General features: G+C 72.8%; 42 protein-coding genes. 26 read left to right on the top strand and 16 right to left on the bottom strand.

Going from position 1 to position 40,884, the window contains the following annotated elements:
• From FLX08_RS36205 to FLX08_RS36190, 5 genes are all read right to left on the bottom strand, one after another.
• The coding region (locus FLX08_RS36205) for a hypothetical protein (protein ID WP_142624768.1) at positions 1-299 on the bottom strand (299 nt) is incomplete at its 3' end.
• Positions 292-519 (bottom strand): DUF6158 family protein, encoded by a 228-nt coding sequence (locus tag FLX08_RS36200; RefSeq protein ID WP_142624767.1) that lies wholly within the window; start codon positions 517-519, stop codon positions 292-294. The genes FLX08_RS36205 and FLX08_RS36200, both read right to left, overlap by 8 nt.
• A gap of 12 nt (positions 520-531) precedes the next feature.
• Positions 532-690: a hypothetical protein gene (locus tag FLX08_RS41000; RefSeq protein ID WP_167530711.1), complete on the bottom strand. Its 159-nt coding sequence runs from the start codon at positions 688-690 to the stop codon at positions 532-534.
• Between the two features lie 133 nt (positions 691-823).
• Positions 824-1,045 (bottom strand): DUF397 domain-containing protein, encoded by a 222-nt coding sequence (locus FLX08_RS36195; protein WP_030510575.1) that lies wholly within the window; start codon positions 1,043-1,045, stop codon positions 824-826.
• A complete protein-coding gene (locus FLX08_RS36190; protein ID WP_142624766.1) occupies positions 1,042-1,893 on the bottom strand; it encodes a helix-turn-helix domain-containing protein in 852 nt (283 codons plus the stop codon). The genes FLX08_RS36195 and FLX08_RS36190 overlap by 4 nt, the downstream gene beginning before the upstream one ends.
• A 151-nt stretch (positions 1,894-2,044) precedes the next feature.
• Here FLX08_RS36190 and FLX08_RS36185 point away from each other — a divergent pair, with 151 nt between their 5' ends.
• The 7 genes from FLX08_RS36185 to speB all read left to right on the top strand — a co-directional run bounded on the left by FLX08_RS36185 (position 2,045) and on the right by speB (position 8,530).
• Complete coding sequence (locus tag FLX08_RS36185) at positions 2,045-2,488, top strand: ATP-binding protein (RefSeq protein WP_142624765.1); 444 nt, start codon at positions 2,045-2,047, stop codon at positions 2,486-2,488.
• Positions 2,489-2,593: 105 nt separating this feature from the next.
• Positions 2,594-4,033, top strand: coding sequence for an MFS transporter (locus FLX08_RS36180; RefSeq protein WP_208761885.1), 1,440 nt, complete (start codon positions 2,594-2,596; stop codon positions 4,031-4,033).
• 128 nt (positions 4,034-4,161) lie between these two features.
• Positions 4,162-4,293 carry a hypothetical protein gene (locus FLX08_RS43145; RefSeq protein ID WP_280117153.1) on the top strand — a complete coding sequence of 44 codons (132 nt, stop codon included), beginning with the start codon at positions 4,162-4,164 and terminating at the stop codon, positions 4,291-4,293.
• A gap of 155 nt (positions 4,294-4,448) precedes the next feature.
• The gene (locus tag FLX08_RS36175) at positions 4,449-5,288 is read left to right on the top strand and encodes an LLM class flavin-dependent oxidoreductase (RefSeq protein ID WP_244313141.1); all 840 of its coding nucleotides are present in this window, start codon (positions 4,449-4,451) and stop codon (positions 5,286-5,288) included.
• A gap of 123 nt (positions 5,289-5,411) precedes the next feature.
• Positions 5,412-5,879, top strand: a complete 468-nt coding sequence (locus tag FLX08_RS36170; RefSeq protein ID WP_244313140.1) for a PH domain-containing protein — start codon at positions 5,412-5,414, stop codon at positions 5,877-5,879.
• Positions 5,876-7,459, top strand: a complete 1,584-nt coding sequence (locus FLX08_RS36165; RefSeq protein ID WP_208761884.1) for a PH domain-containing protein — start codon at positions 5,876-5,878, stop codon at positions 7,457-7,459. The genes FLX08_RS36170 and FLX08_RS36165 overlap by 4 nt, the downstream gene beginning before the upstream one ends.
• 57 nt (positions 7,460-7,516) lie before the next feature.
• Complete coding sequence (gene speB, locus FLX08_RS36160; protein WP_142624762.1) at positions 7,517-8,530, top strand: agmatinase; 1,014 nt, start codon at positions 7,517-7,519, stop codon at positions 8,528-8,530.
• 49 nt (positions 8,531-8,579) lie between these two features.
• Here speB and FLX08_RS36155 read toward each other — a convergent pair whose 3' ends face one another.
• A complete protein-coding gene (locus tag FLX08_RS36155; RefSeq protein WP_244313139.1) occupies positions 8,580-9,899 on the bottom strand; it encodes an alpha/beta hydrolase family protein in 1,320 nt (439 codons plus the stop codon).
• A 230-nt stretch (positions 9,900-10,129) separates the two neighbouring features.
• On the opposite strand from FLX08_RS36155, the gene FLX08_RS36150 reads away from it, so the two are divergent.
• The 9 genes from FLX08_RS36150 (at position 10,130) to FLX08_RS36110 (ending at position 19,920) form a co-directional block, all read left to right on the top strand.
• Positions 10,130-11,470, top strand: a complete 1,341-nt coding sequence (locus FLX08_RS36150; RefSeq protein ID WP_244313138.1) for a sensor histidine kinase — start codon at positions 10,130-10,132, stop codon at positions 11,468-11,470.
• A complete protein-coding gene (locus FLX08_RS36145) occupies positions 11,467-12,171 on the top strand; it encodes a response regulator (protein WP_142624760.1) in 705 nt (234 codons plus the stop codon). The genes FLX08_RS36150 and FLX08_RS36145 overlap by 4 nt, the downstream gene beginning before the upstream one ends.
• A 73-nt stretch (positions 12,172-12,244) precedes the next feature.
• The gene (locus FLX08_RS36140; protein ID WP_208761883.1) at positions 12,245-13,231 is read left to right on the top strand and encodes a serine hydrolase; all 987 of its coding nucleotides are present in this window, start codon (positions 12,245-12,247) and stop codon (positions 13,229-13,231) included.
• Positions 13,232-13,328: 97 nt separating this feature from the next.
• Positions 13,329-14,363, top strand: coding sequence for a rod shape-determining protein (gene mreB / locus FLX08_RS36135; protein WP_167530710.1), 1,035 nt, complete (start codon positions 13,329-13,331; stop codon positions 14,361-14,363).
• A gap of 47 nt (positions 14,364-14,410) precedes the next feature.
• The gene (gene mreC / locus FLX08_RS36130; protein ID WP_142624759.1) at positions 14,411-15,190 is read left to right on the top strand and encodes a rod shape-determining protein MreC; all 780 of its coding nucleotides are present in this window, start codon (positions 14,411-14,413) and stop codon (positions 15,188-15,190) included.
• Positions 15,190-15,726, top strand: coding sequence for a rod shape-determining protein MreD (gene mreD / locus FLX08_RS36125; protein WP_142624771.1), 537 nt, complete (start codon positions 15,190-15,192; stop codon positions 15,724-15,726). The genes mreC and mreD overlap by 1 nt, the downstream gene beginning before the upstream one ends.
• Positions 15,719-17,698 (top strand): penicillin-binding protein 2, encoded by a 1,980-nt coding sequence (gene mrdA, locus FLX08_RS36120; protein WP_244313137.1) that lies wholly within the window; start codon positions 15,719-15,721, stop codon positions 17,696-17,698. The genes mreD and mrdA overlap by 8 nt, the downstream gene beginning before the upstream one ends.
• The gene (rodA, locus tag FLX08_RS36115; protein WP_142624758.1) at positions 17,695-18,861 is read left to right on the top strand and encodes a rod shape-determining protein RodA; all 1,167 of its coding nucleotides are present in this window, start codon (positions 17,695-17,697) and stop codon (positions 18,859-18,861) included. The genes mrdA and rodA overlap by 4 nt, the downstream gene beginning before the upstream one ends.
• A gap of 15 nt (positions 18,862-18,876) precedes the next feature.
• Positions 18,877-19,920, top strand: a complete 1,044-nt coding sequence (locus FLX08_RS36110) for a DUF2293 domain-containing protein (RefSeq protein ID WP_142624757.1) — start codon at positions 18,877-18,879, stop codon at positions 19,918-19,920.
• Between the two features lie 48 nt (positions 19,921-19,968).
• On the opposite strand, the gene FLX08_RS36105 is transcribed toward FLX08_RS36110, so the two are convergent.
• Entirely contained in the window at positions 19,969-20,871 is a 903-nt protein-coding gene (locus FLX08_RS36105) for a serine/threonine-protein kinase (protein ID WP_142624756.1), read from the bottom strand.
• A gap of 110 nt (positions 20,872-20,981) precedes the next feature.
• On the bottom strand, positions 20,982-23,066 hold the full coding sequence (locus FLX08_RS36100) for an N-6 DNA methylase (protein WP_142624755.1): 2,085 nt from the start codon (positions 23,064-23,066) through the stop codon (positions 20,982-20,984).
• A 58-nt stretch (positions 23,067-23,124) separates the two neighbouring features.
• On the opposite strand from FLX08_RS36100, the gene FLX08_RS36095 reads away from it, so the two are divergent.
• Positions 23,125-23,859, top strand: coding sequence for a PP2C family protein-serine/threonine phosphatase (locus FLX08_RS36095; RefSeq protein ID WP_142624754.1), 735 nt, complete (start codon positions 23,125-23,127; stop codon positions 23,857-23,859).
• A 160-nt stretch (positions 23,860-24,019) separates the two neighbouring features.
• On the opposite strand, the gene FLX08_RS36090 is transcribed toward FLX08_RS36095, so the two are convergent.
• Positions 24,020-24,769 carry an SDR family NAD(P)-dependent oxidoreductase gene (locus tag FLX08_RS36090; protein WP_142624753.1) on the bottom strand — a complete coding sequence of 250 codons (750 nt, stop codon included), beginning with the start codon at positions 24,767-24,769 and terminating at the stop codon, positions 24,020-24,022.
• A 72-nt stretch (positions 24,770-24,841) separates the two neighbouring features.
• On the bottom strand, positions 24,842-25,381 hold the full coding sequence (locus FLX08_RS36085; protein WP_341874377.1) for a CGNR zinc finger domain-containing protein: 540 nt from the start codon (positions 25,379-25,381) through the stop codon (positions 24,842-24,844).
• Between the two features lie 101 nt (positions 25,382-25,482).
• On the opposite strand from FLX08_RS36085, the gene FLX08_RS36080 reads away from it, so the two are divergent.
• From FLX08_RS36080 to FLX08_RS36070, 3 genes are all read left to right on the top strand, one after another.
• A complete protein-coding gene (locus tag FLX08_RS36080) occupies positions 25,483-26,247 on the top strand; it encodes a class I SAM-dependent methyltransferase (protein ID WP_142624751.1) in 765 nt (254 codons plus the stop codon).
• A gap of 153 nt (positions 26,248-26,400) precedes the next feature.
• A complete protein-coding gene (locus tag FLX08_RS36075) occupies positions 26,401-27,519 on the top strand; it encodes an acetate/propionate family kinase (protein ID WP_142624750.1) in 1,119 nt (372 codons plus the stop codon).
• A gap of 11 nt (positions 27,520-27,530) precedes the next feature.
• Positions 27,531-28,313 (top strand): PhzF family phenazine biosynthesis protein, encoded by a 783-nt coding sequence (locus FLX08_RS36070; protein WP_142624749.1) that lies wholly within the window; start codon positions 27,531-27,533, stop codon positions 28,311-28,313.
• Positions 28,314-28,458: 145 nt separating this feature from the next.
• Here the strand turns inward: FLX08_RS36070 and FLX08_RS36065 are convergent, their stop codons facing one another.
• Positions 28,459-29,466 (bottom strand): carboxymuconolactone decarboxylase family protein, encoded by a 1,008-nt coding sequence (locus FLX08_RS36065; protein WP_142624748.1) that lies wholly within the window; start codon positions 29,464-29,466, stop codon positions 28,459-28,461.
• Between the two features lie 197 nt (positions 29,467-29,663).
• Here FLX08_RS36065 and FLX08_RS36060 point away from each other — a divergent pair, with 197 nt between their 5' ends.
• Positions 29,664-31,052, top strand: a complete 1,389-nt coding sequence (locus FLX08_RS36060; RefSeq protein ID WP_142624747.1) for a sensor histidine kinase — start codon at positions 29,664-29,666, stop codon at positions 31,050-31,052.
• The gene (locus tag FLX08_RS36055; protein ID WP_142624746.1) at positions 31,049-31,723 is read left to right on the top strand and encodes a response regulator; all 675 of its coding nucleotides are present in this window, start codon (positions 31,049-31,051) and stop codon (positions 31,721-31,723) included. The genes FLX08_RS36060 and FLX08_RS36055 overlap by 4 nt, the downstream gene beginning before the upstream one ends.
• Positions 31,724-31,743: 20 nt before the next feature.
• On the opposite strand, the gene metE is transcribed toward FLX08_RS36055, so the two are convergent.
• Both metE and FLX08_RS36045 read right to left on the bottom strand, forming a co-directional pair.
• On the bottom strand, positions 31,744-34,017 hold the full coding sequence (metE, locus tag FLX08_RS36050; RefSeq protein ID WP_142624745.1) for a 5-methyltetrahydropteroyltriglutamate--homocysteine S-methyltransferase: 2,274 nt from the start codon (positions 34,015-34,017) through the stop codon (positions 31,744-31,746).
• A 147-nt stretch (positions 34,018-34,164) separates the two neighbouring features.
• The gene (locus tag FLX08_RS36045) at positions 34,165-35,016 is read right to left on the bottom strand and encodes a helix-turn-helix transcriptional regulator (RefSeq protein ID WP_142624744.1); all 852 of its coding nucleotides are present in this window, start codon (positions 35,014-35,016) and stop codon (positions 34,165-34,167) included.
• Positions 35,017-35,104: 88 nt separating this feature from the next.
• On the opposite strand from FLX08_RS36045, the gene FLX08_RS36040 reads away from it, so the two are divergent.
• Positions 35,105-35,923 carry an SDR family NAD(P)-dependent oxidoreductase gene (locus FLX08_RS36040; RefSeq protein WP_142624743.1) on the top strand — a complete coding sequence of 273 codons (819 nt, stop codon included), beginning with the start codon at positions 35,105-35,107 and terminating at the stop codon, positions 35,921-35,923.
• A gap of 282 nt (positions 35,924-36,205) precedes the next feature.
• On the opposite strand, the gene FLX08_RS36035 is transcribed toward FLX08_RS36040, so the two are convergent.
• Together FLX08_RS36035 and FLX08_RS36030 are read right to left on the bottom strand one after the other, a co-directional pair.
• Positions 36,206-36,547 carry an MmcQ/YjbR family DNA-binding protein gene (locus FLX08_RS36035; protein WP_167530708.1) on the bottom strand — a complete coding sequence of 114 codons (342 nt, stop codon included), beginning with the start codon at positions 36,545-36,547 and terminating at the stop codon, positions 36,206-36,208.
• A gap of 159 nt (positions 36,548-36,706) precedes the next feature.
• Entirely contained in the window at positions 36,707-37,447 is a 741-nt protein-coding gene (locus FLX08_RS36030; protein WP_142624742.1) for a methyltransferase domain-containing protein, read from the bottom strand.
• A 28-nt stretch (positions 37,448-37,475) separates the two neighbouring features.
• Between FLX08_RS36030 and FLX08_RS36025 the strand changes: the two genes are divergently transcribed.
• The gene (locus FLX08_RS36025; protein ID WP_142624741.1) at positions 37,476-37,898 is read left to right on the top strand and encodes a MerR family transcriptional regulator; all 423 of its coding nucleotides are present in this window, start codon (positions 37,476-37,478) and stop codon (positions 37,896-37,898) included.
• Positions 37,899-37,918: 20 nt separating this feature from the next.
• On the opposite strand, the gene FLX08_RS36020 is transcribed toward FLX08_RS36025, so the two are convergent.
• Positions 37,919-38,824: a helix-turn-helix domain-containing protein gene (locus FLX08_RS36020; protein WP_142624740.1), complete on the bottom strand. Its 906-nt coding sequence runs from the start codon at positions 38,822-38,824 to the stop codon at positions 37,919-37,921.
• Positions 38,825-38,940: 116 nt separating this feature from the next.
• Between FLX08_RS36020 and FLX08_RS36015 the strand changes: the two genes are divergently transcribed.
• Positions 38,941-39,762: an SAM-dependent methyltransferase gene (locus FLX08_RS36015; protein ID WP_142624739.1), complete on the top strand. Its 822-nt coding sequence runs from the start codon at positions 38,941-38,943 to the stop codon at positions 39,760-39,762.
• Positions 39,763-40,116: 354 nt separating this feature from the next.
• A partial coding sequence (locus FLX08_RS36010; protein WP_142624738.1) for a DUF222 domain-containing protein occupies positions 40,117-40,884 on the top strand: 768 nt, incomplete at its 3' end.

Here is a 40,884-nt window from a genome sequence, read left to right as displayed (position 1 = left end):
GGCACCAGCCTGCCGCCGTCGGTCAGCGTGCCGAGGCACCGCCGTACGTCGTCTTCGGGAAACCCGGTCATCGCGGCGACCGCGGCGACGGTGGCGGGCCGTTTTTCCATGTTCAGAGCGGCGACGGCCTCGTAGACCGTCATGTCCGCCGTCGTCATCTCCTGGACGTCCTCCAGGCTGTCCTCGTCAGGCCCCGTGTCCCGCACCGCGTCAGGCCCCGTGTCCCGCACTGCGTCGGGCACCGTGTCCCGCACCGTGTCCGGTACCGCGTCCGGCACCGCGCTCTGTTCGTCAGGCACTGCGCTGCCTCGCCCCCTCACGGAGCCGCTCCGGATCGACCTGCCGGTCCGGGTAGCGTTCGAGGTATTCGCGTTCCAGCTCCTGCGTCCGCGAGGTGTGGCGCTCCAGCGCGTCGTCCGACCCGTGGAAGAGCGTGTCCGACCGGGTCTCGTGCAGGTGGCGCAACTCGCGGATCAGGTCCTCGTCGCCCAGGTCCCGCGGGTCGACTCCCATGGTCATGGCGGTCCTCCCTCACACCTCTGTCGGCTTGTCCCAGCGTTCGTCGGGGTTCTTGTCGTCCGGTTCCGCGTTCGGCGGGTCCGTGGCGGACGGAGTCCACTCCTCGGCGAAGTCCGGCTCGTCCGCGTCGTCGCGGACGGTATCAATGTCGCGGTCGTCTTCTCTTCGCATGCCCAGGTCCCTGCCCGGTGGAGCGCCCGCCATTCAGCCCGAGTCCCACCGCATCTCCCCCGGGCATCCCCCGGAAAGCCGTACGGCCCGCTCCATCGGACGACGGAGACGGGCCCTACGGGGACGGGAGTGTTCAGGACAGGTCGAACTCCCCGCCCTTGACCCCCTCGATGAACGCCTCCCACTCCCCGGGGGTGAACATCAGCCGGGGTCCCTGGGGATCCTTCGAGTCGCGCACGGCGACGCCGTCGCGCAGGCGCGCGACCTCCACGCACTGGTTGCCGACGGTGTTCGAGCGCGCCGCCTTGCGCCAGACCGCGCAGGCCAGGTCGTCCGCCGGTACGAGTCCCCTCATCGTCCTGCCATCTCCTTCTCGACCGAGTTGATCATTTCCATGGACTTCTCCGGGCCGAGCGCGGCGGCACGAAGATGATCGAAGACCTGGACGTAGCCGCGGATCTCCGCCGTGTCCTCCAGGTAGAGCTCGCCGCTCATGTTCTCCAGCAGCACGACGTCGGCGTCGCCGGGGTCGGGGAAGGCCAGGATCGCCGTCGGGTTGCCCATGCCGAGGTAGGCGCCCGCGTCGAACGGCAGAACCTGCACGGTGACGTTCGGCTGGACGGCCATCTCCTGCAGCCTGCGCAGTTGCTCGGCCATCACGGCCGGCCCGCCCACGGGGCGGCGCAGCGCCGCCTCGTCGAGGACGGCCCACAGCTCCAGCGGGGCGGGCCCGGTCAGGCGGCGCTGGCGTTCCATCCGGGCCGCGGCCCGCCGCTCGATCTCCGCCGGGTCCTTGACGAGGGCGGCGCCGATGACCGCGCGGGCGTAGTCCTCCGTCTGGAGCAGCCCGGGGACCAGCAGCGGCTCGTAGTTGCGCACCGACGACGCCTCGGATTCCAGCCCGACGTACGGCCCGGGCAGGACGTCGTCGTAGGCGCGCCACCATCCGCGCCGGGCGGCGTCCCTGGCCAGCGCGATCAGCGCGTCGCGTTCCGAGCCTTCGACGCCGTAGAGGTCGAGCAGGTCGCGGATGGTCCGGGCGTGCGGGCGGGTGTGGCCGGTCTCGATCCGATAGACGGTGGAGGGCGCCATGCCGAGCCGTCGTGCGACCTCCTCGCGGGCGAATCCCGCTTCGCGCCGCAGCCGCGTCAGCTCGCCGGAAAGCCGACGGAGCCGGACAGTAGGGCCGCCAACTCCCCTCATGGACCGAACTCTCCCTTTCGCCGCAAAAGGAAACTATGCAATCGTGCATTCGCCATATTGCGTTGCCGTTTTGCAAAGTGCAGGATGAACGAAGTCTTGCACGGACCTCGAATCGCCATCCGCAGGCGGGTGCACAGGGAGTTATCACGGGATGACAATTCTCAACCTCACGGGGAGAATCGCGATCTCACACCCCTTCTCGGGAGACCCCTCCCGGGTGCGGGCCGCCCGGCGGTTCGTGGCGAACCGTCTCGGTGACGGCCACCCCTGCCGCGACGACGCCGTGCAACTGATCGGCGAGCTGGTCGCCGAGTCGCTGCGGCACGCCGCCTCGTGCGGGCGCCCGCCGGGGTACGGCGTGTCGGTCCTGGCCACGCCCGCCGCGGCCCGCGTCACGTTGTCGACCCAGGGTTGCGGGTGCTGGACGTCTCCCGAGCTCACGCCGGGGCGCGGCGTCCACCTCGTGGACCTGTTCACCCGCCGGTGGGGCGTGTCGGCCAGCCGCACCGGGGTCTCCGTGTGGTTCGAGGTCGGGCACGACGCCGCCGTGCCGCCGCCCAGGGGCGTGGAGAGCGAGAGCACGACGACGGCCTGACCGGCGGTGCGCACCGGTCGGGGTCCGGGACCGGTGACAAGCAGAACGAATTTCTGGCCGGATCCAGGGTAGACGGGCGCCATATCTTCCGGAGAAGGGGACGATATGGCGCAAATAAGCACCGACATTCCCGCGCGACTGGATCGGCTCCCATGGGCCCGCTGGCACTGGCTCGTGCTCATCGGACTCGGCACCGTCTGGATCCTCGACGGGCTCGAAGTGACCATCGTCGGGGTCATCGGCCCCCGAATCACGGCCCCGGACAGCGGGCTGGGGCTCACCGAGAGCGAGGTCGGGATCGCCGCCGGTGTGTACGTCGCGGGAGCGTGCCTCGGCGCTCTCTTCTTCGGCCACCTGACCGACCGGTTCGGGCGCAAGAAGCTCTTCCTGGTGACGCTCGCCGTCTATCTCGCCGCCACCGTGGCCACGGCCTTCTCGCACGACGCCTGGTACTTCTACCTGTGCCGGTTCTTCACCGGAGCCGGCATCGGGGGCGAGTACGCCGCGATCAACTCGGCGATCGACGAGCTCATCCCGGCCCGTGTGCGCGGCACGGTCGACCTGGTGGTGAACGGCTCCTTCTGGCTCGGCACGGCGCTCGGCGCGCTCATCGCGATCCCGGCGCTCGACACCGGCCTGCTGCCCGCCGATCTCGGCTGGCGCCTGCTGTTCGGCCTGGGCGCCGTGCTCGGTGTGGCGATCCTGCTGGTCCGCAGAACGGTGCCGGAGAGCCCGCGCTGGCTGTTCATCCACGGCCGCGGCGCCGAGGCCGAGGAGATCGTGGGGGGCATCGAGAGGAAGGTCCGCGAGGAGAACGGCAAGGCGCTCGAAGCGGCGCACGGGGAGATCAGGATCAACCAGCGGACCCACACGCCGCTGACGGAGGTGGCGGCCACACTGCTGCGCCGCTATCCCAAGCGCACGACCGTCGGCCTGTCGCTGTTCGTCGGCCAGGCGTTCCTCTACAACTCGATCTTCTTCACGTACGCGCTGGTGCTGTCGAAGTTCTTCAAGGTGCCGGACGGCAGCACGCCGTGGTATCTCGTCCCGATCGCCATCGGGAACTTCCTCGGCCCGGTCCTGCTCGGCCGGTTCTTCGACACGGTCGGCCGCCGGACGATGATCTCGGGCACCTACGTGCTGTCGGGCCTGCTCCTGCTGGGCACCGCCGCGCTGTTCGACGCGCGCGTGCTGACCCCGATGACCCTCACGGTCTGCTGGATGGTGGTGTTCTTCTTCGCCTCGGCCGGGGCGAGCAGCGCCTATCTGACCGTCTCGGAGATCTTCCCCATGGAGACCAGGGCCCTGGCGATCGCGCTGTTCTACGCCGTGGGCACCGGGCTCGGCGGCATCATCGGGCCCGTGCTGTTCGGCCGCCTGGTGGAGAGCGGGGTCGTCGGCAACGTCGTGGTCGGCTACGTCATCGGCGCCGGCCTGATGATGGCGGCCGGGCTGGTGCAGTGGTTCATGGGCGTGGAGGCCGCCCGGCGTTCGCTGGAGGACATCGCGGCGCCGCTCAGCGCCGAGCAGCGCCAGATGGTCTGACCGGACGTGCCGGTACGGCTCGCGTCTTCGGGGCGCGAGCCGTAGCGGCCGGGTGTCTCACCACTCTCTTGGGTATCAATCCCCTCAGATGCGCACATAAGGCGCATCCTCGTACATTCGGGGGAATCATGGCTGACGACGCTCAGAAGAAGAAGCCCGCGAAGTCCACCGGCAAGGCGAAGAGGATGGCCATCAAGGAAGCCCGCTCGGCGAAGCAGGCGAAGAAGGCCAACCGCCCCGCCGAGGGCGCGAGCGAGTGACGGCCGTACGGCCGGTGCCACCATGATCCGGGCCGGGCCCGCCGCGGCCCGGCCCTCCTCTGTCCCCTGTAGAGCGTCCCGGTATGCGCCGGTTCCCTCCGTCCTGGATACTCGAAGCCCCTGGAGTCGATCTCACCTGTCCTGGAGGGCCGCCCGTGAGGCTTGGAGTCGTCTTCGACCGCGACCTCCCGCCGGAGTCGCTCCCGTCGTTCGCCGCCGAGCTGGACGGCACGACGGTCTCCGACCTGTGGGTGGTGGAGGACCTCGGCTGGACGGGCGCGATCTCCTCTGCCGCCACGGCGCTGGCCGCGACCTCACGCCTGCGCGTGGGCATCGGCATCGCTCCGGCGCCCCTGCGCAATCCGATGCTGCTGGCGATGGAACTGGCCAACCTGGCCCGCCTCCACCCGCGGCGGCTGGCCGCCGGGATCGGGCACGGCGTGCAGGCGTGGATGCGCCAGGTGGGCGCCGCCGCCGCGTCACCGCTGTCGCTGCTTGAGGAGACGATCACGTCCGTACGCGCGCTGCTGCGCGGCGAGACCGTCAGCCTGCACGGACGCGAGGTGAGCCTGGACGGCGTCCGCCTCGTCCACCCGCCGGCCGAGCCGCCGCCGGTGCTCGCCGGAGTGGTGAACCCGCGCTCGCTGGCCCTGTCGGGACGGGTCGCCCAGGGCACCATCCTCCCCGAGGGTTTCACCCCGGAACGGCTGCGGTCGATGATCGAGGGGATCGGCGCGACCGGAGATCACGAAGTGGTGGCGTTCGTCCACCTCTACGTCGGCGACGACGCGCGCGCGGCCCTGCGGAAGGCGGCCGAGGAGCAGGCCGGGTTCCTCCAGGTCGCGCCGGAGGAGGTCGTCATGGCGGCCGGTTCGCCGGAGGAGGCGGCCACGCTGGTCAGGGCGATGTGGGAGGCGGGCGTGTCCACGGTCGCCGTCCGCCCGGTCGGCGCCGACCCGCTCTCGCACGTCCACAAGCTGCTGTCCGCCCTCTGACCCGCCCCCGGGGCATGACATTTGTCCTGTGCAACCCGGGATCGGCCCCACTACGCCGGAACGCGCGCGATCAGGCAGAGTTGAGGCGTGGACACCCCGACACTCCGATCTCCTCAGCACCGCGTGAGCCGTACCGCCGTCTGGTATTGGGCCGCACGGGCTGCCATCGGCTGGCTGATCATCCTGGCGGCCCAGGTCGTCTGGCTCGTGACCGACGGCGACGGGACCGGTCTGCCGGTGGCCGGCCACGTGGCCGTTCTTGTCGTCACCGCCGTCGTCGCGGTGGCGCACGTCACGGTCATGCCGCAGTGGCGCTATCGGGTGCACCGCTGGGAGGCCACGTCCGCGGCCGTGTTCACCCAGTCGGGCTGGTTCAAGCAGGAGTGGCGCATCGCCCCGATCTCCCGCATCCAGACCGTGGACAGCGAGCGCGGCCCGCTGGAGCAGCTCTTCCGCCTGGCCGACGTCACCGTCACCACCGCCTCCGCCGCCGGCCCGATCAAGATCGGCGGCCTCGACCGGGACACGGCGCAGCGCCTGGTCGCCGAGCTCACCGCCACCGCGCAGGCGACGGCGGGTGACGCCACGTGATCGACGTGGTCGAAGCGACCCTGACCTGGCGGCGGCTGAGCCCGCGCATGCTGGTGATCCATCCGGTCCAGGAGGTCGTGCGGGCCGCCCCGGCGCTGCTCGGCCTGCTGATCGCGGGGTCGAGCAGCGGCGGGAAGGGGCACCTGTGGAGCCTCGCGGGCGTCGGCCTCATGGTCGTGCTCGGCATGCTCCGCTGGTTCACCACGACCTACCGCGTCACGCCCGAGCACGTGCAGGTCCGCCGTGGCCTGGTGACCCGCAAGGTGGTGACCGTGCCCCGCGACCGGGTCCGTACGGTCGACGTCACCTCCCACGTGCTGCACCGGGTGCTCGGCCTGGCCCGTGTCGAGGTGGGGACCGGCACGTCGGACCGCAGGAACGAGGGCCGGCTCAAGCTCGACGCGCTGAGCGCCGCCGAGGCCGCCCGCCTGCGCGTGGAGCTGCTGCACCGCTCTCCCTCCGCGGCCCCTGCGGCCCCTGCCGCCGCCTCTGCCGCGCCTGCCGTCCCTTACGGCGCGCCGGCCGCGGAGGCCGAACTCGCGCGGATGCGTCCCGAATGGGTGAGGTTCGGGCCGTTCACGATGTCCGGGCTCGTCACCGTGGGCGTCGTCGCCGGGTTCGTGTCCCGCCTGGTCTCGGAGGGCAACGTCGACCTGGGCAGGGTCGGGCCCGTCCAGGAGACCTGGCGGTGGTTCAGGGAGATGTCGCTCCCGCTGGAGATCGCGACGGTGGTGCTCGTGCTGGTGGTGTTCGTCAGCGTCGCCTCCACGCTCGGCTACGTCCTGGCCTTCGGCCACTTCCGGCTGACCCGGCACCCCGAGGGCACCCTCCACGTGACCCGCGGGCTGCTGACCAGGAGGGCCACCACCATCGAGGAACGGCGGCTGCGCGGGGTCGAGGTCACCGAGCCGCTGCTGCTGCGCGCCGTACGCGGGGCCCGCCTGTCCGCGGTGACGACCGGGCTGCGGGCCGCGCAGGGCGCGCAGCGCGGCGGATCGTTGCTGCTGCCGCCCGCGCCGCGCGCGGAGGCCGTGTCGGTGGCCCGGCTCGTGCTCCCCCGTGTTCCCGGAGCCCCTTCTGCCTCGGAAGCCTCACCGGTCACCGCGCGCCTGACCCCGCACGGCCCCGCCGCGCTGCGCCGCAGGTTCACCCGCGCGTACGGCGTGCACGCGCTGGTGCTGGCCGCGCTGCTCGCGCTGTGGTGGTGGGCCGGGCTGCCCTCGTGGACGTGGCTCACGGTCGCCGCCCTGCTGCCGCTGACCGCCCTGCTCGCCGCCGACCGCTACCGCTCGCTCGGCCACGCTCTGACGTCCGGATATCTGGTCACCCGCTGGGGCTCGTTCTCCCGTCGCCGGGCGGCGCTGGAGTGCGACGGCGTCATCGGCTGGAACATCGAGCGGTCGTTCTTCCAGCGCCGGGCCGGCCTGGCGACGCTGACGGCGACCACTGCGGCGGGCAAGCAGGGCTACCAGGTGCGCGACGTGGAGCTCGTCGAGGCGCTGCGCCTGGCCACCGCGGCCACCCCGGGCCTGCTCGACCCGTTCCTCGTCGAGGCGCGGCCCGTCAGCTCTGTCGGCTAATAGCATGTGGTGTCCGATAAGGCCGGTTTGATCGCCGGTTTGATCTCAGGAGTTGGCGTGTCCCGCTACGGCCAGATGTTCGGCCCCGACATCACGTTCCTCGGCGTCGAGCGATGCGACCTCGACGATCCGGCCGGCTACGCGGACGCCGACGTCGTCATCCTGGGCGCGCCGTTCGACGGCGGCACCTCCCACCGCCCGGGTGCGCGCTTCGGCCCGAACGCCATCCGGCAGACCTGCTATCTCCCCCACGACGGCTCCCGCCCGAGCCTGGCGCTGCGCGTGGACGCCCTCAAGGACCTGCGGGTGCTGGACGCCGGAGACGTGGAGACCTACGCCGGGGACATCGAGGGCAGCCTGCGCGCGATCGAGGACGCGGTCGCCAGGATCGCGGCCTCCGGGGCGATTCCCGTCGTCCTCGGCGGCGACCACACGATCGCCCTGCCCGACGCGACCGGCGTGGCCCGCCGCCACGGCTTCGGCCGGATCTCCATGCTCCACTTCGACGCGCACGCCGACACCGGCGACATCGAGTTCGGCCACCTGCACGGCCACGGGCAGCCGATGCGGCGGCTCATCGAGTCGGGGGCCATCCGGGGCGACCGCTTCCTGCAGATCGGCCTGCGCGGCTACTGGCCGGGGCCGGAGATCCTCGACTGGATGGCCGGGCAGCGCATGCGGTCGTACGAGATGACCGAGATCGTCGCCAGGGGCCTCGACGAGTGCCTCACCGAGGCGTACGCGATCGCGGTCGACGACTGCGACGGCGTCTACCTGTCGGTCGACGTGGACGTCTGCGACCCCGGCCACGCGCCGGGCACCGGAACGCCCGAGCCGGGCGGCCTGTCGGCCCGCCAGCTCCTCGACGCCGTACGCAGGACCTGTTACGAGCTGCCCGTCGTCGGCCTGGAGATCGTCGAGGTGGCCCCGCCGTATGACCACGCGGACATCACGGCCTACCTGGGCAACCGGGTCGTGCTGGAGGCGCTGTCGGCGATCGCCCGGCGGCGCAGGGACGCCGCCGACGGCACCCGCTGGGATCCGAAGCAGCCCCTCCTCGACGGCCGCTGATCCACACCGCCCGGGATGCGACAGCGGCGGGTCCCCGTACGGCCCCGGCCTAAGCGCAGGTCTTCCGCCCGGCGTCACACAGTTCGACCTCCGGGTAGCGCTTCGACGGCTTGTCCAGCAGGGGCTGGGGCTTGTGCCGCAGGTGCAGGTCGAAGAAAGCCCTGACATAGCTGCGGGTGATCTCCACGGTCCGCTCTCCGGACAGGCCGGGATTGCGGTGGATGCCGAGTTGCTCCACCAGCAGCGCGGTGTCGGTGAAGGAGGCATGCTCTGCCCCGGTCACCACGAGCCAGCGCTTCCATCCGGTCAGATGTGCCCAGTCACGATCCCACGTGGTGTCCTTGCCTGCCGGGCTGTGCATGGCCTGCGTGCCCAGGAAGAGGAACGGCCGCGACAGTCCGGTGTCCGGGATCGGGGCGAATGTGGTGCCGTCCATGTCGATCCCGGCACGTATGCGGGTGTCCTTCAGCATGGCGGCGATGGCACTCGCGCCTCCTGCCGACTGCCCGGCCATCGCGATCCGGGACGGGGCGATCAGCGAGGCGCCCTTCCACTTGCGGTTCGCGCCGGTCAGTTCCTCGATGACGAAGGAGACGTCGGCCGCTCGGCTCCGGCCCACCTTGTTCCAGAACTCCTGGCTCTTGTCCGCCTCACACGCGACGCACGTGGCGACCCGGCCGTCGGGGAAGGTCGTGGCCAGGCTCTCATAGGTGTGGTCGATGCCGGCCACCACATAGCCTCTGCTCGCCAGTTCCTCGGCCAGGGCGGTGAGCGAGCTGCGGGGCTCGGTGAAGCCCGGGGAGAGCACCACCAGGGGCAGGCCGCGTTCGCGGCCGGCCGGTTCGGCATCCACGAAGGCGTTGGTCCGTGTTCTGCTCAACGCGTCGTACGGCACGCCGGGGATCTCTTCGCCTTTCAGGATGAGCTCCGACTCCTTCGCCGTCATGTACGGGGCCCGCTTCCCGCTGCGGGATCTCGTCGGATACCACAGGGAGACCATGAGTTCCCTCGCCTTCGCGCCCGGGACCCAGGGATCGACGCGTGAGGTGTCCTTGACGTACAGGGACGTGGTGCCGACCGGCTGGGGTCCGGTCGGTTCGGGGAGACGAGGCGTGCTGATCCGGGTGGACGACGGATCGGCGGCGACAGATGCGGTGGAGCCGGGCGAGGGTTCGCGCGAGGGGGCGCCGGACCCGGCCGAACCGTACGCGGAGGCGCAGGAGACGGCGGCGGTGCAGGAGATCAGCGCCGCGACGACGGTGGCGCCTCGGCGGATCCGGGAGGGCGGCGACGGTGTGGCGCCACCGACGCCTGCGCCGTTCCCCACGGCGCGGCTGGATGGGCTTTCCCTCTCCAACATGTGATCCATGAACTGTCCTTCCTGATGGGGCCGCCTCGACGGGGCCCGCGCGGGCGGCCGGTGGCGGCAACGACGCTAGGGGCCGGCGAGATCCGTCCGCGTCGGCTGCCATGCCGATATCGGCGCCTTCTCGGGGAGGAGTTCTGGCGGTGTCATCCTTGCGATGTACTTCCGGCGGAGGTCGGATCCGGTCGCTGGGGCTGACGCGGGACGTGCCGCGCGATCAGGACAATAAGACGGTGAGCGAACGACGTGGATGGTGGCAGTTCACGCTGGACGTGCTGCGCCCCGTGCGGAAAACCACCCCGCTTTCGCGCCGGTCGCTCCTCGCCGACCTGCTGCTCGCGATCGCCTTGACCATTGCGGCCGTGGCCGCGACGGCGGGCGCCACAGACGGCGATCATCGTGTCGACGGGCAGCCGCACTCCCTGTCGGAGCCCCTGCGACTGCGGCCCTCTCCACCGCCGCGAGGCGGCGATGTCCCGCCTGACCGCTGGGGACGGCCTGTCATCGCCCCCGACGACGGCCAGGAGGATTCCGGCCCGCTTCCGCTCCTGGTGGTTCTGACGGCTCTGCCGCTGGCGGTGCGACGGCTCTACCCACTGATCACCTTCTGGGCGGTGCTGGCCGCGGCGTTGGCCACCCGCGACGACGCGACGTGGATCACCGTGCTGACGTTCGCCATCGCCGGGTACGGGGCCGTGGCCCACAGCCCGCACCGTGCGCCGGCCATGGGGGGTCTCGTCCTCGCCGCCGTGCTGGCAGGCGCCGCCTTCCAGGACTCCGTCCCGGCGTTGCCAAGCTGGCTGGGGCCGTTCGTGGTGCTGATGAGCGCCGGAGTCGCCGCCGGTTTCGTCCGATCCTGGCGGCGGCGACTCGATGCCGGCCGGCGTCGGTTAACGGAACTACAGCGCGCACAGGAGGAGGCCATGCGCAAGGCCGTCAAGGAAGAGCGCTCCCGGATCGCCGGCGAACTGCACGATGTCGTCACCCACAACGTGAACGTGATGGTGATCCAGGCCGGAGCGGCACGCGCGGTGATGGACACGGCTCCGGCTCGGTCGAAGCAGGCCATGCTGGCGGTCGAAGCCGGCGGCCGAGCCGCCATGGCCGAACTACGCCACGTCATGGGCCTGCTCGCCGGGCCGGAGAGCGAGCGGGCGGACGGCAGCGCCGACGGGCTCGAACCACAACCGGGACTCGACCAGCTCGACTCCTTGATCGAACGGGTTCGCGCAGCCGGAGTGCCGGTCAGCGTCGAGATCTCCCCGCCGCCTCGCCCGCTGCCGCCCGGGGTGGAGCTGACCGTCTATCGCGTCATCCAGGAGGCCCTGACCAACACGATCAAACATGCGGCCGGCGCGGCGGCGTCCGTCACCATCGATTACCACGGCGACTGGCTGGAGATCGAGATCACCGACACCGGCGGCAGGCGGACGACCGGCGCCGGAGACGGCCGGGGCCGGGGCCTGATCGGGATGCGGGAGCGGCTCGCCCTCTACGGCGGCACCCTGCAGGCCGGGGCGCGGGGTGACGGCGGATACCAGATCAAGGCGCGGATCCTGTGGGCCACCACGTGAACGGGCCCACGCGCGTGGTCATCGCCGACGATCAAGCGCTGGTACGCAGCGGATTCGGGATGATCCTCGCCGCCGACGGCATCGAGGTGACGGCCGAGGCGGCCAACGGATCGGAGGCCGTCGCCGCCGTCCGGCGTACTCGGCCCGACGTCGTGCTCATGGACGTTCGGATGCCGCAGATGGACGGTCTCGAAGCCACCCGGCAGATCATGGCGGAAGGCATGGGCGACACCCGCGTCCTCATTCTGACCACCTACGACCTCGATCACTACGTCTACGCCGCACTCACCGCGGGAGCCAGTGGCTTCCTGCTCAAAGACGTCACCCCCGAGCATCTGGTGGCCGCGGTCCGTCTGGTGCGCGCGGGGGACGCCCTGCTCGCGCCGACGATCACCCGTCGGCTGGTCGAGCGGTTCGCCCGCCGCGACGAGGCCAGAGCAGCCGTACACCGGGATCTGTCGGAGCTGACACGCCGGGAGCTGGATGTGTTGCGCCTGCTCGCCACAGGGCTGAGCAACGCCGAGCTCGCCGGCCTGCTGAGCCTCAGCCCGACGACGGTGAAGACTCATGTCGCGCGCATCCTGTCCAAGCTCGGCCTCAGGGACAGGGTGCAGGCGGTCGTGCTCGCCTACGAGACCGGTTTGATCACTCCAGGCTCGCCCCCCGACCGGTCGCCGGGGAGTATGCCCGGGCGGTGGTAGTCGGCCGGGGAGGAACCCCGGGCACCGGACATTTCCCTCCATGGCCGGGAGCCGATCTGGTAGGCATGGTCGGATGACGCGATCGAGAACCGCCGCCGTCCTGACCGTGGCCGCCGTGCTCCCGGCGCTCCTGACCGGCTGCGCGGCCGGCGGCGACGTCACAGGCTCCGCGCGGGCGGCGTCGCGGGCCACCCCGGACACGCGATCCTCAGGCGCCCCAGCGGAGGCGGGAGCGAGCGGGCCTGCGACCAGGGACGCGTCGGCCGGCCGTCCCGTCCGATCCCCCGCGAAGCCGGTGCGGGTGCCGGCCGGGGTGACGGCGGGGTACGCCGTGGTCGACGTGACCACGGGCAAGACGGTCGCCCAACGGCAGGCGCACCACCGGTTCCGGTCGGCGTCGGTGGTGAAGATCCTCATCGCCACCGACTATCTGGAACGGCACAGGGGGACGATCCCGGCCCGGGACATGGCGCTGCTGACGCCCATGCTCCGCGGCAGCGACGACGACGCGGCGACGGCCCTGTGGCGGCGCGGCGGCCAGGGCGAGATCGTGCGGCGGATGGCGCGCAGGATCGGCCTGACCGAAACCGCCCCGCCGCCCGCCGCGAAACCCGGCTTCTGGGGCTACACGGCCATCAGCGCGGCCGACATCGCGCTCGTCTACCGGTATCTCCTGCGGCGGGCCGAGCCCCGCGTCCGCGACTTCGTCCTCGGCAACCTGCGCAAGGCGTCGCAGTGCGCCCGCGACGGCTTCGACCAGTTCTTCGGCATCCCCCGCGCCGTCCCCCGGCCCTGGGCGATCAAGCAGGGCTGGTCCGGATATGGCGCGGTTCCTCCCGTCAAGTGCACCCGCACGAAGGCGACGTCGTACCGTATCGGGGCGATCACAATAAGCGGCAACCCGGTTGATTTCGGCCGTCCGGTGCTCCACACTACTGGCGTGATCGGCGACCGGCTGATCATGGTGGTGCTCACCCTGCAGCCCTCGGGGGCGTCCTTCACGCAGTCGGCCCAGCGGGTGACGAAGCTGGCGAGAGACCTCTATCTCAGCGTCGCCTAGCCGTCCGGTTCATACGGGAGGGACCGTTCTGTTTAGAGGCAGGGCCGCCGGGCAGCGATCACGCGTGCTCTCCCTCCTTTCTGAAAGCTGGTCGGCGATGGGTTTCCCGTGGGGATTGCTCGGCCGGGACATGGCGGTCGATCTCGGCACGGCCAACACGCTCGTGTACGTGCGCAAGAAGGGCGTCGTCCTCGACGAGCCGTCGGTGGTGGCGGTCAACCTGCACACGGACAGGATCGTGGCGGTCGGGACGGCGGCGAAGGAGATGATCGGGCGGACCCCGCCCCACATCGCCACGCTGCGCCCGCTCAAGGACGGCGTGATCGCCGACCTCGACGCGGCCGAGCGCATGCTGCGGCACTTCATCCAGGTGGCGCACAAGAACCGCTATCTGGCCAAGCCCCGGATCGTCGTCGCCGTGCCGAGCGGCACCACGAGCGTCGAGCAGCGGGCGGTCAGGGAGGCGGCGTACGAGGCGGGCGCCCGCCGCGTCCACATCATCGAGGAGCCGATGGCCGCGGCGATCGGCGCCGGGCTCAACGTGGGGGACACGACCGGCAACATGGTCGTGGACATCGGCGGCGGCACGACGGAGGTCGCGATCGTCTCCCTCGGCGGCGTGGTCGTCTCGAAGTCCGTGCGGGTCGGCGGCGACGAGCTCGACGAGGCGATCGTCAACTACGTCAAGAAGGAACACTCCCTGATGCTCGGCGAGCGTACGGCCGAGCACGTCAAGATCAAGCTGGGCAGCGCTCGGCCGGGCGGCGACGAGACCACGCCGATGCCGATCCGCGGCCGCGACCTGGTGACCGGCCTGCCGAAGACCGCGACGATCAACCGGGCGCAGGTCAGGGAGGCGATCGAAGACCAGGTGCAGACGATCGTCGACGCCGTGCAGAGCACGCTGGACCAGTGCCCGGCCGAGCTGGCGGGCGACCTGATCGACAACGGCATCGTGCTGACCGGCGGCGGCGCGCTGCTCGACGGGCTGGGCGAACGGCTCGAAAAGGCCGTCGGCATGCCGATCAACCTCGTCGACCAGCCGCTCCAGTCGGTGGTGCTGGGCGCGGGCCGGTGCGTCGAGCGCTTCGACGAGATGCAGGACGTGTTCCTCCCCGAAACGCGTCGATGAGGTCCTCCGGTCGCTCCTCCGGTCGCTCCTCCGGTCGCCGCGCGCCCGTGCTGCTCGCGCTCGTCTCCGCCGCCCTGATCGCCGCCGACACCGTCACCCCGCTCGAACCGCTGCGGGCCTTTGGGTCGGCCGTGTTCGGCGGGCTGGAGGACGCGGCGTCCGCCGGGGTCCGCTGGGCGTCGGGCGAGCACCGCCTGGCGGAGCTCGAACGCGAGAACGCCCGGCTGCGCGCCGACCTGCTGGCCGTCCGGCGCACCATCCCGTCCCCCGCCCAGGCGGACGGCTACCAGGTCGTGCCGGCCCACGTCATCGGCTTCGGCCGGGACGGCACGGTCACCGTCGACACCGGCTCCGAGGCCGGCGTGACCCGTGACATGACCGTGTTCGACGGCGACGGGCTGGTCGGCCGGATCCTGCGCTCCGGCCCCGGCACGGCGACGGTGCAGCTCGCCACGGCCTCCGGCGCCTCGATCGGGGCCCGGCTGGAGGGCTCACGCGAGGTGGGCCTGGTGACCGGCGTCCCCGAGCACGGGCTGCTGCGGCTGAGCCTGCTGAACGCCTCGGCCGAGGTGAAGCCCGGCGACCGGGTGGTGACGCTGGGCTCGCGCGACATGCGGCCGTACGTGCCGGACGTGCCGATCGGCACGGTGGTCACGGTCGAGCCCGCGCCGGACGCGCTGACCAGGACGGCGCTCGTGCGTCCCTTCGCCCGCTTCACCGCGCTCGACCTCGTCACCGTCGTGCTGGGGCCGCTGCCGGACGCCGCGCCGGTGGACGCGTCGGCAAGCGGGGGCGGGGCGAAGAGCAGCGCCAAGAAGGGGGCGTGATGAAGGCGCTCGTGCTGTGCGTGCTCGTCGTCCTCGTCGCACCGGTGCTCCAGGTCGCCGTGGTCAACGGGCTGCCGCTGCCCGGCGGCGGGCCCGACATCGTGCTGGTCGCCGTCGTCGCGCTGGCGGCGCTGCTGCGGCCCGGAGCGGGAGCGTTCCTGGGGTTCGCGGCGGGCCTGGCCGCCGACGTCGCGCCACCCGCCGACCACACCATCGGGCGGCTCGCCCTGGTCATGTGCCTGGCCGGGTGGGTGTGCGCGCGGACCACCGCGGACGGCTCGGCCGGGCGGCGCGCCGCCGTCGCCGCCGCCGTGGCCCTGGGCGCGACACTCGCAGGTGGCGTGCTCGCGGCCCTGCTCGACGGCACGCCGTGGGGCGCGGCCCTCGCGCCCGGCGCCGTCGCCTGGACCGCCGGCCTGGCCGCGCTCGTCGCGGCGGCGCTCGCCCTGCTGCCCCGTCGCCGGTCGTTCGGGCGGGTGGCCAGATCACGGGAGAACTCACGCGATCGGTACGGCCGGGGGAGGCGGCTTGCGTAGGACCGTCCACCGGGGCCGCCTCACGCTCGTGTTCGTCGTGGTGACCGCGCTCATGCTGACCCTGCTCGGCCGCCTGTGGTATCTGCAGATCGTCACCGGCCCGTCGTACGTCAGGGCGGCCACGGAGACGCGGGTCCGCTCGGTCGTCCTGCCGCCGGTGCGGGGGCGGATCCTCGACGTACGCGGCCGGCCGCTGGTGGCCAACGAGACCAAACCGCAGGTGTCGGTGGACTACATGGCCCTCATCCACCAGCCCGACGGCGGGAAGGACGTGCTGACCCGGCTCGCCCGGGCCCTGGGCCGCCCCTACCAGGAGATCGCCGACCGGGCCCGGCTGTGCGCCGTGGACGTGCCCCGGCCGTGCTGGCCCGGCTCGCCGTACCAGCCGATCGTGGTCGCGGACGACGTGAGCGTGCGCACGGCGCTGTGGATCGCGGAGCGGCAGGACGAGTTCCCCGGCGTCAGCACCGCGTTGCGGCCGGTCAGGACCTATCCGCTCGGCTCGGCCGCGGCGCACGTGCTCGGCTATCTGCAGCCGCCCTCCCCCGACGACCCCGAGGGAGGCCCGGAGCTGATCGGCCGCGACGGCCTCGAAGCGCAGTATGACCGCGAGCTGGCCGGGCGCACCGGGATCAGGCAGGTGGCGGTGGACAGCACGGGCACGGTCACCGGTCTGATCCGCGAGGAGGCCGCCGTAGCCGGAGACACGCTGGTGACCAGCATCGACGCGGGCATCCAGGAGGTGGCCGAGCGGGCGCTGGCCCGGGCGGTGAGCGCCGCGCGCAAACGGGGCGCGCCCGCCGACAGCGGCGCGGCGGTGGTGCTGGAGGCGAAGACCGGGCGGGTGACGGCGATCGCCGACTATCCCACCTACGACCCCGGCGTGTGGACCGGCGGCATCTCGCAGAACGACTACGAGGGCCTGCCGCTGGTCAGCGCGGCCGTGCAGGGGCAGTGGCCGCCGGGCTCCACCTGGAAGGTGACCTCGACGGCCGCGGCGGCCAAGGCGGGCTACTCGCTGCGGGCGTCGTACGACTGCCCGGGCGGCTACACGATCGGCGGCCGGGTGTTCCACAACTTCGAGAGCGCCGAACTCGGCCGGATGGACATGCACCGGGCGCTGGTGGTGTCGTGCGACACGATCTTCTACCGCTTCGCGGACCGGATGTGGCGGCGTGACGGCGGGCTCAAGCCGGTCAAACGCCCCAAGGATCCGATGCAGAAGATGGCCGGGGAGTTCGGGTTCGGCACGCCCACCGGCGTCGACCTGCCGCACGAGGCGTCGGGACGGGTGCCCGGCCGTGCGTGGAAGAAGGCCAACTGGGAACGGACCAAGGCGGACTCCTGCCGCCGCGCCAAGGCCGGCTATCCGGAGATGTCCGACCGCAAGCGGGCGGCCTACCTCAAGGCGCTCGCCACCGACAACTGCCGCTCCGGCGGGGTCTGGTGGGCGGGTGACGCGGCCAACTTCTCGATCGGCCAGGGCGACGTGCTGGTGACGCCGCTCCAGCTGGCCCGGGGATACGCCGCGCTCGCCAACGGCGGCACGGTCTTCAGCCCCAGGATCGGCAAGCGGATCGAGGGTCCCGACGGCACGGTGGTCCGCACCATCACCCCGCCCGTTGTGGGAAAGATCGACGCCTCGCGCAAGACGCTGCGGTTCATCCGCGACGCGCTCGCCGAAGTGCCGCGCACGGGTACGGCCGCGGGCGCCTTCAAGGGCTACGCCTTCAAGCGGCTCCCGGTCGCCGGGAAGACCGGCACCGCCGAGGCGTACGGCAGGCAGGACACCTCGTGGTTCGCCTCCTTCGGCCCCGTGAAGAAGCCCAAGTATGTGGTCGTGGTCGTCGTCTCGCAGGGCGGCACGGGCGGGACCACGGCGGCCCCCGCCGCCAGGGAGATCTGGGAGGGCATCGCCGCCCTCACCCACGACGACAAGAAGAAGCACAGGAAAAAGGACGGCGGGCGATGACGGCGCTCGGTCCTTTATCCGTACGGCTGCCGACGAGGCGGGCGACCAGGCGCAGGTCGTGGGCGCGCCTCGCCCTCTTCCCCGCCTGGGGCCTGGTGCTGCCCGCGGCCGCGTTGTCGGCGATCGGGCTGCTGCTCGTGTGGTCGGCCACCCGCAACGACCCGGGCTCGACGCTGCCGCAGCGGCAGGCGTTCAGCGTGGGCATCGGATTCGCGCTCCTGTGGGCCGTCTCGCGGATCGACCTGCGGATGCTGCGCGCCTACGTCCCGGTGCTCTACCTGCTCGGGCTGGCCGGGCTGATCGCCGTGCTGACCCCGCTGGGCCGTACGGTCAACGGCTCGCACGCCTGGATCGTGCTCGGCGACGGGCTGCAGTTCCAGCCGTCCGAGTTCGCCAAGGCGGCCACGGTGCTCGCGCTCGCGACGGCGCTGGGCGAGCCGCGCGACGGCGAGCGCAGGCCGGGCGCCGGGGCCGTGCTGCTCGCCCTCGGCCTCGCCGCGCTGCCGGTCGGGCTGATCGCGCTGCAGCCCGACTATGGCACCGCGCTCGTCTTCCTGGTGCTGACGACCGGGACGATCGTGGTGTCCGGCGCGCCCAAGAGGTGGTTCGCGGCGTTCGCCGCCGCCGGGGCCGCCGGTCTTTTCCTGGTGTGGCGGCTCGACCTCATCCGGCCCTACCAGCTCCAGCGCCTGATGGTGCTGGCCGACCCGGACGCCGACCCGATGGGCATGGGCTACAACGCCACCCAGGCCAGGATCGCGATCGGCTCCGGGGGCCTGCTCGGCAAGGGCCTGTTCCACGGCGAGCAGACGGCGGGCCATTTCGTGCCCGAGCAGCACACCGACTTCATCTTCACGGTCGCGGGCGAGGAGCTCGGCTTCGCCGGCGCGGCCTGCGTGATCCTGCTGATGCTCGTCCTGCTGTGGCGCGGCCTGTGGATCGCGGTCAAGAGCCCCACGCCGTTCGGCACGGCGGTGGCCGGCGGCGTGGTGTGCTGGCTCGCGTTCCAGACGTTCGTGAACATCGGGATGACCATGGGCCTGCTGCCGGTCGCGGGGCTGCCTCTGCCGTTCGTGTCGTACGGCGGGTCGGCCACGATCTCCAGCCTGGCGGCCGTGGGACTGCTGGCCGCCGTGAACCGGCGTACGCGCACGCCGGCATAGGGCAGTCTTGGAGGAATGCGCAGCAAGCTCGGCGGACGGGTCGCCCAGGCGGCGGAGATCGCCCTGGCCACCCGGAAGTATGTGACCCCGATCGACGTCCTCACCGGCCTGCGGTGGCTGCACGACCGCCACGTGGAGACCTGGCGGCAGGGCCGCGCCGACAACCTGGAACGGCTGGCCGCCGTGGACGCCGGCCGGATGGCGGAGGCGCTGTCGCATCTGCGCGCGTGGGCCCTGTCCAGGAACCTGCTGGAGAGCGAGGCGGCCTACACCGCGGGCACCCGCGACCGGCGGCCGCTGCGCTTCACGGCGGCGGGCGACGACGACCTGGAACGCGCCTTCCGCGTCCACTGGCTGTCGCCGGAGCTGAGCGAGGCCCGGCGGCGGCAGATCACCGAACGGCAGAGCAAGGCCCCCGACCTCGTGGCCGTGGCGCCGCTGGACACCTGGACGTGTGCCGGGTGCGGGGACACCGGGCCTTACCTGATCATGGAGGACGATCAGCCGCACTGCCTGACCTGCGCCGACATGGACCACTTGTGCTTCCTCCCGGCGGGGAACGCGGCGCTGAGCCGTCGCGCCAAGAAGGAGAGCGGGTTGTCGGCGGTGGTGGTCCGCTTCAACCGGCGGCGCAAGAGATACGAACGGCTCGGCGTGCTGGTCGAGGAGGACGCGCTGACGCGGGCCGAGGAGCAGTGCCTGGCCGACGAGGAGGCGCGGCTGCGCCGCCGCGAACGCGACCGCGAGCGCCGGGCCGGCGAGGACGCCGAGTTCCAGACGCGGATGGCGGCGCAGATCCGCCGTCTGTTCCCCCGCTGCCCGGCCGAACGGGCCGAGGCCATCGCCGCGCACGCCGCCGTACGCGGGAGCGGGCGGGTGGGCCGCACCGCCGCCGCCCGGGCGCTGGACGAGAACGCCATCACGCTCGCCGTGATCGCGAGCGTGCGCCACCTGGACACCGACTATGACGCGCTGCTGATGGCCGGGACGCCGCGGATGACGGCCCGCGAGCGGATCCGCCCCCGGGTCGAGGAGGTCCTGACGGCCTGGCGCGGCTGACCCGCCGGGGCCGGCGGACGCGGCTCGGGTCAGCAGACGCGGCTCGGGTCAGCGGACGCGGCCGATCATCTGGGCGTACATGCGCCCGGGGCTGGGGACCGACGACGGGTTGAGGAAGCCGGGCAGCGGGGGCAGGTCGACCGCGAACGGCTGCAGCCGCTCGAACAGCGTGTGCGCGTCGGGCGGCCGTTTGTCCGGGTCCTTCTCCAGCAGCTCGGCGATGAGACCGTCCAGCTCCGCGGGGACCCCCGGCACCCGGGGCGGCTGCTCCTTCACCTGCTTGTCGAACACGGCGTATTCCGTGGGCCCGGTGAACAGCTGGTCGCCGGTCAGCATCTCGTGCAGCACGCAGCCGAGGGAGTAGAGGTCGCTCTTCGGCCCGGCGACGCCCCGCTGGATCTGCTCGGGGGACATGTACGCCGGGGTGCCGAGGATCTGCCCGATCCGGGTGAACTGCGCCGTCCTCCCCGCGACGTCCGTCTCGCGCAGCATGGCGAGCCCGAAGTCGAGCAGCTTCACGCTGCCGTCCGGGCAGAGCATGAGGTTGGTCGGCTTGAGGTCCCGGTGGCAGATCGACAGCTCGTGCGCGGCGGTCAGCACGGCGCACGCCTGCGCGGCGATGGCCGCGGCCCACGGCACCGGCAGCGGGCCGTGCTCGCTCAGCAGGTCGGCGACCGTCACGCCCTCGATGAACTGCATGACCTGGAAGAGCCGCTGCTCGTAGGTGCCGAAGTCGTAGAGCACGGGCGCGCCCGGATGATCGAGCTTCGCCAGGATCCGCGCCTCGCGGATGAACCGGCGTTGCAACTCCTCGTCAGGGCCGTCGGGCAGCCGCAGGAACTTCACCGCCACCTTGCGGTCGAGCCGCCGATCATGCCCGCCGTAAACGGCGCCCATGCCGCCCTGCCCCAGAGGGAGGTCGTCCAGCTCATACCGGTCGCCGATGACCATGCGCCCCTCCCGTCGGCCTTTCGGGGAAAAAGCTACCGGATCCGTCCGCGATGCTCGGGCTCGGTGACGGGGTGAACAGGACTGTCTCCGCGGGGGAGCCGATGGCCGCGTCACCCACGGGGGCGGAGGCGTCCGTCGATCAGGCCCTCGACGCCGAGCCGCGCGAACGCCTCACCCGCCGCGGCCACCTCGCGCAGGCCGTCCTCCAGCGCGAGCAGCCGCCGGAAGGCCGTGCCGTACGTCCGCTGGACGGCCAGGGGGAGCTGGGGCACACGGGCCCGGCGCGCCTCCACGCGGCTGCTGCCGAGGTGCGGCCGGCCGCCGCCCGCGGCGTAGCGCAGGAACCCGGCGAGGAACTCGGGATCCACCTTGCCGGGATCGACGCGGAAAAGGCTGAGATGGGGGCCCAAAACCGCCCCCTCCCCCACGACCACCCGGGCGGTGACGGCCGACGCGACGACGTCGCCCGGCCGTACGGCGAGCAGGCCGGAGGCGCGTGGAATCCGCCGCGACGGCGCCGTCCCGGCCGCGATGTCGTCGGCCGTCAGCACCGGCACCAAGCCCTCGGGTGCTTCCTCCTCGGCCGCCTCTCCGCCGGGAACGTCGGCGGGCAGCCCACGCATCGTCGAGTGCCTGATGGTGACCAGCCCGGCCCTTGCCATCTCGGCCACCGTCGCCCACGACACGTCCCAGCCCGCCGCGCCGCCGGTGAGCACCTCCAGGTCGGGCATGCCGTCGGCCAGCGCCGCGACCGCCTCCCGGAAGCGCGCACCGGCCGTGGGAAAGCCCCGCGTGTCGGCCCGGGGCGAGAGGTGCCGCGCCGGGCTCACGTCCACCTCGTCGTCGAGGATGTCGATGATCCTGACCGTACGGCAGCCGGGCGGGAGCTCGGTCTGCGCGAGGTGGGCCCGCCAGGCCGCTTCGACAGAGGCCGGGTCGTCTCCCGCGTCGGCCACGAGGATCGCGCCCGGCTGCCGTTCCCCGGGCTCCGGGCGGCGCAGCAGCCACAGGTCGGGGCCCCCGGGCATCAGTGTGAGGACCGCGCGCAGCGCGCCCGTCCGCAGCAGGTTCGCCCGGATGCGGCGTCCCGGGCGGCGGCTCGCCGCGGCGCCCGGCATCAGGATGGCCACCAGCCCGCCGGGCCGCACGTGGGCGAGGCAGTGCTGCACCCAGGCCAGCTCCGACTCGCCGCGCGGGGGCATGCCGTACTGCCAGCGCGGATCGCCGACCAGGTCCTCGTGGCCCCACGCCCGCTCGTTGAACGGCGGGTCGCACACCACCGCGTCCGCGAGCGCGCCGGCGAGCGTGTCCGGCGGCGGGCCGGGCGGGAACGCGTCGTTCCGCAGCGCGTCCCCCGGGACGACCCGGGCGTCCCGGCCGCGCAGCAGCAGCCGCAGCGCCGCGAGCAGCGCCACCGTCTCGTTGGCGTCCTGGCCCAGCAGGCGCACGTCGCCCGCCGCCGCCGTGGTCCCAGCGGCTCCGGCGGCCAGCAGGAGCGTGCCCATGCCGCACGCGGGGTCGAGCACCGTGTGCGCCCCCGGGCAGGCCAGCCGGGTCATCAGGGCGGCCACGTCGGGCCGGGTCAGCGCCAGTCTGCGGCTGTGCGCCTCGGCGTATCGCTCGCAGAGGAACTCGAACGCGCCGGCCGCGCCGCTCCGCTCGGCCATCCCGGCGACCAGCCGGAGCAGGCCGGGCTCGACCTGCGACACGTCCCCCGGGCGCGGGGGCAGGTCGGCGGTCGCCTCCGCCACCGCACGCGGGAGCCGTACGGCGAGGTCGGGGGCGGCGGACAGCAGCTTCCAGCCGTCGGGGTCGCGGACCGTGTAGAGCAGGAACGCCCCGACCTCCCCCAGCACCTCGCCCAGGCGCAGGTCGTCGGCGGACGCGCGCAGCCGCTGCCAGACGCGGTCGCCCTGGGACACCTCGAACGACTTGCCGTTCCTGCGCAGCCACGCCTCCACCTCGGGAAGCGAGAAAAGCGGGCTGGAGGCGGTACCTCCGACCGGCTGGGGGAAGTCCTCGTAGCGGCGGCGCCAGTTGCTGACCGCGGCCCTGCCGACGTCGGCGAGCCGGGCGATGTCGCCCGCGTTCACGGTCGCTTCGACCGCCGCCTCGACGGCGGCCTCGAGCGGGCTCGCGGCGGCCGGGCGCGCGGTCGTGTCCGCCGTGTTGTCCGCCTGGGCGTCGTGGCTCATGAACACGAGCCTAGCACTGTGCTTGTGAAGTGACTCAACCAATGGTTTACTCAAAACCATGACGCACAACCGTATTCGGTACGCCGCGGGATCGGACGTCGGGCGCTCGCGTGCCAACAACGAAGATTCGGTGCACGCCGGCGAGCGCCTGCTCGCCATCGCCGACGGGATGGGCGGACACGGACACGGCGAGGTCGCCAGCGCGGCCGTCATCTCCACACTGGCCAAGCTGGAGGATTGCCCGGCTCCCGCCGACGTCGCCGCCGCCCTCGCGGACGCCGTACGGGAGGCGGGGCAGCACCTGGGCGACCTCGCCGCGCAGGACCCGGCACTTGAGCGGATGGGCACCACGATCACCGCGATGCTGTGGGACGGCCACGGGAAGTTCGCCCTGGCCCACGTGGGCGACTCGCGGGCCTACATGCTGCGCGACGGCGCGCTCTACCAGATCACGCGCGACCACACCCTGGTGCAGTCGCTGGTGGACGACGGGCGCATGAGCCCCGACCAGGCCGCCCGCCATCCGCGCCGCTCCCTGCTGCTGCGGGCGCTGGAGACGAGCGGCCTGGCCGAGCCGGACCTGTCGCTGCGCGAGGCGTACCCGGGCGACCGCTATCTGCTGTGCTCCGACGGGCTCACCTCCGTGCTCGAACCCGAGGCGCTGCACCACGTGCTCACCACCGTGGCCGATCCGCAGGAGACGGTCCACCGGCTCATCGAGCTGGCCAACGAGGGCGGCGGCCCCGACAACATCTCCTGCGTGGTCGCCGACGTCGACGCCGCCGACGCCTGACCCTCCCCCGTCTTGCGGCCGTCAGAAATCCGCGGCACGGCCGGAGGGCCCAGCCGGGAAGGCGCAATCGGAGGATGCGGCCGGACGGTGCCGGGGCCGGGGCCGGGGCCGGACGGCGTCCGGCCGGGCGGTGCGCTCGGGGGACGTGCTGGCGCGGGTGTCAGACGGCCCAGCCGCCGTCCACGTTGATCGTCGCTCCGGTGATGTAGCGCCCGCCGTCGCCCGCCAGATGGGCCACGGTTTCGGCGATGTCCTCCGGCTCGGCGTAGCGGCCGAGGACCGTCAGGCCCCGGATCGTGTCCGCCATGGGGCTGTCCGCCGGGTTCGAGGCGGTGTCGGTCGGGCCGGGGTTGACGAGGTTGACCGTGATGCCGCGCGGCCCGAGGTCGCGGGCGAGCCCCTTGGTCATTCCGGTCATGGCCGTCTTGCTCATCGCGTACAGGGCGAAGCCCGGGAAGACGGCCCGCTCGGCCATGTTGCTGCCGATGGTGATGATCCGGCCGCCCTCGGACATGTGCCCCGCCGCCGCCCGCGCGGCCAGGAACGGCCCGCGCACGTTGGCCGCGAGCGTACGGTCGACGTCCTCCGGCGTCAGGTCCTCGATCGGCGCGACGTGGAAGACCGCCGCGTTGTTCACGAGGACGTCGAGGCGGCCGAACTCCGCGGCGGCCTCGTCCACGGCCGCGGTGACCGCCGCCGCGTCGCCGTTGTCGGCCCGGATGACCAGCGCCCGCCGGCCCATCCCTTTCACCTTCTCGGCCACGGAGGCCGCGCTGTCCTCGTCGCGCTCGTAGGTCAGCGCCACGTCCGCACCGCGCTCGGCGAGCTTGAGCGCGACCGCCGCGCCGATCCCCCGTCCGCCCCCGGTGACCAGGGCTGCCTTGCCGTTCATGTCGTTGATCTCGTTCATGGGTTCGAGCATGCCGGGATCGGCGGCGGAAGGTCCGGCGGCGATCGGACCTGGCGTTCGCGGCCCGGACGGTCAGGTGCCGCGCGCCCGGAAGGCGGCCGTCTTGACCCGGTTCTGGCAGGCCGTGGAGCAGAAGCGGCGGGTGCCGTTGCGGGAGGTGTCCACATATACGCGGTCGCAGTGCGGCGCGGTGCACACGCCGAGCCGGTCGTGCAGCTCGCTGCCGAGCACGACGGCCAGGCCCGTCGCGCAACCCGCCGCGTAGTTGCCGGCCAGGGTGCCGCCCGCGCCGTGGAAGTGCAGGTGCCAGGGCTCCCCGTCGTGCCGGTCGAGGTGCGGGCGGGCGTCCGTCTCGGCCAGCAGGCCGTTCACGGCGAGCGCCGCCGCGTCCACGTCGCCACGCGTCACGGCCTCGAACACGCCACGCAGCCGCCCCGCGATCTCCGTGAGCGCGTCCGCCTCCGCCTCGGAGACCTCTGGCGCCCGCCTGTCGCCGGTCGCGAGGACGTCGCCGACCGCGGCGGCCCGTGCCTCACCCGTCGGCGGCGCGTACGGCCGGCCCCGCGCCTCTCCCTCGGTCAGCGCGTTGACCAGGCCGACCGCGATGCCCACTACGGCATCAGTGTGACTGTTGAAGTTCACTTGACCAGTTACGCCCTTGCGTTCTACGTTGTAACTGCCGAAAGGATACACGCCAGTTACAAGGAGACGGCATGATCACAACCGACGTGGCCACCCGGTGGATCGACCGTTGGGACCGCCAGCAGGAGGGCTACCTTCCTGACCGGGAGGAGCGCTTCACCGCGCTGATCGACGCCGTCGAGGCGGGCGCCGGCCGTCCGGACCCCCTGGTGATCGACCTCGGCTGCGGCCCCGGCTCGCTCTCGGCCCGTCTGCTCGACCGTCTTCCCCGCGCCACGGTCGTCGCGGTCGACGCCGATCCCCTCTTGCTGTCGCTCGCCCAGGCGGCGTACGGCGACCGTGACGGCCTGCGCCTCGCCGACCTGGACCTGCGTGAGCCGGGATGGAGTGAGGCGCTCGGCCTCGACCGCCCGGCGGACGCGGCGGTGAGCACGACCGCGTTGCACTGGCTGGCCGAGCCCCATCTGCGAGCCGTGTACGCCGAGCTCGCGACCGTGCTGCGGCCAGGCGGGCTGTTCCTCAACGGCGACCACTTCAGCTCCGAGGACACCTCGCCGACGCTGGCCCGGCTGGAGCGGGCCGTGCACGAGAGCGAGGAGCGGCGGCGCTTCGCCGAGGGCCGTCCGGAGGACTGGCGTCAGTGGTGGGATGCCATCGCCGCCGACCCCGAGCTCGCCGGTGTCGCGGCGCCCCGGCCGGCCACCGCGGCACACCACGGCTCGGAGTCGCTCCATCTGTCCACCCACGTCGAGGCCCTCCGGGCGGCGGGCTTCGCCGAGATCGGGACCCTCTGGCAGCGCGGCGACAACCGCCTGCTCTGCGCCGTGCGTCCGTAACCCCGTGCGTCCGTAACCCCGTGCGTCCGTAACCCCGTGCGTCCGTAACCCCGTGCGTCCGTAATCCCATCGGCCTGCACCGTCCTGGCCCGATCGCTTCGTTCCGGCGGCCCGCCGGGGTTTGCCCGCCGGGTCGCCGGAAAGACGGACGCCATGACACCGACCGTGCTCACCGTGAACGCGGGCTCCAGCAGCCTGCGACTACACCTGGTGCGGGACGGCCGCGTGCTGCGGACCGAGCACAGCGAGCACAGCCCGGACCCCGGCGCGGCGGACCGTACGCTGTCGGACTTCCTGTCCGGGGCGGACGCCGAGGTGACCGCCGCCGGCCACCGGCTCGTCCACGGCGGCGAGGCCGTGCGCGCTCCGACGGTCGCCGACGACGGCGTGGTGAATGCCGTACGCGGATACGCCGACCTCGCGCCGCTGCACGTGTCGCCCGCGCTCGCGCTGGTCGAGGCGGCCCGGCGGGTGCTGCCGTCCGTGCCACACGTGCTGTGTCCCGACACCGCCTTCCACGCCGGGCTTCCCGCCGTCGCCGCGACCTACGCCCTGCCCGCCGCGTGGCGGCGGCGCTGGGGCCTGCGCCGCTACGGCTTCCACGGGCTGTCGTACGCGTGGGCGGCCCGGCGGGCGGCCGAGCTGCTCGGACGCCCGCCCGGGGAGCTCAACCTGGTCCTCACGCATCTCGGCGGCGGATGCTCGGTCTGCGCCGTGCGGAACGGCCGGAGCGTGGACACCTCGATGGGGTTCACGCCGTTGGAGGGCGTGCCCATGAGCACGCGTTCCGGCAGCGTCGATCCCGGCATGCTCCTGTGGCTGCTGTCCGGCGCACGCCTCACGCTGGAGGAGCTGCGCGACGGGCTGGAGCACCGATCCGGCCTGCTCGGGCTCTCCGGCGGCCTGTCTGGCGACACCCGCGACCTGGTCGCCTCGCCGGAGGAGGCCGCCGCCCTGGCGCTCGGCGTGTTCGCCTACCGGGTGAGCCGGGAGATCGCCGCCGCCACCGCCGCCCTCGACCGGCTCGACGCGCTCGTGTTCACGGGCGAGATCGGCTGGGACCAGCCGGAAGTGCGCGAGGCCGTGTGCGCCGGGCTGTCGCTGCTCGGTGTGGAGCCGCCCGCCGTGACCGATGCCGACCGGGATCTTGCCGTCAGTCCGCCGGACGCCCGCGTGCCGGTCCTCGTCGTACGGCCCCGCGAGGAGCTCCAGATCGCCCGGGAGACCCTGGCCGCGCTCGGCCGTCCAGGTGACGGAGACGGGCGGCCGTAGAATCCGCAGACATGCGCATCTTCACCGTGGACTCCTTCACCGACCGGCCGTTCCGGGGCAATCCCGCCGCGGTCTGCCTCCTCGACGAGACCGTGCCGGACGAGTGGATGCAGGCGGTGGCCGCCGAGATGCGCCATTCGGAGACGGCCTTCGTCCTCGGACGGGGTGAGGGGCCGTGCTCGTTGCGCTGGTTCACCCCCGCGGTCGAGGTCGCGCTGTGCGGGCACGCCACCTTGGCCACCGCGCACGTCCTCTACTCCCTGGGTGAGTCCGGGCGCCTGGAGTTCGACACGAAGAGCGGCGTGCTCGTGACCGAGCAGGCGGACGGCGGGCTGATCGCGATGGACTTCCCAGCGAAGCAGGCCGCGCCGTGCCCGCCGCCGGACGGCCTCGTCGAGTCCCTCGGCGTCACCCCGGTGTGGACCGGCCGCAGCGAGTTCGACCTGCTGGTCGAGGTCGGCTCGGCCGAGGAGGTCCGGGCCGCCGAGCCCGACATGACACGGCTGGCCGAGGTCGAGGCGCGTGGCGTCATCGTGACGGCGTCCGGCGAGGGCACCTCCGCCGACTACGTCTCCCGCTTCTTCGGCCCCCGCGTGGGCGTGCCCGAGGACCCGGTCACCGGTTCGGCCCACTGCGTGCTCGCGCCGCACTGGTCGGCCAGGCTCGGCCGGGACGCGCTCGTCGGCGAGCAGGTGTCGCAGCGGGGCGGAACGGTGCGCACCACCCTGCGCGGCGACCGCGTCGAACTCGCCGGCCACGCCGTGACCATCTGGTCCGGCGAGCTGGAGGTCTGACCGTACGCAGGGCCGCGCGGAGTCCTCGCGCCAAGGCGGCGGCGCAGTGCCGGCAGGCAAGGCGCGCCGTCAGGACGCGGGCGCAGCTTCAGAAGGCGGACGCAGCTTCAGAAGGCGGGCACGGCTTCAGAAGGCGGGCACGGCGTCAGGAGGCGGGCACCGCGAGGGCGGCCTCGATCCGCCGGACGGCGGTGATCGCCCCGAACGCCAGCAGCCGCACCAGGTCGGCGTCGGACCGGCCTCCCCCGGCCTCCCGCCAGGCGGCCACGTCCGCGTCGGCCACCCGGTAAGGCGCGAGGGCGGCCAGCAGGGCGAGCTTGGCCGCCGGGCGCCGTGCGGGCGCGACGTCCTCCAACGGACCGGACGGCCAGCCGGACAGCGGCGGGTGCTCGCCGTCCCAGGCCGCTACGGCCTCCACGACCGCCTCCCTGGCCGAGTCGCCCAGCAGGTGGCCTCCCTCCCCCGCCGCGGCCCGCAGCGCGGCGAACGCCACCCCTGCCGGGGCGCCCGCCGCCCAGGCCGGGGCCGGGCCCGAGGGCAGCCCGTGCAACAGGGGCAGCGCCTCACCCTGCGGCCGCCTGCGGCGCACCGTCTTGGCGAGGGCCCTGCCGCCCAGGCCGCGTACGAGCCGGGAGCGCTGCAGGCCGCCCGGCAGGAGGTCGTCGGTCAGCAGCGACGACACCATCCGGTTGATGAAGTGGAAGGCGAGGGCGGTGCCGATGTGCTCGGCCGCGTGCTCGTCCGGGCACGGCGGCGCCTGCCCTGACGTTGCCGTGCCGGTCGCCCAGGCGAACAGCCGGGCGTGCCCGGGATCGGACGGCCTCTCCCCGCGCGCCACGGTCTCGGCCAGCTCGTGGTCACCGGTCGCGTGCAGGAGCACGGTGTGCGCGTCCACGCAGAACGGGCACTTGTTGGCGAGGGAGACCCCGGTGGCGACGACCTCCTTGGCGGCCCTCGGGGCCCGCCCGGCCAGCAGCGACTCACGCAGCATCGCCCACGTGGCGGCGAGCACCTCGGGGGCCGGGGACAACGTCAGGAACAGCGGCATGCGGGCGATGCCGAAATCACGGGCGATCTGCGCGTAGACCTGGGCGATCAGCCCGGTCGCCGCCTCCGTGGGCACCGGGGTCACATATCGGTAGGGCGTCGGCATCGCGGCCTCCTCGCCGGTGGTGCTGTCATGCGAGCCGATCCTGCCGAGCGCGGTCGCCCACGTCGTCGTACGGCGGAAGGCGTTCCCGGCCGCTCCCCGCGCGGCTGCGGGGCGGCCGCCGTACTCCGGGGGGAGTAGTGCGGGATCGGTCCGCCGGGAGGAGGCGGGCCGAATGGTCCTCGGTTTACTCTGCTGACATGGACGGCGATCGCGGACGGCAGGCCTCCTCCAGCCCACGGGAGTCTCATTCACCGGTGATCGTGGACGTGCCCGCGCCGCCCGAGCCGCCCGGCCCACAGGCGTTCGCGGCCCCGCCGGCTCTCCCGGACGAGCCGGTCCCGTCGGACGAAGCGGCCGTCTCGGACGGGCCGGTGGTCGCGGACGATCAGGCGGAGGCCGGGCGCCGCCTTCCCCGGTTCTACCTGTCGGACGCCGTGCTCGGGGGTGTCGTGGCGGTGCTGCTCGCGGGCGGCACCCTGCTGCCCGGCTCACCGAACGGGCCCGCGCAACTGGGGGTGGTGGGCTACCTGCTCCTGGTGGTCGGGTCGGTCGCCCTGGCCGCGCGGCGGGCGATGCCGGTGACGGCGCTCGTCGTCTCCGGGGTCTGCATGCTGGCCTACGCCCTGCGGGTGCAGCCCGAGACGGCGACCGCGTTCCCCCTCCTGATCACGGTGTTCTCGGCGGCCTCCGCGGGCCGTCGCGTGTGGGCGGCGTCGGGCAGCGCCGTCTATCTCACCGGTGTCCTGCTGGTGCAACTGTCGGACCTCGGCGGGGGGACCCCGCGCGAGGTGGTGGACCGGGTGGGCCTGCTCGTCGGCTGGTTCGTCGCCGCCAACGTGGCGGGGGTCGTCTCCCGGCAGCGGCGGGCGTACCTGCGCCAGGCCGAGCAGCGCGCCGTCGAGGCGGAGCGCACCCGCGAGGAGGTCGCGCTGCGCCGCGCCGGCGAGGAGCGGCTGCGCATCGCCAGGGAACTGCACGACTCGCTCACCCACAGCATCTCGATCATCAAGGTGCAGGCCGGGGTGGCCGTCCATCTGGCGCGCAAGCGCGGCGACGAGGTGCCGCCCGCGCTGCTGGCGATCCAGGACGCGAGCGCGGACGCCATGCGCGAGCTGCGCGCGACGCTGGAGGTGCTGCGCGAACCCGGCCCCGACGACGCGCCCGGCGCCGCCCGGGCCGACAGGATCGGCGAGCTGGTCGAGCGGGCCCGGTCGGCGGGCGTGCCGGCCACGCTGTCGATCAGCGGCACGCCCCGCGCCCTGCCGCCCGAGGTCGACCTGACCGCCTACCGGATCGTGCAGGAGGCGCTCACCAACGTGGCGCGGCACGCGGGCCCCGCCTCGGCGTCCGTACAGGTCCGCTATCTGCCCGCCGCCCTCGTCGTACGCGTCGAGGACGACGGCAGAGGCGCCGCGACACCGGACGAGTCCTCTCATGCGGGCTCCTCTCATGTGGGTGTCGGGCTCACCGGCATGCGCGAGCGGGTGTCCGCGCTCGGCGGGCGGCTTCACACCGGTCCGGAGGCGGACGGCGGTTTCACCGTCCACGCCGAGCTGCCCCTCCCGGTCCGGGAGGGAGCGGCGTGATCAGGGTGCTGCTGGTGGACGACCAGGCGCTCATCCGGGCCGGATTCAAGGCGCTGCTCGGCGCCGAGGACGACGTGGAGGTGGTCGGCGAGGCGGGCGACGGCAGCCAGGGCCTGGCGCTGGCCGAGCGGCACGTGCCCGACGTCGCGCTCGTGGACATCCAGATGCCGGTGATGGACGGCATCGAGACCACTCGCCGCATCGCCGCCGATCCCCGCCTGGCCGCCACCCGGGTGGTGATCCTGACCAACTACGGGCTCGACCGCTACGTGTTCGACGCGCTGCGGGCGGGCGCGAGCGGCTTCCTGCTCAAGGACACCGACCCGGCGGACCTCGTCCAGGCGATCAGGGTCGCGGCGCGCGGCGACGCCCTGCTGTCCCCGGCGGTCACCCGGACGCTCATCAGCGAGTACGTCTCCCGGCCGCCGGACGCCGTGCCGACGGCCGCCCTGGAGCAGCTCACCAACCGCGAACGGGAGGTCGTCGCCCTGGTCGCGCGTGGCCTCACCAACGAGGAGATCGCCGCGCACATGGTGATCAGCCCGTTCACCGCCAAGACCCACGTGAGCAGGGCGATGACGAAGCTCGGCGCGCGCGACCGGGCCCAGCTCGTCGTCTTCGCCTACGAGTCCGGCCTGGTGGTCCCCCGGGGTTCCGCCAAGCCCCGCTGAACCCCAGGGGGACACGGCGTTCAGGAGAGGCGGTCGCGCAGGCGGGCCGCCGCCTCGGCCACGTTGGCGAGCGCCGCCTCGACCTGCTCGTACGAGCGGGTCTTCAGCCCGCAGTCGGGGTTGACCCACAACCGCTCGGCGGGCACGGTCCGCAGCGCCTCCGTGAGCAGGTGCTCCACCTCGTCGGCGCCCGGCACGCGCGGCGAGTGGATGTCGTACACGCCCGGCCCCAATCCCCGGGGGAAGGCGCCGACCGCGCCGAGCAGCCGTCCGCGCGAGCGCGCCGACTCGATGCTCGTGACGTCCGCGTCGAGGGCGTCGATCGCGGCGAGAATCTGGTCGGCGTCCGAATAGCACAGATGCGTGTGGATCTGCGTGTGCTCGCTCGCTCCCGAGGTGGCCCATCGGTAGGCCGCGACCGCCCACTGCAGGTAGGCGGCCTGCTCGGCGCGCCGCAGCGGCACCAGCTCGCGCAGCGCGGGCTCGTCGACCTGGATGACGCGGATGCCCGCCTCCTCCAGGTCGCCCACCTCCTGCCGTACGGCGTCGGCGACCTGGAACACCACCTCGCGCAGCGGCAGGTCGTCGCGGACGAACGACCAGGCCACGATCGTCACAGGGCCGGTGAGCATGCCCTTGACCGGCCTGCTCGTCAGCGACTGGGCATACCGCGCCCACCGCACCGTGATCGGCTCCGGCCGCCGCACGTCGCCGTGCAGGATGGGCGGACGGGTGCAGCGCGAGCCGTACGACTGGACCCAGCCGTGCCGCGTGACGGCGAAGCCGTCGAGGTGCTCGGCGAAATACTGCACCATGTCGTTGCGCTCGGGCTCGCCGTGCACGAGGACGTCCAGCCCCAGCCGCTCCTGCAGCGCGATCACCTGCTCGATCTCCGCGCGGACCATGCTCTCGTAGGCCGCCTCGCCGATCTCCCCGGCCGCCAGGGCCGCCCGGGCCCGGCGCAGCTCGCCCGTCTGGGGGAAGGAGCCGATCGTGGTGACCGGGAGAAGCGGCAGCTTCAGGTGCTCGGCCTGCGCCGCCGCCCGTACGGCGTAGGGGGCGCGGCCCTCCGCCGTACGGGCCGGGAAGGCGTGCGGGCGCTCCTGTGCGGCGGGATGGTCGGGCAGGTCACGCCCGGGTGTGGCCGCGAGCAGGGCCGCCAGGCCGACCACCTCGGCGACCTTCTGCTCGGCGAACGCCAGCCGCTCCCGCAACGCGGGGTCGAGGCCGGTCTCACGCTCCACGTCGTAGGGCACGTGGAGGAGCGAGCACGACGTGCTCACCACGACCCGCCCGGCACGCTGCCGTACGGCGAGCAGCGTGGCCAGCGCGCGCTCCCGGTCGGTGCGCCACACGTCCCGTCCCGAGACCACGCCGGCGACGACCGTCTTGCCGCGCAGCGCTTCCGCACCCAGCGCCTTCACACCCAGCGCCTCCACACCCAGCGTCTTCACACCCAGGGCCTCGACGCCCTCGACGGTGCCCCGGACGAGGTCCAGGCCGACGGCCTCGATCGGCGCTCCGGCCAGCACGGGCAGCGCGTCGCCGAGATCCCCGAAATAGGAGGCGACCAGCAGCGCGGGCCGGTGCTCCAGCCGTCCCAGCCGGTCGTACGCCGCCTCGACCGCGGCCAGCTCGGCGGGGGTGCGGTCGGCGACCAGGGCGGGCTCGTCCAGTTGCACCCAGCCGACGCCCTCCGCGGCCAGCTCGGCCAGCAGCCGCGCGTACACCTCGACCACGTCGTCCAGCCGGTCGAGCGGGGCGAAGCCGTCCGGGCTGTCCGGCGCGGCCTGCGACAGCAGCAGGAACGTCACCGGCCCGACCAGCACCGGCCGGGTCTCCAGTCCCAGCGCGCGAGCCTCGCGCACCTCGGCCAGCGGCTTGGCGGCGTCGAGCGAGAAGACGGTGTCCGGGCCGATCTCGGGAACGATGTAGTGGTAGTTGGTGTCGAACCACTTGGTCATGCGCAGCGGGGCGATCCCCTCGGCGCCCCGGGCCATCGCGAAGTAGGTCGCCAGGTCGTCGTCGTGCCGGTAACGCCCGGGCACCGCGCCCAGCAGCACCGCCGTGTCGAGCACCTGGTCGTAGTAGGAGAACGTGTTCGACGGCAGGCCCTCCAGCCCGAGCGCGGCAAGCCGCCGCCAGGTGTCCTCCCGCACCCGCCGCGCGGTCTCCTCCAGGTCCGTACGGCTGGAACGCCCCTCCCAGTAAGACTCCAGCGCCCGCTTCAACTCGCGATCCGGCCCGATCCGCGGATAGCCCAGCACGGTCGATGCGGGAAAAGACGACCTCATCACCACTCCTCATACGTCGAACGGGACGCCCGCATCCTCCCCTCGTCCCGTCTCGGCGCGGCGGATCTATTGGCCGTGCTTATGGATCAGTTCGAGAGGTCACCGCGCCGGTCACCGCGCCGGTCACCGCGCCGGTCACCGCGCCGATCATCGGGGGGCGTCCATGCGCTGCGTGCCGATGACCGACAGCAGCCGCAGCGCCTGATCGGACGGCGAACCGGGGACGGCGGTGTAGATCACCATCTGCTGATCGCGGTCGGCGATGTCGAGGACGTCACAGGTGACGGTGATCGGGCCGACCATGGCGTGCTGGAACGTCTTGCACAGCGTGGGCCCGTCCGTGACGTCGTGGGAGGCCCACAGCCGGGCGAACTCCGGGCTCTTCGCGAGGAGCTCGTCCACCAGACCGGTCACCTCGGGCGCGTCGGGATAGCGGGCGGCGGCGGCGCGCAGCCGCCGGGCCGCGTGCCGGGCGAAGTCGTCGGCGTCGGAGACCCCGTACAACCGCCGTCCCTGGAGGTGGGGGCCCAGGAACACGCGCCGCACCAGGTTGCGGTCGCGCCGCGACAGGGCGGAGAAGTCCTCCATGAGGGCGGCCGCCAGGTCGTTCCAGGCGAGCACCTCAAGCGTGGCGGACGTCACGAACGCGGCGGCCTGCGGCAGCCTCGCCAGCAGGTCCAGGATGCTCTGCCGCACCTCGCGCGAGGGCCCCGGCGGCGGGGCGGGCGAGGCGCCCGCGAGGTGGTGGAGGTGGGCGCGCTCGGCGTCCGACAGGCGCAACGCCCGGGCCAGCCCGGCCAGCACCTCGCGCGACGGGCGCGGAGCGCGGGCCTGCTCCAGCCGCGTGTAGTACTCGGTCGAGATGAAGGCGAGCTGCGCCGCCTCCTCACGCCGCAGCCCCGGCGTACGGCGCCTGGGCCCCACGGGCAGCCCCACGTCGGCAGGGCTGATCCGCTCACGTCTGCTGCGCAGGAAGTCGGCCAGTTCTCGTCGGTCCACACCTCCAGTGTGCGCGCGACGCCGCAGGCCGAGCCAGGTACTGCCGATGCCTGGATGGGGCCGCGTCCACCGGCGCAGGCTCACTGCCATGGAGAACACACCGACCATCGACCCGACCACCCCCACCACCCCCACCAGGCCCGGCGCTCCCGGCCTGCTCGACGGCAAGGTCGCCTTCGTCAGCGGCGCCGGACGCGGCATCGGAGCCGCGGCGGCGCGGCTGTTCGCCAGGGAGGGCGCACGAGTGCTGCTCGCGGCCCGGACGGAGGCTCAGCTGAAGGAGGTGACCGAGGAGATCCGCGCGGCGGGCGGCACCGCCGGCTACGTGGTGTGCGACCTGGCCGACGCGGTGAGCGTGCGGGCCGCCGTGGGCCGCGCGGCCGACCTGTACGGCCGGCTCGACGTCGCCTTCAACAACGGGGCGATCGGCCAGCAGCCCGGCCCGTTGGACCGGATGCCGGAGGCCGAATTCGACCACGTCTCCTCCGTGAACCTCAAGGGCGTCTGGCTGGCCATGGTCGCCGAGGTGGAGGTGATCCGGGCCACCGCCGGCACAGGTGCCATCGTCAACAACTCGTCCGTCGGCAGTTGGGGCGGCAACCCGGAGCTGCCGGTCTACGGTGCGATGAAACGGGCGGTCAACAGCCTCACCGAGTCGGCCGCCGTCACCTACGGCCCCGAAGGCATCCGCGTCAACGCCATCGCTCCCGGCAACACACTCACGGAGATGATCCGCGCCTGGGAGGCGGAGTCCCCGGGACTCCAGGAGCGGCTGACGGCCCTGACACCGCTGCGCCGCGGGGCCGACCCGGCCGAGATCGCCGAGGCCGCCGTCTGGCTGCTGAGCGATCGCTCCTCCTTCGTGACCGGAGCCGTCCTGCGGGTCGACGGCGGTGCCCGGGTCTGACCCCGGCCAACGCTGCCCGCCCCGATGGTCCAGCCCCGCCGGCCGAGCCCCGGTCACCGGATTCGGCCACAGCACCCTGGTCCCTCGTCCGGCCCCTCGTCCGGCCCCTCGTCCGGCCCCTCGTCCGGCCCGGATTCATCGACCACGCTTATGGATCAGGCTCCGGCCGTGCCGCCTGCCGACGCCCCGCACCGCCACGCACGCTGACGCGGGCCTGTCGCCGGTCACGTGAAGGGTTCCCGTCTCAGCGGGCCGGGTCGGTGGCGGGGTCAGGTGGCGGGGTCAGGTGGCGTCGTAGGCGGCGGCCACGCGTTTGGGCACGACCATGCGCCAGGCGTCGACGACGAGCTCCCGCATCTCGGCCTCGTCGATGGCCGCCATCCTGACCCGGACCCAGTGGTAGCGCTCGTCCGAGGGAACGGGCATGAGGAACTTCTCCGGCTCGGAGGCCACGAGCGCCGCCCGCTCCTCCTTGGGAAACCCGAAGCCCATCAGCGTCTCGTCCGGGGAGATCGCGACGTACACGATGCCCCTGACCCGGAACTTCACGTAGTCGCGCACCAGTGCTTCCTCGGTGCGGGGCAGTGTCAGCGCGACCCGCCGCACGTCGTCGGCCGTGACCATCAGACGCAGTCCTCGGCTCGGACGGCGCCCGCCGCACTCGGCAATGAAAGATCGAAGCTCGTCACGGACGCACCATAGCCCCGGCCACCGACATTCCTGCCGGTCCCGCCGCACGCCTCATGGGCGGGTGCCGCCCGGAACCCCGGCGGGAAAGGGCATTTACGGGTGCCGCGCGGCGGCCAGGAACATGGGCACCGCGAGGAACAGCCGGCCCCGCCGCGCCCGGCCGGTCTGCTCGGCGATCCAGTTGTCGGCCTGCCGGCGGGTGACCGCCCCCGCCGCGTACGCGCCCTCGGCCACACCGGTGACCATCGGCAGGAGCGAGCCGTCCGTGAAGACACCCGTCCGGACCTCGACGGTGACGTCCTCGAAGCCCGCGTCGAGCAGGAGGTTGCGGTGGCGGCGGGCCGCGTGCGGGCTGGGCACGGTGTCCGCCCGCGCCGCCACCATGGCCCGGGTGAGGGCGGGGTCGTCCGAGTCGATCACGAAGGTGTCCCAGTCCTGCCCCACCAGCACGATCCGCCCGCCCGGGGCGAGCACCCGCCATGCCTCGGCCGCCGCCCGCGCCGGGTCGGCCAGGTCGTGGTAGACCTTGTCGGCCCGATAACCGGCCAGTTCACCGTCCCCGAACGGCAGGTCGCAGGCGTCCGCCCGGTGGAACTCCAGGCCCGGGTGCCGGGACCGGGCGACCTCGATGACGTGGTCGTCCACGTCGAGGCCGATCGGTTCCGCACCCAGGGCGGCCAGCTCCGCGACGGCCAGCCCGGCGCCGCAGCCGACGTCCACCACGTGGCTTCCGGTGGCCGCGCCGAGAAGCTCGTAGGAGCGTGTACGCAGCGCCACCTGGCCGGGATGCCTGTCCACACGATCGAGAAGGTCGATGAGGGTTCGGTTCGACATGGAGGACAGCTTCGGACTTAATGTCGACATGAAGTCAAGCGCGACCATCGGCATCGGCGAGGCGGCCGCCCGGTTCGGCCTCGCGACGCACGTCCTGCGGCACTGGGAGTCGGTGGGCCTGCTGACGCCCGCCCGGGTCGCGGGCGACCGGCGCCGTTATGGCCCCGGCGACCTCTTCCGCGTCGCCCTGATCCTCCGAGCGAGGGAGGCCGGGCTCAGCCTCGACGAGATCCGCGAGATGATGGCCACCCGCGCAGCCGCCGAACGGCGGGAGATCCTCCGCCGGCGGCGGGCGGAGCTCCTGCGGCGCATCGAACAGGCCCGGGCGGCCCTGGATGTGGTCGAGTGCGCGCTGGGCTGCGACCACGACGACGTCACCGGCTGCGCGCACTTCCAGCAGGCCGTGCTCGAACGGATCGGCCCTCCCGCACCGCTCGCCGACGCCCGATGACCGGCGCCCGATGACCGGCGCTACGGGTGGGCGCGCAGGGCGGCGAGGAGCCAGGCGAAGTCGTCGGCGTGGGACGGCTTGGGCTCCCGGCCGTTGATCACTGCCATGAGATGCCGGTAGCGGTCGGCCTCGGCGAACAGGCCGGCCTCCAGGCGCTTCACGACGGCGGCCCGGCCGTCGGCGTCCATGTCGCCGAGCAGGCGGTCGACGACCTCGACGGCCTCGGGCGAGTCGGGGCTCACCCCGTTCTGCCGCGCCTCGCCCACCTGCCAGGCGACCTTCTTCGCGAACCACGTGAAGGCTCCGGGCGCCTGTCCCGCGCGGTTGCGCGTGTTGTGCTCCACCATGTCGCGCATCCGCTGCCGGAAGCCCGGGTCCCGCACGAGCTCGGCGAGCTCCACCCAGGCGTCCACCTGCTCCGGCGTGGGATCGTCGGGCAGGTCGATCTCGGTGTGCCCCAGCCGGTTCCTCAGCTCCGGATCGGCGTCCTGTCCGCCGAAGACCTCGTCCACGAAGTTCTCGATGATGCGCCGCCGCTCCTCGGCGGACAGCCGTGCCAGCTCGTTCAACAGTTTCGTCTCCTCTGTTCCGGCCCGTCGCTTCGCGACGGTGCTGAGCACCGCGCGCCGGAGCCGCAGGGTGCGGATCTGCGCGTCGAGTGCGTCCACATGGACGGCGGCGACGTCGGCGAGGGTGGCCTTCTGTTCCAGCACCCGCCGTACGTCGTCCAGGCCGAGCCCGAGATCCCGCAGGGTCCTGATGAGCTCGAGCCGGGCCACGGCGCCGGCGTCGTAGAGCCGGTAGCCTCCCTCGCTCCGCTCCACGGGCGGCAGTGCGCCGACGTCCGACCAGTATCGGATCGTGCGCACCGGCATCCCGGTGCGGCGGGAGAGCCATCCGATGGTGAACAGCTCGTCGTCGTCCATGACATCGAGTCTGGTCTCTCCACCGGCTGGAGACTCAAGGGCCGTTTCGCACCGCTATGCCAGGGGCCGGGAAATCTCTAAGGTTGGTCAGTGATCAGTGACGGCAGGAGGACCGGATGAGCGAAGGCTCCGCGGACGGCCCCGGCGAGGAGCACCGTCCCAAGCTCGACACCAGCGTGCCGCACTCGGCACGCATCTGGAACTACTTCCTGGGCGGCAAGGACCACTTCACCGTCGACCGGGAACTCGGCGAGCAGATCCGGCAGGCGTACCCGGGCATCGTCGACATCGCCCGCCAGTCGCGGGGCTTCCTCGGCCGGGCCGTACGGCACCTGGCCGGCGAGGCGGGCATCCGGCAGTTCCTCGACATCGGCACCGGCCTGCCGACCGCCGACAACACCCACCAGGTGGCGCAGCGGGTGGCGCCGGAGTCCCGCGTCGTGTACGTGGACAACGACCCCCTCGTGCTGGTGCACGCGAACGCCCTGCTGACCAGCAGCCCGCCCGGGGTGACCGACTACATCGAGGCCGACGTACGCCGGCCGGACGAGATCTTGAGCGCCGCGTCGAAGACGCTCGACTTCGGTGAGCCGGTGGCCCTCATGCTGCTGGGGATCATGGGCCAGGTGCTCGACGACGAGGAGGCGTACGCGATCGTGCGCCGGCTCATGGACGCCCTGCCGTCCGGCAGCCACCTGGTGTTCGAGGACGGCACGAAGGTCGTCCTGCCCGAGGCGGCCGACGAGGCGGAGCGCATCCGCGCCGAGGGCGGCGACCCCTACCGGCTGCGTACGCCCGAGCAGTTCGCGCGCTTCTTCGACGGCCTGACCCTGCTGGAGCCGGGGGTGGTGTCGGTGTCGCGGTGGCGGCCCGACCCCAGCCAGTTCGGGGAGGCGCCCGAGGTCGACGCGCTCTGCGGGGTGGCCCGCAAGGACTGACCCGCCGAGGCGCCACCGTCACCGCCCAGCACCCGCCACGGGCGGCGCCTCCCGACGTGAACGGGCCTCCGTCTGCTGCGCCTCCGTCCACTGCGCGCGCCTCTCACGCTGGTACCTCACCAGCATCGGCAGAGTCCGCACCGTGACCTATACCGGACGTGATCGCCGACCGCCCCGTTCAACTCGACCGCGCCCTGCGCGCCGTCGCTGCCTTCTGGGCCGCCCCTTCGATGGCCGGCACGCCCTGTTTTCGACTTGACCTGCAGCTCCAACCCTTCACTCCAGACGGTTGTCACTCGCTCACGCTCTGTGAAAGAATACATACATCAGTTCGAATCAAGTGAGGAGGGTGTGATGGATCTGTTCGATATCGATCCTGAGCACCCTCGTCGTTCGAACAATTCTGATGGTGAGTGGTGGGACCGTCTGATCGCCAATTCCCCGCTGTGGTCGTCCGACGGCTCGTCCGCCCGCGAGCCCTTCCCGATCATCGGCTCCGAGCCGCCGCAGCGTGCGAGCCGCGCCGAGGCCGAGGGCGACACCGACCACGACACCGATAGCAGCAGCGGTGGCGCGCCCGGTGCCGGTCAGGGCAAGGGTCGGTCGTCGTGGGTGGTGGTGGGTTCTGTTCGTGAGGTGGCGCAGGAGCTGGCGCTGGTCCCGCTTCCCGACGATGTGGACATGTGCCTTGCCGAGGCGGAGGAGTTGCTGTTCGCCCGGGATCGGATCACCTGCGCCCTGGCCGACCGGGTAGGCCGGGTCCATCGAGCGGGGCAGGCCAAGCAGCATGGGCATGCCTCCACCCGCTCCTGGCTGCGTACCGCCGCCGGGATGACGGTGGGTGGTGCGGGCCGTCTGCTGATGTTGGGGGCTGAGCTGCCGCGCCTACCGGTGGTGCGGGAGAAGTTCGCCGTGGGTGAGTTGGCGGCGGGGGTGGTGGAGGCCATCTGCGCCGCCATCGCCGGGCTGACCGATGAGCAGGCCGGGTTGGCGGAGCCGATCCTGGTGGAGCTGGCGGGCAAGGCCGGGGCGGCGGAGGTGGCCAAGGCCGGCCGCCATTTGCGGGCGGTGCTCGACCCCGACGGCGAAGAACGCGATGAGCAGGCCGATTACGGGCGGCGC

Origin of the sequence: Microbispora hainanensis, from assembly GCF_006874475.1 — a bacterium.
GTDB lineage: Bacteria > Actinomycetota > Actinomycetes > Streptosporangiales > Streptosporangiaceae > Microbispora > Microbispora hainanensis.
This window is presented reverse-complemented; position numbering and strand designations above follow the sequence as displayed.

Coding starts and splice junctions, on each gene's coding strand:
- FLX08_RS36195 (WP_030510575.1), bottom strand. CDS start 1,045: ATGAGGGGACTCGTACCGGCGGACGACCTGGCCTGCGCGGTCTGGCGC.
- FLX08_RS36180 (WP_208761885.1), top strand. CDS start 2,594: ATGGCGCAAATAAGCACCGACATTCCCGCGCGACTGGATCGGCTCCCA.
- FLX08_RS36090 (WP_142624753.1), bottom strand. CDS start 24,769: ATGAACGAGATCAACGACATGAACGGCAAGGCAGCCCTGGTCACCGGG.
- FLX08_RS36110 (WP_142624757.1), top strand. CDS start 18,877: ATGCGCAGCAAGCTCGGCGGACGGGTCGCCCAGGCGGCGGAGATCGCC.
- FLX08_RS36070 (WP_142624749.1), top strand. CDS start 27,531: ATGCGCATCTTCACCGTGGACTCCTTCACCGACCGGCCGTTCCGGGGC.
- metE (WP_142624745.1), bottom strand. CDS start 34,017: ATGAGGTCGTCTTTTCCCGCATCGACCGTGCTGGGCTATCCGCGGATC.
- FLX08_RS43145 (WP_280117153.1), top strand. CDS start 4,162: ATGGCTGACGACGCTCAGAAGAAGAAGCCCGCGAAGTCCACCGGCAAG.
- FLX08_RS36140 (WP_208761883.1), top strand. CDS start 12,245: ATGACGCGATCGAGAACCGCCGCCGTCCTGACCGTGGCCGCCGTGCTC.
- FLX08_RS36060 (WP_142624747.1), top strand. CDS start 29,664: ATGGACGGCGATCGCGGACGGCAGGCCTCCTCCAGCCCACGGGAGTCT.
- FLX08_RS36100 (WP_142624755.1), bottom strand. CDS start 23,066: ATGAGCCACGACGCCCAGGCGGACAACACGGCGGACACGACCGCGCGC.
- FLX08_RS36200 (WP_142624767.1), bottom strand. CDS start 519: ATGACCATGGGAGTCGACCCGCGGGACCTGGGCGACGAGGACCTGATC.
- mreB (WP_167530710.1), top strand. CDS start 13,329: ATGGGTTTCCCGTGGGGATTGCTCGGCCGGGACATGGCGGTCGATCTC.
- FLX08_RS36080 (WP_142624751.1), top strand. CDS start 25,483: ATGATCACAACCGACGTGGCCACCCGGTGGATCGACCGTTGGGACCGC.
- FLX08_RS36040 (WP_142624743.1), top strand. CDS start 35,105: ATGGAGAACACACCGACCATCGACCCGACCACCCCCACCACCCCCACC.
- FLX08_RS41000 (WP_167530711.1), bottom strand. CDS start 690: ATGCGAAGAGAAGACGACCGCGACATTGATACCGTCCGCGACGACGCG.
- FLX08_RS36190 (WP_142624766.1), bottom strand. CDS start 1,893: ATGAGGGGAGTTGGCGGCCCTACTGTCCGGCTCCGTCGGCTTTCCGGC.
- FLX08_RS36025 (WP_142624741.1), top strand. CDS start 37,476: ATGAAGTCAAGCGCGACCATCGGCATCGGCGAGGCGGCCGCCCGGTTC.
- FLX08_RS36105 (WP_142624756.1), bottom strand. CDS start 20,871: ATGGTCATCGGCGACCGGTATGAGCTGGACGACCTCCCTCTGGGGCAG.
- FLX08_RS36155 (WP_244313139.1), bottom strand. CDS start 9,899: ATGGATCACATGTTGGAGAGGGAAAGCCCATCCAGCCGCGCCGTGGGG.
- FLX08_RS36030 (WP_142624742.1), bottom strand. CDS start 37,447: ATGTCGAACCGAACCCTCATCGACCTTCTCGATCGTGTGGACAGGCAT.
- FLX08_RS36015 (WP_142624739.1), top strand. CDS start 38,941: ATGAGCGAAGGCTCCGCGGACGGCCCCGGCGAGGAGCACCGTCCCAAG.
- rodA (WP_142624758.1), top strand. CDS start 17,695: ATGACGGCGCTCGGTCCTTTATCCGTACGGCTGCCGACGAGGCGGGCG.
- FLX08_RS36095 (WP_142624754.1), top strand. CDS start 23,125: ATGACGCACAACCGTATTCGGTACGCCGCGGGATCGGACGTCGGGCGC.
- FLX08_RS36075 (WP_142624750.1), top strand. CDS start 26,401: ATGACACCGACCGTGCTCACCGTGAACGCGGGCTCCAGCAGCCTGCGA.
- FLX08_RS36020 (WP_142624740.1), bottom strand. CDS start 38,824: ATGGACGACGACGAGCTGTTCACCATCGGATGGCTCTCCCGCCGCACC.
- FLX08_RS36185 (WP_142624765.1), top strand. CDS start 2,045: ATGACAATTCTCAACCTCACGGGGAGAATCGCGATCTCACACCCCTTC.
- FLX08_RS36035 (WP_167530708.1), bottom strand. CDS start 36,547: ATGGTCACGGCCGACGACGTGCGGCGGGTCGCGCTGACACTGCCCCGC.
- mreD (WP_142624771.1), top strand. CDS start 15,190: ATGAAGGCGCTCGTGCTGTGCGTGCTCGTCGTCCTCGTCGCACCGGTG.
- FLX08_RS36065 (WP_142624748.1), bottom strand. CDS start 29,466: ATGCCGACGCCCTACCGATATGTGACCCCGGTGCCCACGGAGGCGGCG.